Genomic DNA, 57,671 nt, shown 5'->3' with positions numbered 1-57,671 from the left:
ATATTTTCTATTTTGGTGAGTCTCCTTATGAGATATATGCTGCGATGTGTCAGTTTTCAGTCTCTGTAACAAAAGCATAACGAGGTTTATAGAGGTATGCGAGACTATTTGAAAGAAAAAACCTTTATCCGTTTTCCTGGCGGCGAATGTTATGAAATTTTGGGCATGATCGGCGAAGGTGGTTCCGGATTAATTTATTCTGCAGGAAAAGTTGTCAGGCAGGGTGAAAATTATGTGAAGGAGAACAGCCTGCGCTTTGCCCTAAAAGAATGTTATCCCATATCCAGACAATTTAATTTTTTGAGAATGCAGTCGGGGGAAATTGTGCCGGAGAATGAATCGGAGGCTGCCGCCAATTATCTGCGCTGTGTGGCATCCATGCAGCTGAATGAAGGACAGATGACATCGGAAATTTATGATTCAGAGGCCATTCGATTGATACCGATTCAGCGAATTGCCAGCAGCGTGGAAATTTCCTTTGACAAAGGACAGCATTTTCATTATGTGAATAATGCCTTTACAGTGATGGCTTCCATGGAAAATAAAGGAGAATCCATTGCTTCCTGGTATCAAAAGAACGGCAGATATACGATGGAGATGATTTTTAGAGTCATTCAGGAAACGTTATTTGCTGTGAGAGAAGTGCATCTGGCTGGTTATCTGCATTTGGATCTGCAGGAGGGCAATATTTTTGTGACCGGACAGCCGACGGATGAAAGTCTGACCTGTTTTCTGCTGGATTTCGGCTCAGCCAGAAAGAGACTGGCAGATGGACTGTGTGCCCCTGTGGGTGATCAGCCGATTTTCTCATCAGAGGGCTATCGGGCACCGGAGATTGTAGGAATCATGACAGGTGAAACACCGGATTTCAGATTGGGACCGGAAGCGGATTTGTACAGCATAGGCTATCTGCTTTTATATCTGCTGACAGGACGGCGTTATTCGACACGCATGCTGGAGGATGTGCGAAAGTCTTATGATGGGCATTATCTTACCAGAAAAAATATTCAGGATATGAAGTGCCCGCCCCATGCGGAAGAAATCATACAGCATATTCTGGAAAAGGCACTGGAAACAGATTCGAAGAAGCGTTATCATACGGCCGAGGAAATGTTAAAGGATGTATCTGCCGCGTTGAATGCACTTCGGCCTTATCATTCCCAGATTGCCGGAATGAAATACGATGCTTATATTTTGTACCGGTCGGATAATATTTTACATAAACATGTGGCCGTTACTTTGCAGAAATTGTTGGAGCATTTTCGGACGCCGGGACTGAAGCGGATTCAGCGGGTTTTTCTTGATGAAACGGAGTTGTCTGCGGATTATCAGGCAGACAAACAGGTGATGGATGCCCTGAAAGCCAGCCGATATCTGATTATTATCGGTCAGGATTCGTCAGGTGATGATATCTGGCAGTCAAAAGAAGTGAAATTTTTTCTGAAAACCCATAAACCTTCAGATGTACTCACAATTTTGGCTGTACAAAATCCGAAACAGTCGGAAATCTCGGAGTCATCAAAAGCGGCAGAAGCATCAAATGTGTCTGGAACATCAGAAGTGGCAGGAATAGCAGCGGTATCGGAGTATGCAGTTGTTAAAGTGGGCGGCAGGGATCGTAATTTTCCGTTGGCAGCGGATATCCGGGGCGCTTCTGAGAAAGAAATTCTGAAGAAGCTGAAGAAGGATGGCTTTTTGAGAATTGCAGCACCGATTCTTTCAGTGCCTTATGACGGACTTGTGCAGCGTTACCGAAAATATAAACTCAGAAAAAGAATCACAATGGCGACGGTATGCCTGTCAGTGGCAGCTGTTTTCACAGTTTATGCGCTTTATCAGTCTTATCAGATTGCATTGCAGGAAAACATCGCCAGAAGGAATAAAGCACAAAATCTGTGTGTGCAGGCTATGGATCAGTATGACAGAGGAGATAAAGAGGCCGCCATTGATTCTGCACTGCAGATGAATGCCGAGGCAGGGGATACAGAAAATTATGTGATACCTGAACAACTATACACATTGAATACGGCACTGGATAGCTTTGAGTCCGGATATCGTATGCATTACTCGCCACTTCAGAAGGTAAGCGGGGATTTTTCACAGGTGGCTTTTTCAAAGAACGGCGGCGAATACAGTTATGCCATTAATCAGGAGGGAGAGTTGGAAGTCTTTTCTGCAAAGGAAGAGAAGATGATATGGACGTTGGATACAGCGGCTATTCAGTCTTTTGTGGATGAAACGATAGAAACTGAGGATGGTATTCAATTTGTTGAGGCATTAGATACACATCGTGCCATTGTGTTTATTGGAAAAGACAGTGTTGTGAAGGATGTGCATGCCTATGCCCTTGTCATTGATGCGGACAGCAGAAGTATTATCTCAGGTTTTCCGTTGGAAGAACCTATTATCAGCTACCGAACAGCGGCTGTCTCCTGCAATGAGCGCTATTTGGTTTATGAAGCTTCAAAGCTTAAGCTCTATGTGTACGATATTGAAAAAGGGGCTCAGGTTGAATGCATTTTGGCAGAAACAGATAATAAAGAGTATCAGTTTACAGATGTGTCGATTTGTGAAGACGGAAGTAAAATTGCAATTGGAACGGAAAAAAGACTTATTGTATATGATATAGAGAGTAAGCAGCAGCAAACAATTGCCAATGTTCCGATTGGCAAAGTGGTATGGACGGATAACAGCCATGTGGCGTGCATGTCTTATCAGATCCAACAGGAATATTTTGCATCCAGTGACCCATGGAGCCGTGAAAAACGACAGTATGCGATAGAAGTTTATGATATCACAAATCAGGGAGACGCAGAGACTGAGAATGAGAAAACGACGGCAGATGCAGTTATGACAGACTTGGCTTTTGATACGGATACCATGGGCCTGAAGGTGATTCATAGAAATGTGACGGATGAAAACGGAAATACAGAAACAAAGACAGCACTTCTTGGTTGGATGCGAAGCAATCTTTATTTTATCGATGCAGAGACAGGAAAGGCAGAAGATGTCCTTGCTTTTCAGTCGGATATTGTATCGATTCAGAGCAGGACAGATTCCGAAGATTCTATTTTCGTTGCTTTATATGATGGCAAAGTGATGCAGGTGACAACCGGTGAAACAATCGGAAAACGAAAAGCCTATGAAGTAGACAATGAATTGGATGGCTTTTCCTATACATTAGATAAGAAGTTGATGATGTATACAGAAGAAGGAATTGTTCTTTGCGGTTTATCAAAAGACGGGGAGATGGTACAGCATTCGTTTTCAAGTGATTCTTCAGATGACAGGTTTGTGGACGCTACTGGCAGTATGGAAGAAATGCGGCTGTCATCAGGAGAGGCCTATCGATTGATGTGGCTGAATGATACCAGCAGGGAAGAAGGTACGATCGTCAGACATGCGGTTGAAGTGTACCCGCTTCATTCAGATGAATTGCTGCTGCATTATGAATGTGAGGATGGCAATACCATTAAGATGGCAAAACTCACAGAAAATGATACCGGAACATTTCTGTGTGTGCTGGAGTTGGCAAATGACCGAAATGATGAAACAACAGGAAAAATCAAGGTGTTATCCCTGGATGAGGAAAGCGAACAGTTCTCCTATGCTCTGGATGGACAGGAGGGGGTGGATGCCTCAGGATGGTTATGGATGACGGACATAATGCCTGTGCAGGATCTATGTCATGCTATGACTTTGAATCGTGACGGTCAGCTTTATTGGGTAGATTTTGAAAAAGGAACCGTGGAACTGTTATCATTTGATGAGAATGAATGTGAGAAAATCTTAAGTATGTCCATGAGTCCGGATGGCAGGAAGATCTTATTGCTGGGTGTGAAGAAAGATTATCTGCAATTATTGAGTTATGATGTGCAAAATCAGCAGATAGATGCTGATACAACCTGGCAGTCTGAGCCAACATCAAATCCGGAGAATGCATTTTTAGCGGAAAACAGTGATGGATCACAGGTGGCTGTTTATGATGGCAATGCGGAGTGTTATCTTATTGAAACAGCGCATTTGAAACAGAAACAAGTTGTTGACATTGAAAATGCCAAGAATCTGCAGCTCAGTTTTTTTGAAAATGCTCAGTTCCTGTTAGGGGCAGATTCAGAGTGCATCTGGCTGTATGATTTGGATAAGCATCAGGTTGTTTCGAGTTATGCAGTCAGCATGAGAAATCATGCCATGCAGTTAACAGCTGATATCTCCGGCAGTTATTTCACATTGAAGGAAATATGGGTTACAGAGAACATTCGACAGGATGAGGGGATGAGCAAACAGAATTGTCATATTTATTTCGTGGATGAAAGCCATCAGATTTATCCTTATGCAGATGTGGCCTTTGGCTATCGGCTGCCGGATGAAGAGATGGTTTACCAGTTTAACAGTGACGGTTATGCGGAACATCCGCTGTATACATTTGCAGATTTATATAAAAAAGCACAGAAAGAGTAAAAAGTATCTGCTGAAATCGGTCCATGAAGGCGTGATTTTGGCAGATACTTTTATATTTAGAATGAAACAATGTAAACCGGATTTTGTCCCTGCATCAGGTGATAAGGTCCGGCTTTTTTTGCGCTGCTGACCTGAATTTGAATGATCTCCGGTTCAGGCAGGGCCATTTCTTTTTGCAGGGCCATGATCTGGCCGATGGTTTCCAGAGTGATGGCTGTTATGACGACTCGAATTTCTGGGTTTCGGCTGTATAACAGCTGCAGAATTTCTTTCAGGTGTCCGGCACTGCCGCCGATGAAGGCGTGGGTGGCTGCCGGCAGTGCGTCAAGACTTTCCGGAGCGGTGCCGCTGACAATGGTAAGGTTGTCCGCCTGTAATCTCAGACTATTTTCTTTGATCAAATCCAGACCATCGGGATTGCGTTCAATGGCATAAACACGGCCATCAGGAATCTGTTGTGCTGCTTCAATGGCAATGGAGCCGGTTCCGGCGCCGATGTCGAAAAGAATAGCGTTTTTCGTAAGCTTCAGTTTGCTGAGAACAACACTTCGAATCTCGGATTTTGTCATCGGAACCTTTCCTCGGATAAAGGCATCATCAGAAAGTCCATAAGTAACAGGAAGCGGTTCAGCATCCGGGTTTTCAATATAAATCAGGGATAATGCCGAAAATGTCTGTTCCAGAAAATCTGCAGGGCTGCCGCTGATAATCTGTTCATCCGGCTGTTTCAGATCAGCGCCAATATAAAGACGGACATTTGAAAGGCCATAGTCTATCATTTTCTGGGAAATATTCGCAGCATCATCCGGTTTGCCCAGCAGAGCCAGAGTTTTGGCGTGGCGCCGTACATGGCTTATAACAGAGGCTGTCTGGCCGTGACAACTGATCAGATGAACATCGGACCAGGTTTTGCCAATGGTATTCAGGAAATGGATCGGTGAGGAAATACCGCTGAACGCCTCGATTTTGAAAGGCTGTCCTTCAAGACAGCGTCTTAGACTGGCGGCACCGCTGTAAAAACCGATATCCCCGGAGAATAAAACGGCAAAGTGCTGATATTCCGGGTGAGACAGCATGTAATCTGTAATGGCCGGATAATTATAGGAACAAAAGGTGGGTTTGTGATAATGTTCAGCCATTTGGAGCATCCGTCCTGCACCGATAATGACATCACAGTTTTTTAGTGTGCGATCGGCTTCGAGTGTTAATTGATCCGCACACATACCTGTGCCGATGAGACTGACGGTCTGCTCAGCAGTGGATTCGGATGGGGAAGTGCCGATCCAGTTTGAAAGCCAGTGGTAACTTTCAGAGAGCGAGAGACCATTTTCCCGGACAGGATGACCAATGATCAATACAGGGACCTGTGCCTGCGCAGCGGCCTTAAGTTTCTCGTCAAAGCCGCCGGTGCGTCCGCTCTGTTTGGTGACCATATAAAGGGGTGTTTCAGACAAATTGCTGTCAGGATGGTCTTTTTCCCAGAGTCTGCAGATATGCTGAATGGTTGCGGTATTCATGCCGACATCAAAGGGCCCCTGCATACAGAAGATGTGAGAAGCGGGAAGACCAAGAGACATACATGCGGTTAACATTTCAGCGTTTGGCAGAATGCGGACAAATACACGTTCAGAGGCGTTGTTTATCTTCATAAAATCCGGCAGTGTCTTACTGCCTGTTGTCAGAAAAACAGGACCTTCCTGGTGATTCAGGCAATCCACAGCTTCTGCCGTTGTATCAACAAAAATTTCAGACGGATGAATAGGATTGGAGGAAGTGTCGGCGGATGTTTGGCAGTCCCGGAGAATTCGCAGGTAAGGCACTTGAGTCCTGGTACATGCGCCGGAGATATTGGCAGAGGCCTCTGACGCATAAGGATGGGTAGCGTCCAGTACAAGATCAAAATGCTGCTGCTGAATAAAATCAATCATTTGAGCCTCATTCATTCTATGGGAGGAAACCGTCATGGAAGAGGCCGATGGCAGAAGGGATGCACCGTAGGCTGTCGCCACTGCCGTATGCAGTCGGACGGGCTGATGGATCAGAAATTCAGCCAGAAGTCGACCTTCTGTGGTGCCGGCAAAAAGTAATATATTTTTCATAGTAATCTCCTCGTCAGTGGATATTTTGGAAATCTACATAAAAATCAGTGGATACAAGGCTATCATATCATAGCCGGAAAGCAGAGGCAATTTATTTCCGTGTGCAGGATTCACAATGCAGCTAATTTATAGTAGAATAGGGAGTATGAGTGCCGGTTAGGAGCGGACAGCCGCATGAGCGTGTTAGAACCATGATTGTGTTAGAACATAGGATGGGAAGAGAGAAGAGAAGAAAGAAGAAAGGATGGGATGAATAATGGCTGAGATGAAAATGCCGCGGGCGATGATTGCGGCGCCCGGGAGCGGAAGTGGGAAAACGATGATCACCTGCGGACTTTTGGAGCTTTTACGCAGGGCTGGCCGTCCGCTATCCTTTAAATGCGGGCCTGATTATATCGATCCCATGTTTCATCGATTTGTCCTGAATATTCCATCCAGAAATCTGGATACCTTTTTTACAGCGCCGGATCGGACAAGAAGTCTGATGGGGAAGGCCTGTATGAAAGAGGGGGCGGATCTGGCTGTCATCGAAGGAGTTATGGGATATTATGACGGACTTGGCGGTGTTTCTGTCAGAGGCAGCAGCTATGAACTGTCCGTGCAGACCGGGACGCCGGTGATCCTTGTGGTCAATGGCCGGGGGATGAGTCTTTCAATCGCGGCATTGATTCGGGGATTTATGGACATGTATCCGGATCAGATGATTCGCGGGGTGATTCTGAACCGTGTATCAAAGGGTGTCTGTGAGCGCCTGACACCTATTATTGAAGAAAAACTGGGTATAGCTGTTATTGGGTATGTGCCCGAAACAGAGGTGATCTGTTTTCCAAGCCGTCATTTGGGATTGATGATGCCGGAGGAAATTGTGTCCCTTCGGGAACAAATTCAGAAATTTGCAAGTTTGTTGGAAGAAACATTGGATATTAGAAAGTTAAAGACGATTGCAGAGGCAGCAGAGCCCTTGAATTGGAAGGAAGATCCAATGCATGTTCAGCGGCTGGAAGATGTGGGTTCGGGCAAATTGCGTATTGGTGTGGCCATGGATGCGGCATTTTGCTTTTACTATGAAGATAATCTGGATTTCCTGCGGGAACTTGGTGCAGAGATTGTTTATTTTTCCCCTTTGACAGATGCCGCTCTGCCGGAGAATCTGTCGGGACTCTATATGGGTGGCGGATATCCGGAACTTCACGGAGAGCAGCTGTCACAGAATGCATCTATGAAACAATCTATTCGGGAGGCTGTTGAGGGCGGTATGCCGTGTTTGGCAGAGTGCGGGGCTTTTATGTATCTTCATGAGGCGATGGAAGATGCGGATGGAAGGTTCTGGCCGATGGTGGGACTGGTGCCGGGGAAGGCTGTTAAGAAGGGACGTCTGGTACGTTTTGGTTATGCCGTTCTGACATCTGAAACAGACACGATTCTGGGACCGAAAGGGCTGCAGATGCCGGTACATGAATTTCATTATTGGGATACGACCTGTGAAGAAGGCTGCTTTGAAGCCCATAAGCCGTTGACAGAACGCAGATGGCATTGCATGTATCAGAAGAAACAGCTGCTGGCAGGATTTCCGCATTTTTATTTTCAGGCCGATGAGGAAATGGCCCTTTATTATGTAGAAGCATGCAGAAATTATGCCGATGGTTATCTATGAGAACAGGAAATGAGGAACGAAAAGTGGAAGATATAAAATTTTTAAAAGCACAATTGAATCAACAGTTATTTATGATCAGCCAGCCAAACGAGAAAGTGATGGAAGCGGCATGGCAGCGATGGGACAGCATCGGCAAACCATTAAGAAGTCTTGGGGCACTGGAACGTGCGGTTGTGAAAATGGCAGGTATGGAGAATACGGTGAATGTCAAAATGGACAAACGTGCCATCGTCGTATTGTGCGGCGATCATGGTGTTGTGAAGGAAGGGGTGACCCAGACAGACAGCAGTGTGACAAAGATTGTGGCGGATAATATTGCCTCAGGCAAGGCGAGTATTAACATTATGGCAGGAAAAGCCGGAGCAGATGTATTCCCTGTAGATGTGGGAATGATGGGTGAACATTATCCGAATAAAGAATTTCAACCGATGGTCATGTGTGACCGCAAAGTAGCCCAGGGAACGGGCGATATTGCTGTGGAACCGGCCATGACTCAGGAACAGTGTCTTCGGGCGATTCTGGCAGGCATTGAAGTTGTGGCCGATCTTTCCACACAGGGGTATGAGATGATCGGCATGGGAGAAATGGGGATCGGCAATACCACACCAAGCAGTGCCCTGGTGTCAGTCCTTTTGAATCTTCCGGCGGAGGAAGTGACAGGACGTGGGGCAGGATTGTCGGATGTATCCTACAATAAAAAAGTTGCTGTTATCGAACAGGCGGTGAAGCGTTATTGGAAAGCAACAGAGGATTCTGAAATCCCAGATGGCCCGTTTTTCAAAATAGATGCGGCGGTTGAACTGATGTCACATCTGGGCGGCTATGAAATCGCAGCCATGGCCGGTATGTGTCTGGGCGGTGCTGTCTTTGGTGTACCGATTGTACTGGACGGCTATATTTCCGTGGCAGGTGCCCTGTGTGCTTCTTTGATCAATGCAGACTGCACGGCATACCTTCTGGCATCTCACATTTCAGCGGAACCGGCAGCATGGAAAGTACTGAGAAATCTGCATCTTGAACCGGTGATCCAGGCAGGAATGTGTCTGGGGGAAGGAACCGGTGCGGCTGCAGCCATGGTTTTATATGATATGGGGCTTGCGGTATATCGTCAGATGGAGACTTTTGATGATATTCATGTGGAACCGTATGAAAACTACGCAAAAAGACAGGCGGATGAGTAAATGATATTACTGGTAACAGGCGGAAGCGCCAGCGGCAAATCAGAATATGCGGAAAACAGAGCGCTGCAGCTGGCCAAAACAGAGCAGAAAAAGCTGATTTATCTGGCGGCAATGAAGCCCTTTGGAGAGGAAGCAACAAAAAGAATTGAGCGGCACCGGCAATTGAGGGCAGGAAAAGGTTTTGAAACAGTGGAACGTTATACAGATATTGAAGGTCTTTGCAGGGATGAAAGTTTGGAGGCGGAAATTTTCAGACAGAAGGCAAAGGATGCGGTGGTACTGTTGGAATGTATGTCTAATCTGGCGGCCAACGAGATGTTTTCCGGCAGTGACAGCAATGCGGATTGTACCGGAGAGTTCGAGCGTATGGATACCAGCAGGGTCAAAGACAGAATTCTGAGAGGTATAGATGCTTTGACTGAAGTGTCTGATCATTTGGTCATTGTCAGCATCAACGTCTTTGAAGAGGGCATGCAGCAGTATGATGCATGGACCCGGGCTTATATGCAGTGTCTTGGAGAATTGAATCAGGCATTGACAAGGAAAGCAGATACGGCGGTTGAGGTTGTTTACTCGATCCCTGTTCTTTATAAGGAGGGCTTGACATGCAATCTTTAATTATTGCATTTGCCATGTATTCGAAGATACCAATGCCACGGGCAGACTGGAATGACAAAAATATGCGCTATGCCTTTTGTTGGTTTCCGGTGATCGGTCTGGTGATCGGCCTGGTGGAGCTGGCTGTTTTTTACATTTTGACAAAATGGCAGGCGGGATCTGTTTTCAGAGGCGTTTGCCTGATGGCGGTGCCTTTATTGGTGACAGGCGGCATTCATCTGGATGGATTTATGGATACAACGGATGCCAGAAGTTCTTATGGAGACAGGGAGAAAAAGCTGGCAATTTTAAAGGATTCCCATGTGGGGGCCTTTGCGGTGATCGGTTGCAGCTTTTATCTGATTTTGTCGGCCGGGGCCTGGAGTGAAATAGATGCAAAGGGAATTGTTGTGATGGCGATGGCTTTTGTTCTGGAACGGGCATTCAGCGGATTAGCGGCGGTTAACTTCAAAGGCGCACGCAAAGACGGAATGCTGACCGCTTTCAGAGAACCGGCCAGGAAAAGGACAGTTACTGTGGTGTTGGCGGCGGAGGCTGTTATTTCGGCAATTGTGATGTGTTATCTCTGGCTTCCGGTGGGACTGTTATGTAGTCTGGGAGCCGTTTTGACATTTGTTTATTATTATAAAATGACGATGAAGGAATTCGGCGGCACAACCGGAGATCTGGCAGGATGGTTTCTGCAGACCTGTGAACTGGTGATGCTGATGCTGACTGTTGTTGGAAAAATGATTTTGGCATAATATAGTCAATACAAGAGGAGAAAGATATGATATTTGTAACAGGCGGCTGTTTTCAGGGAAAACAGCAGTGGGTGCTTCAAAATTGTCAGGTGCAGCCATTCCGGGTGGCAGATGGGGCAGTCTGCAGTATGGAAGCAATCAAAAGTGCCGGTGTACTGGATCATTTTCATTTGCTGGTGCGCCGTTGGATGCAGGCAGGCAAAATACCGGCGGATGAGACGGAAAAGATTCTGTCAGATAATCCGGATATTGTGATCATCACGGATGAAATCGGCAGCGGGATTGTGCCTTTGGATGTAAAAGAACGTGAATGGCGGGAAGTACACGGCAGAATCTGCTGTCAGCTGGCAGGAAGAGCCGATGCTGTTTTTCGCGTCATCGCCGGCATCGGGCAAAAAATAAAGTGAGGCAGCAGGGATAAATGAAGATAAAAATATGGCTGATCCGGCATGGCATGACAGCAGGCAATAGGCAGCAGCGCTATGTGGGAACAACAGATGAGCTGCTCTGTGAAGAAGGACGACAGCAAATAATATTGAAAAGGCAGTTGATAAAGTCGGATCAGGATATTCAGAATGTTTATGTCAGTCCGATGCTCAGATGCCGGGAAACGGCCGAAATTCTGTTTCCGGCGGTCAGTCAGATAACAGAAGCGGGTTTTCGGGAGTGCAGTTTCGGAGAATTTGAATACAGAAATTATCAGGAACTCAATGGGCATCCGGATTATCAGGCATGGATAGACAGCGGCGGCACCATTGGTTTCCCCGGCGGTGAAGATCAAAAAGCCTTTTGCGACAGAGTACAGACTGCTTTTGAAGCATGTATCAGGGATGATGTGATGCCAAAAGCTCGTAATTGGGGACAGACATATGCAGGTCAAAATGCCGCAGAAAAAGAATTTACGACAGCCATGGTTGTCCATGGCGGGACCATCATGGCCATTCTTTCTAAATGGGCAATGCCGCATCAGGATTATTTTCATTGGCAGGTCAAAAACGGCTGCGGATATCTGGTTTGTCTGGATACAGATGAATGGCTGGCGGAAAAAGGCACTTTGTCTGTGATTGAGAAGTTTTAATGGCTGTGGAAAAGGCAGGTTTTTAAAGTGAAGATTTGTTAAAAGGAGAAAATGTATGCATGGCATCATTGTTTTGGTGGGAGGTTTTTTGCTGGATTGTCTTTTAGGTGATCCGCATAATCCATGGCATCCCATTTGTCTGATCGGCTATCTGATCAGTTTTCTGGAAAAGAAAATACGGAAACTTTTTTCCAAGCAGCCCAAAGGTGAATTTTACGGTGGACTTGTGATGGTTGCTTTAGTTTTATTCATATCTACAGCCGTTCCGATAGTGCTTCTGAAAGCTGCGAAGTGGATACATCCGTATCTGGCACTTGTGCTTGAAATTATCATGTGTTATCAGCTGTTGGCGGCCCGGTCTTTGAGAGATGAGAGTATGAAGGTGTATCATGCACTTCATCAGCATGATATTGAAGGAGCAAGAAAGGCTGTGTCGATGATCGTCGGCCGGGATACACAGCGGCTGGATGCAGCAGGCATTGCAAAAGCAGCTGTTGAAACAGTCGCTGAGAATGCCTCTGATGGGGTGATCGCACCGATGATTTTTATAGCTATTGGCGGTGTTCCACTCGGCTTTTTCTATAAAGCAGTGAATACAATGGACTCCATGGTGGGGTATAAAAATGAGAAATATCTTTATTTCGGCCGGGCGGCAGCAAAGCTGGATGATGTGATGAATTATGTGCCTTCAAGAATTTCCGGGCTTTTGATGGTTGCATCTGCTGCATTGACCGGCGGTGATGCCAAAAGGGCATGGCACATCTTTTGCCGTGACAGGTATAATCATGCCAGCCCGAATTCTGCGCAGACAGAGGCGGCTTGTGCCGGGGCACTTGGCCTTCAGCTGGCGGGAGACGCATGGTATTTTGGCGAGCGCTATCATAAACCGACGATTGGAGATGCGGTGAGAGAGATTGAAGATGCGGATATCATCAGAGCTAATTGTCTGATGTATGGTGCAGCCGTGTTATGTCTTGTGATCTGTGTGATCATTCGCTATTTGCTGGTGGGATAGTGTACAGCAGGAAGAAGACAGAAACTTTCGGATGAGGTATGAGCGCGTGGATGCAGGCGAAAGATTGATCAGAAAGCCGATAATGGCGGCAGGAACAGGAGAAGAAACGATGGCAAAAGTTATCATGGTACAGGGCACCATGTCCAATGCGGGAAAGAGTCTGCTTGTGGCTGGATTATGCCGTATTTTCAGGCAGGACGGATACAGGGTGGCTCCATTTAAATCTCAGAATATGGCCCTGAATTCATTTATCACAACAGAAGGTCTGGAGATGGGAAGAGCCCAGGTGATGCAGGCGGAGGCGGCAGGCATCGAACCGTCGGTCAGGATGAATCCGATTCTTCTGAAACCTACATCAGATGTGGGGTCTCAGGTGATCGTCAACGGTGAAGTGCGTCAGAATATGCGGGCAGCGGAATATTTTAAATATAAAAAGTCACTGATACCGGATATTATGGCGGCGTACAATTCGCTGGCAGCAGAGAATGATATTATCGTGGTGGAAGGTGCAGGAAGTCCGGCAGAGATCAACCTAAAATCCGAGGACATTGTGAATATGGGATTGGCCAAAATGCTGAAAGCACCGGTATTGCTTGCAGGAGATATTGACAGAGGTGGTGTATTTGCACAGCTTGTGGGTACCATGATGCTGCTTGAAAAGGAAGAACAGCAGATGGTCAAAGGCCTGATCATCAATAAATTCCGGGGAGATAAGCGTATTTTGGATCCGGGGATCGAGATGTTGAAAGATTATACGCCAGTGCCGGTTGTAGGGGTTGTACCGTATATGCATGTGGATATTGACGATGAAGACAGCCTGGCAGACCGTCTGGACAAACATACCGAAAAAGGATTGATTGATATAGCGGTGATCCGTGTGCCGAGAATGTCGAATTTTACGGACTTCAATGCACTGGAACGCATGCAGGGCGTAACACTGCGTTATGTGGAAAAGGTGCAGCAGCTCGGCCGTCCGGATCTGATCCTGCTTCCGGGTACCAAGAATACCATGGGGGATCTGAAGTGGCTGCGTATGAACGGTCTGGAGGCTTCGGTTTTGAAATTGGCAGCGGAAGGTACGCTGGTGATGGGCATTTGCGGCGGTTATCAGATGCTTGGTCTGACGCTGGAAGACCCGGATGGCGTGGAGGAAGGCGGCAGCATGCGCGGCATGGAATTGCTGCCGGTACATACGGTGTTTGAGAAGGCAAAGACGAGAACCAGAGTTTCCGGAAAGACGGGAACATTACATGGACCGTGGCAGTTGTTATCCGGCACGGCTTTTGAAGGCTATGAGATTCATATGGGTGAGACAACCTATGAACCTGGGGGCACTGTATTTTCTGCAATAGCAGAAACAGTCGGTACGCAGCATGTTGATGAAGCGATGGCTAACGGCTGCCAGTATCAGAATGCGGCCGGCAGCTATGTGCATGGCCTTTTTGACTCTGTGGAGATGCAGAAAGCACTGCTTAGGCTGCTTTGTCAGAAGAAAGGGCTGCCGGAGGAAGCGGTATCCTGGATTGATGAGAAAGTCTATAAAGAGCAGCAGTATGACAAACTGGCAGAAGGACTCAGGGAGAATATGGATATGGCAAAGATTTATCAGATATTGGAGGAGGGACTGGCATGAAGATAGAACTTGAGAATGTATTGCCGGCAGAGATTGAGAAGCGCAGTTTTGAGATCATCACAGAAGAACTGGGAGACCGGGTATTTGATCCGCTTCAGGAGCCGATTATTAAGCGGGCCATTCATACCAGTGCGGATTTTGAATATGCTGATTCGCTGTGCTTTTCTGAGCATGCGGTGGAGAAAGCGTTGGATGCGCTACGCAAAGGGGCTTATATTGTGACTGATACACAGATGGGGAAATCAGGCATCAACAAGAAAGTGATGGCAGAATTTGGCGGCGAGGTCTGCTGTTTTATGTCGGATCCGGATGTGGCAGAGACAGCCAAAAAGAACGGTACAACCCGGGCCGTAGCCAGTATGGAAAAGGCCGCAAAGCTTGACAGGCCGTTGGTTTTTGCCATCGGCAATGCGCCGACAGCCTTGATCCAGCTCTATGAGATGATTCAGGAGGGCCGTATCCGACCGGAACTGATCATTGGTGTGCCTGTAGGCTTTGTCAATGTGGTACAGGCAAAAGAACTGATTATGACGGCGGGTGTACCGTATATTGTTGCAAGGGGCAGAAAGGGCGGAAGCAATATTGCCGCCGCCATCTGCAATGCGCTTTTATATATGCTGGACAGTTCCAGAGGACAGCGCTAAAAGAATAAAAATCAATCGTAAGGGGTCGCTTTTGGCGGCCTCTTTTCTTCGAGAAAACTGCCCCGCATGACGGCCTTGCTGCCATATTTCTGCCGGATGCTGTCCAGGGCCTGATCCAGCTTTTCCTGCTTGTCATTCCGGACATAATCAAAGAGATTCATCTGACGAACCTGGCAGTCACTGAGCTTGGAAGTACGGATGCCGAGAAGCCGTACGGGGGTACCGTTCCAGAGTTCATGAAAAAGCTGCCCGGCAGCTTCATAGATGACCTGTGTGGCCTGGGAAGGTGAGAGAAGCTGCATTTGATGAGAAACATTCTCAAATGTGTTGTAGCGGATTTCAACGCTGACCATACCGGCCAGAAAACCGGCTTTGCGCAGTCGGCCGGCAACGGATTCTGACAGTTCCAGCAGCACTTTGCGGGCGGCTTCTTCTGTGGTCACGTCTGCTGACAGGGTTGTGGAATTGCCGATGCCTTTGTTGGAGGTATCCGTTTTGGTCCGCTCGTCAATGTGGACAGATTCGATACCGTTGGCGTATTCCCAGATGGTACGGCCATGACTTTTCAGATGGGCTTCTATGAGTGCCGGATCCATTTTGGCCAGATCGCCGATGGTTTTGATACCCAGCAGTTCCAGTTTTGCAGCGGAAGCGTGGCCGACCATGAAGAGATCCCTGACTGGAAGAGGCCACATTTTCACTGGGACTTCTTCGGGGAAAAGGGTGTGAACTTTGTCCGGTTTTTCAAAATCAGAAGCCATCTTTGCCAGCAGGCGGTTGGTGGAGATGCCGATATTCACAGTGAAGCCCAATCTGTCACGAATTGTATCTTTGATCATATGGGCTGCCCTGACAGGGTCCCCGTTATCTCCGGGGATCGGGACATATTCGGCAAAACATTCATCAATACTGTACTGACTGATGGCGGAAGTATAATGATGCAGCAGATCAAGCAGCTGACGGCTGCACTGGCTGTAGTAATGATGTTCCGGCGGTACAATGGTCAGATTGGCACATTTTCTCAGGGCATCGGTGATCGGTTCTCCGGTGCGGATGCCGTATCTGGCTGCAGCTATGGATTTGGCCAGGACAACGCCATGCCGTTTGGACATATCACCGCCTACAATAGCCGGAATCTTCCGGAGATCTGTTTCACTGCCGTCACGGAGCAGTTTGATGGCTGTCCAGCTTAAATAGGCGCTGTTCACATCTATATGAAAAATAATTTTTTTCATGATAATTTTCACCTTTTTTCCACAATTATAGGGTATGTTATACGTAAGATATAAGATGCTTTTGATAAAGTTGATATTTATCTTTATTATATAGGAATAAAGATTGTCCGTCCACGACATTTTTACGTTGAGATTTTGTACGGCCGGTGTTAGAATGGTGGTTGTTGTAATAAATGCTGTATACACATGCATGCATCGAATTTGAATTTTATAGATTGGGAGAAAGACTTTAATGAAAAATATTGTTTTTATAGGTATGCCGGGGGCTGGAAAGAGTACCATCGGCGTGGTAATCGCCAAGATTTTCGGATACGATTTTGTGGATTCGGATCTTCTGATCCAGAATCAGGAGGGAGATATTCTGGAACATTTGATTGAGAAGCATGGAATTGAAGGCTTTTTACAGATTGAAAACCAAGTGAACAGAGATATTAATGTGAAGAAAACGGTTATTTCAACAGGAGGCAGTGTCTGCTATTGCGATGAAGCCCTGAAACATATGTCAGAGCATGGCGTTATTGTTTATATCAAAACAGATTATGAATCATTGCATCAGCGCTTGGGCGACCTTCATCAGAGAGGTGTTGTGATTCGAAACGGATCGACACTTTTGGATTTATATAATGAAAGAACGCCTCTTTATGAAAAGTATGCAGATGTCGTTGCAGATGTCAGCGGATGTCGGATTGAAAAGGCCATTGATAAGATAAAAAATTTACTGAAAGCCTGTGCCAAATTATATGAAGAATAGAATATCAAAAAAGAGACATAACAGTTACAGAAAGAGGGAGAGAAATTTCAGAGATTGGCCAAAGAATCCGCATTTTTACGGTGCGCTGGCGATGCTTCTGCCGTTGACGGCGATACTGATCGCTTATATTGCCATGGGCGTTTTCCCTTTCGGCAATCAGGCAACGATGATCATTGACTCTTATCATCAGTATGTACCGTTTTTCTCTGAATTTCATGATAAGATCTGGCATGGTGAAAGTTTCCTTTATTCATGGCACGGCAGTCTGGGATTTAATTTTATAGCGGTTCAGGCTTATTATCTGGCAAGTCCGCTGAATTTTCTGATTGCCTTGTTCCCGGCCTCGATGATGATAGAGGCCTTTGAGACGCTGATCGTGCTGAAGATCTGTCTGTCAGGATGGACGGCTTATCGCTATCTGCGGAGAAGAACCGGAAGAAATGATTATTCGACGGTTGTGTTTGCATCGTTTTATGCCCTTGGTGGATTCAGCATCGCTTATAACTGGAATGTGATGTGGCTGGACAGCATTGTCCTGTTTCCGATCATTCTTATGGGTGTTGAGAAGCTGATCAATGACAGAGACGGTCGGATGTATGCAGTCAGTATGGGACTTGCTATTTTCTGCAATTACTATATGGCCATTATGATCTGCATTTTTGTTGTTTTGTACTTTTTTGTTATCTGGTTTTCCAGAAAGCGAGAAGGCATCAGACAGTTTCTCAGAAGCGGTATTCATTTTGTGCTGTGCTCTGTGTTGGCGGGCGGAATGGCGGCCATTTATCTTTTTCCGACGTATTATACATTGATCAACAGTTCCCAGGGATCGGCCCCGACAAGCTTTAAGATCTACAGGAATTTCCTGGAGATTTTTCGTCAGCAGTTTGCACTGGTTGAACCGACGCAGCTGACAGGGGCGCCGAATATATACTGTGGCGTTCTGCTTGTGATGCTGGTTGTTTTTTATGCGGTTTCCAAAACGATTCCATTAAGGGAAAAGATCGGACGTCTTTTTGTAACAGGATTTGTTCTGGTGAGTCTGAATATTAATGTGCTTGATTATGTATGGCACGGATTCCATTTCCCGAATAACCTGCCCGGCAGATTCTCTTTTATTTATATTTTCATGGTGGTTGTTATGGCCTACGATGCATGGCAGTCACTGCGGCTGACGAATAAGAAGGTTTTCCTTGGGATTTTTGCGGCAGAAGCGGTGCTATTTGGTGTATGTCTCTGGTATCCGAAGGATCGTCTGCCCCTTTACAGTATGATTGTGACAGGGGTGCTGATGGCACTTTACATGATCCTGCTGATCGCCCATCGGAGACATGCTTCATTGACGATTAAAGGCATTAAGGTCCTGCCAAAGTATCTGTGTCTGATGGTACTGACAGTGGAAGTGGCGGGCAATGCTATTTTTGGCCTGTGTATGAACGGAACCACCAACCGGACGAACTATACAGAGGACAGGCAGGAGGTTGCAGATATCCGCAGCCGCTACGAGGCAAAAGATACTTTTTACAGAATGGAACTGGAACAGATCAGAGGCAGGGATGATGTCACATGGCATCATCTGAATGGTCTTTCATTCTTCTCATCAACAGCGGATGATCGTGAGGAGAAGTTGATGGGAGCTCTCGGTTTTTACAACAGCGGCAATAAATACAGCTATAAAGGGGCAACGCCTCTGACAGATGCGATGTTTGGTATCCGTTATATTATCAGCAATGATGAAATATGGGCGTCGAATCTGTCATTATGTGAGCAGACAGAGAATAAGTATATTTATGAGAACCAACAGAATCTTGCTCTTGGTTACATGGTGAATCCGGGGGTTACCCAGTGGAAGATCGTGGAAGGGGATCCTTTTGTCACCCAGAATGATTTTGTGAGAATGGCAACGGATACTCAGGGAGCGATGTTTATCCCGCTTGAAACGGGAGAGCCGCAGGTGACAGATGGCATGTTGACCAGTACCGGTGAGGATAAATATTATTATGAGCGGCATGGCAGCGGCGGAAGCCTGACCTGGCAGCTGACTTTCACGGAGCAGCAGGATGTGTATATTTATTTTGAGGCCAGTCATTGTGAGAAGCTGAAGGTGACGATTGACGGAAAGACGGAGACCTATTCTGATAAGCGGGGACATATTGTGCATCTTGGGCAGTGTGATGCAGGGAAGGTTGTGACATTGGATTTTCCGATGGACAGCGAATATGAAACAGGCAACGTGAAACTGCAGATGTATGCCCTCAATCAGGATATTTTCGATTCGGCCTATGCCCAGCTGGCGGATGAACAGCTGCAGGTGACAAATTACGACAGCACCCACGTCAATGGACGTATTCAGGTGAATCAGGATGGTATGATGCTGCTGTCGATTCCTTATGACGAAGGCTGGCATATCTATGTGGATGGTGAAGAAACAGAGATACAGCCGGTGGGTGAAGCGATGACAGGATGCTGGATGACAGCAGGCGAACATCAGATTACGATGCGGTACACACCACAGGGATTTGTGGAAGGAGCCGCGATCAGTGTTATTTCACTACTGATACTTGTGTTGGGAATTGCTGGAAAAGCAGGTCTTTTCAGCAGACATCATAGGAAAATGTAACAAATTCTTAACAAATTTTTATAAAAAGATAAAAAGCGATTTACAAACAGAGAGTTTGTGATATAATCATTTTGAGGAAAAATCAGTATAGGGATTTTTTGTCGATTTTTATTAGGAATAATAGTTGATCAGCGAGTGATGTATTGCATGATTCGCTGATTTTCGGATATTGAATCAGATAGATGAGAACAACGCAATATAATTTGAGGTGCAATATGGAACAGTATTTAATAAAAGGCGGGAATCCGTTGGTTGGCGAAGTAGAGATTGGCGGAGCAAAGAATTCGGCCCTTGGTATTTTGGCAGCAGCGATCATGTGTGATGAGACTGTGACAATTCGGAACTTGCCGGATGTGAATGATATCAATGTTTTCCTGAATGCGGTTATATCCATTGGTGCGGAAGTCCGTTATCCGAATCCGAAGGATCGTCATACAGTTACAATTAACGGCTGTGGTATTCGTACACACGAAGTAGACAATGACTATATCAGAAAGATCAGAGCGTCCTATTATCTGATTGGCGCTCTTCTCGGCAAGTACAGGGAAGCCGGTGTGGCGCTGCCTGGCGGATGCAATATCGGCAGCAGACCGATCGACCAGCATCAGAAGGGATTCAAGGCCCTGGGTGCGAAGGTATGGATTGACAGAGGCATGATCTTTACTTCTGCTGATGAGTTAAACGGCAAGCATATTTATCTTGACGTGGTCAGTGTGGGTGCAACCATCAATATTATGCTGGCAGCATCCAGAGCCAAAGGCATGACCATCATTGAGAATGCAGCGAAGGAACCGCATGTTGTTGATGTGGCGCAGTTCCTGAATCAGATGGGGGCCAACATCAAGGGTGCCGGAACAGATATGATCAAGATTATCGGCGTAGATCGTTTCAGAGCAGCTGATCATGAGATTATCCCGGATCAGATTGAAGCGGGTACATTTATGTGTGCAGCTGTTGCAACAAAGGGTGATGTGACGATCAAGCATGTTATTCCGAAGCATCTGGAATCTATCTCAGCGAAGCTGATCGAGATGGGGGCAGAGATTGAAGAACTGGATGATGCCGTACGTGTTGTAGCGACCAAGAGACTCAGCCCGACAACGGTGAAGACAATGCCTTATCCGGGATTCCCGACAGATATGCAGTCTCAGATTGCGGTATGTCTTTCTCTTGCTGACGGCACAAGCCTTGTTACAGAGAAGATTTTCGAGAACAGATTTAAGTATACAGACGAGCTGACCAAGATGGGTGCCAATATCAAGGTTGAAGGCAATACAGCTTTCATTACAGGTGTTGATAAGTATACAGGTGCAGTTGTTGTTGCACCGGATCTTCGGGCAGGTGCAGCACTTGTTATTGCCGGACTGGCAGCAGAAGGCTGTACATGTGTTGAGCAAATCCAGTATATCCAGAGAGGTTATGAGAACTTTGAAGAGAAGATCCGAAGCCTGGGCGGTATTATTGAACGCGTGGACGTAGAAGACCGTACAGATCGTGACCGTATGATGCGCAAGATGAGTCTTGCAGCTTATTAATTATCACTGAATGAGTGGGAATCTCTCATTGTCGTATGGATGACAATGAGGGATTTTTTCTGTAGGAGAGGGATCGGGCTACAAATCGTTGGAATTGTAGTGCTCCATCGCTTGACTTTAAACTTATTTTCATGTATGCTATGTAAGCAATCAACACATTAAATAGTCAACTGATTAATTAAATAGTAGTTTTCTCTTATTCAGAGCAATGGAGACCAAGGATCTGTGATATTGCGGCAACCCCCATGAGGAAGGTGCCAACCTGAGCGAGTAACATCGAACAATAAGAGGATTTGATCGTATCAAGTCCGCTTTGAGCGGATTTTTTTTTGCCATGGACAGCAGTGTTTGGTGCCAAGGGCAGAACCAATGACGATTAAATAGCAATAAGAGAAATAGTAACTGTGAAGAGAATGCGCAGTTATGAGAGATACTAATTCGACAAGGAGGACATAATGGAAAAGTTATTATTCACATCTGAATCTGTAACAGAAGGCCATCCGGATAAGATTTGTGACCAGATTTCCGATGCAATTCTTGATGCAATGTTAGAGCAGGATCCAATGAGCCGTGTCGCATGTGAGACATGTACAACAACAGGTCTTGTTATGGTTATGGGTGAGATCACCAGCAATGCGAAGGTAGATATCCAGAACATTGTCAGAGACACAGTCAGAGAAATTGGTTATACAAGAGGTAAATACGGCTTTGATGCTGACACATGTGCAGTTATGGTGGCACTTGACAAACAGTCTACAGATATTGCCATGGGTGTTGATAAGGCCCTTGAAGCCAAAGAGCATACCATGTCTGAAGAAGAAATCGCAGCTATCGGTGCTGGTGACCAGGGTATGATGTTTGGTTTTGCAACCAATGAAACAGAAGAATATATGCCATATCCGATCGCACTGGCTCACAAGCTGGCGCGTCAGCTGACAAAGGTTCGTAAAGATGGTACACTGCCTTACCTCAGACCGGACGGCAAGACACAGGTTACGGTTGAATATGATGAGAAAGGCAAGGCGGTTCGTCTGGATGCTGTTGTCCTTTCAACACAGCATGATCCTGAAGTAACACAGGAACAGATTCATGAAGATATCAAGAAGTATGTTTTTGATGTAATTCTTCCAGCAGAGATGGTCGATGAGCATACAAAGTTCTTCATCAACCCAACAGGCCGTTTTGTTATCGGCGGACCTCACGGTGACAGTGGTCTGACAGGCCGTAAGATCATTGTAGATACATACGGTGGTTACGCTCGCCACGGCGGCGGTGCTTTCTCCGGTAAGGACTGCACAAAGGTTGACCGTTCTGCTGCTTACGCTGCACGTTATGTTGCCAAGAACCTGGTAGCAGCAGGTATTGCAGATAAGTGTGAGATTCAGTTATCTTATGCCATCGGTGTAGCGAATCCGACATCGATTATGGTTGATACGTTTGGCACAGGCAAGTTATCCAACAGCCGTATTGTTGAGATTATCAGAGACAACTTTGACCTTCGTCCTGCAGGCATCATCCGTATGCTTGATCTGAGAAGACCAATTTATAAACAGACAGCCGCTTATGGTCATTTTGGCCGCAACGATCTGGATCTGCCTTGGGAGAAACTGGACAAGGTAGATACATTAAAGGCTTATCTTTAGGTTACGCGAATAATGAAGCAGGCCCATGTATGGGCTTACGTATACAAACGCAGACTATTTTCGATGATGAAAATAGTTCTGCGTTTATCTTTATCTCTTTTTCATAAAAAATTTTATTATCTTTTACAATTCCTTTTCTTGATTATGATATAATAAGTTGAATGTTTAAAATCGGTGGTGATTTTTTGAAATTATTAACAAGAATAAAGATATCTTATTTTCTGGCTTTTATATGTCCGGTTGTATTGATTCTGGCGACCGTATTCGGTGTGATGAAGATAGGACTGAACTCTATGGAGCAGAAGTATGATCTGGATCAGTCCAGTTATGAAATGATCCTGGATCCCATGAGCATGCTGGGGCATATGACAGCATCCACGGTGGAGGAATTGGAACAGGTGACGAAGGAGGATCCGGATAAGCTGTTGGATCAGGTTTATCTGAAGAAATTGAATGAGAGACTTTCCAATCATTCTTCTTATCTGCTGGTGAAGAAGGACTGGCAGAATATTTATTCAGGACTTCCAAAGGAAGGAAATTATAAGGATGACCTGAATTATTCTCCAAAGGATGGCAAGGATGAAAGCCTTTATGTTATGGATGAGCAGCCTTATCATATTCAGCAGACGAATTTCACATTTTCTGATGGATCAGTCGGACAAGTATTAATATATACCAATGTGGCGCAGATTGTACCGCAGATCAAGAAACTGGTGGCGCAGATTATTATAACGTCACTGCTGATCTTATTTGCAGGAAGTTTTATTGCCATGTTCTGGCTGTATAAGAGTATTGTGCATCCTCTGAACAAATTGAAGACGGCGGCTGAGAATATCAAGGACGGCAATCTGAATTTCAGTGTGGCGGCTGAGACGGACGATGAGATCGGTGAGGTTTGTGTTGCTTTTGAGGAGATGCGTCTGAAGCTGAAGGGTCAGATTGAACGCAATATTCAGTATGAGAAGGAGAGCAAGGAGCTTATCAGCAATATTTCCCATGACTTGAAGACACCGATGACGGCCATCAAGGGTTACATAGAGGGTATCATGGATGGTGTTGCGGATACCGAAGAGAAGAGGAATCGTTATATCCGCACGATTTATAATAAAGTCAATGATATGAACAGTCTGATTGAAGAATTGTTCCTTTATGCCAAACTGGACAGCAATTCCGTTACCTATTCCTTTGCAAAGGTGAATGTGGATGCTTATTTCCAGGATTGTGTGGAGGAAATCAGCCTCGATCTGGAATCCCAGGGGGTTGATTTTGGCTATTTTAACTATGCGGACAGGGATACCGTGATCATTGCGGATCCGGAACAGTTAAAGCGTGTAGTGAACAACATTATCGGTAATTCTGTGAAGTATGCATCGCCGGATCGTAAACTGATGATCAGCCTGCGTATTATGGAAGAAGCAGAATTTGTCAAGATAGAAATCGAAGACAACGGCAAGGGCATTGCGCGAAACGAAGTGCCGCTGATATTTGACAGATGTTATCGTACGGATGCATCCAGGAACTCTTCCAAAGGCGGAAGCGGTCTGGGGCTGTCCATCGCCAAGAAGATTATTGAGGAGCATGGCGGTAAGATCTGGGCAGTCAGTACAGAGGGTGTCGGGACGACGATGTGTTTTGTTTTAAGAAAGTATAAGGAGAATAATGTATATGAGTAAGATTTTGATTGTAGAAGATGAAGTGGCAATTGCAGAGCTTGAGAAGGATTATCTGGAACTCAGCGGTTTTGATGTGGTGATGCAGCATACCGGTGATGCCGGACTCAAAGCGGCTTTGAATGAAGATTTTAATCTGATCATTTTGGATCTGATGCTTCCGAATGTGGATGGTTTTGAAATCTGCAAGAAGGTCCGTGAGAAGAAGAATACGCCGATCATCATGGTATCTGCCAAGAAGGAAGATATCGATAAGATCCGTGGTCTGGGTCTGGGGGCTGATGATTATATGACAAAGCCTTTCAGTCCGAGTGAGCTGGTAGCCCGTGTGAAAGCTCATCTGGCCCGATATGAACGTCTGGTGGGCAGTGGTGTGAAAGCCAATGAGATTATTGAGATCCGCGGTATCAAGATTGATAAAACAGCCCGCCGTGTTTATGTCAATGGTGAGGAGAAAGCCTTTACCACCAAGGAATTTGACCTTTTGACCTTCCTGGCGGAGAATCCGAACCATGTATTCACCAAGGAGGAATTGTTTAATAAGATCTGGGATATGGAATCTATTGGTGATATCGCAACGGTAACGGTACATATCAAGAAAATCCGTGAGAAGATTGAGTTTAATACATCGAAGCCGCAGTATATCGAGACGATTTGGGGCGTGGGATACCGCTTTAAGGTTTAAAATGGGGATAGAGTGCGGCTCTAAAGGGTTATGATAAAAGGAATCGAAGGGGCCATTCGACACAGGCACACTCGCGTTGCCTAATGCTGGCAGCAGTACATAAGATGCTAAAAAACAGCATCTAAGTACTGGCCGCATTAGAAGCACCTGTGTTGAATGGCTCCTTTCGATTCCTTTTTTGGCAAATTTTTGAGCCGCACTTTTATTGCAGTTGAAGATGGCTGTAAAGCGGGTATCCCTTTGGATAGGAGGAAGAAGGAGTTCGGAAGGTATCGAGGAAATCCCGTTGGTAGTGTAAAATGGTTGCAGAACAAAAAGCGTGAAATTGTTTTAAACAATTAATATAAATAGTGTAACGAATGGTGTTTTAGGGACATTAATAGATGAAAATAACAGTTAGGAAAGGAGGCGGGCCGTGAAGGTTACGGATGAGGTTTACAGGGAGTATTCCCAGATGGTTTATAAGTATCTGTTTTCGTTGACCGGGGATGCGCATGTGGCGGAGGAAGTGACTCAGGAGACTTTTTATCAGGCGGTCCGCTGTGCCGGTCGTTTTGACGGAAGCTGCCGTTTCTCTACATGGCTTTGTGCTATTGCGAAGAATCAACTGAACAGTTATAGACGAAAGCATTTTGTGCCATTCGATGATACAGAGAAACCGGAGGCGTTGGCGAAAACAGGAGCAGGAAAAACGGATGTGACGCCGGAGAAAACAGTGCTTTCAGAGTATGGCCGTGTCGAAATTTTAAGGAAATTGCATCAGTTAGATGCAGCGGTCAGAGAAGTTATGTATCTTAGAATTTTTGGTGATTTATCTTTTGCACAGATTGGAGAAATCACCGGACGGACAGAAAACTGGGCCCGGGTAACTTACTATCGCGGTAAGGAAAAACTAAGAAAGGAGCTGGATGGGAATGAGTGATAAATTGAGATGTGAAATTGTGCAGGACCTTTTGCCGAGTTATGTGGATGGGCTGACCAGCGATGAAACAAATGAAGCCATCAAAGACCATCTGGCGGACTGTGTTTCATGCAGGGATATGTATGAGCGAATGAAAGCGGATGAGACGTCGGGTGAGGAAAATTCAGAGGTGATGGAAAAAGAAAAAAAAGAAATTAATTTTCTGAAAAAAATTAAACAGAAGCATCGGTTGAATCTGATGCTGGTGGTAGTGATTCTGACAGTCTTTTTTGCAGCGGTTTATTATCATCAGACTTATCAGAAGGGGGAAGAAATGTCGGCGGATGAAATAGATTATTCTCTGCAGTGGAACAGCAATGACAGTCAGTTGAATATTCTGGGTAATTTTAAGAATGTTAATCGCGGATATACAAGGTTGATTGGTGAAGAGGACGAGGATGGCATTACCCATTTGAAAATTTATTCATCACCGGTGGGAAGCAGGCATCCGAACCAGTTTGTTGCAGGCTATTCCAAGGTGAATGCAGCTGACCAGGTATGGCTTGGGGATAGAATTATCTGGGATCAGGGAGAGAATATCAGCAAAATGACATCGGATTTGTATCAGGCGAAAACGCCGTATGCAGGAGATGCAGTTGCAGTCAAAACGTTGGCAGATACAGTCGGTGTCGGTAATCATTTTGGTGCATATCACATTTCCTTGGAGACATCTGAAGAACCGTATGATTGTCAGTTTATCATTCAATATCCGATGAAAGGGGAAAAGAAAGAGAAAGCTCTGGAGCAGATGAAAAAAGATGCCTGTGTAATGTTGGCACTGGTAGACAACCTTGGTTCAGTTTCATGGGGATACATGATGACAGCGGAGGATAATAATGGTGTGGAAACATTGCAGATGACAGCGGAGGAAGCATCTGCTTATGTAGGAAAAAATATCAAAACCTGTGGTGAGTCACCAAAAGCCCTGCAGGAAATGCTGACGCAGCTGGATTTTATCACAGATGATGGATTCTATGTTGTTTCGGGAACTGAAAGGGATGAAAATTATAATTTTAAAGTTGTGATTTATCATTCTCAACAGGTAGATATGGATGGACTGAACTGTGGCTTTGGCTTTGAATCCCGTATTGGAACCGTTTGCAGTTCTGTTATGTATTGGGAGCAGGAAGAACATCCTGAACAGACAGTCATTACAGTGAGTCCGGACCGGTTTAACAGGACGCTGACAGATGAAGAAGTTTCAAAACTGACACTCAGTGTTGCTGTAAGGGATACTTCCGGAGAATGGCATGAGGTGTGCGAGGCATTACCGCTTCATGCGAAGTACGGGGATTTGCTGAAGTATACTCTGGAAGAAAATAGTGAAGATGGGTACAGTTTGAAGGAGAATTAATAAGCAAAGCCATTGCTTTTTATTATACCGAATGGTATACTGGTGTCAGGAGGTAAAAGCATGGACAATCGGATGAATATTTTGCAGAAAGCATTGCAGCTTTTCTATGAAAAAGGCTATGATGCCATTGGTGTTCAGGAAATTGCAGATGCGGCCGGAGTGACGAAGCCAACGCTGTATCATTATTTTGGCAGCAAGTACGGTTTGCTTGAGGCAGTTGCCCGGGAGGATTATGTGCAGTTGAGGGACGGCCTGGCAGTACGGGCAGAATATGCAGGAGATTTGCCGATGAATCTGGAGCGTCTGACGAAGTTTTATTTGGACTTCTGCAGCAGTCATGAGGCTTATTACAAGCTGATGATGGCTATGATGTATTCTGCGAAAGAATCCGACACCTACAAAGCGATTTATCCGTGCATGCAGGAGATTATCAGAATGCTGACCGACATGTTTCTGAAAGCCGGAGATATTATCGGCAATATGCGGGGGCGCCAGGAACAGTACAGTATCGGTTTTTTCGGAATGCTGAACAATTATATGCTCTACTGGTTTGGCAGAGATGCAGAAAGCAGACCGGAATTATCAGAAGGTCAGGCACACGAATTGGTTCATCAATTTTTATATGGGATTTACGTTTAGGAGACAGGGAGGTATACAATGGCTTTAGAACACAGAATTTCAGAATTGGACACCTATTTATTTGCAAAGGGGACACATTATGAGATTTATGAGAAGATGGGGGCGCATCTGGCTGAAGAAGACGGCAAAGCGGGCACTTATTTCTCTGTATGGGCACCGAATGCAAGAAGTGTCAGCGTGGTAGGCGATTTTAACAACTGGGACAGAACGGCGCATCCGATGCAGCCGGTTCAGCAGTCCGGAATATGGGATATTTTTGTTCCGGGGGTGAAGGCAGGAGACTTATATAAATTTGCGGTGGAGACCAGCCAGGGCTATACGGTTTTGAAAGCGGATCCTTATGGCAATCAGTCACAGCTTCGTCCGGATAATGCATCTGTTGTTGCGGATATACGATATTTTGACTGGACGGATCAGGCATGGCGGAAGGCGCATCAGGAGAAGAAGACAGAATCACCAATGGCAATTTATGAAGTGCATCCGGGTTCATGGAAGAAAGATCCTTCCATGCCGGGAGAATTTTATAATTTTAAGAAGTTGGCGGTGGAGCTGGCAGATTATGTTCTGGAAATGGGTTATACGCATGTGGAGCTGATCGGTCTTTCTGAGCATCCTTTTGATGGTTCCTGGGGCTATCAGGTATCCGGCTATTATGCTCCGACAGCCAGATACGGTACACCGGCGGATTTCATGTATTTTGTGAATTATATGCATGATCATGGCATTGGCGTTATTCTGGACTGGGTACCGGCACATTTTCCGAAGGATGAGTTTGGACTGGGACGTTTTGACGGTACAGCACTGTATGAACACCAGGATCCGAGAAAGGGAGAGCATCCGGAATGGGGCACTTATTGTTTTAATTACGGCAGAACAGAGGTTTCTAATTTCCTTGTGGCCAATGCATTATTCTGGATTGAGAAGTTCCATGTGGATGGTCTGCGTGTGGACGCAGTGGCTTCCATGTTGTATCTTGATTTTGGTCGTTCTTCCGGCAACTGGATTCCGAATGAGGATGGCGGCAATCAGAACTATGAGGCCATCACTTTCCTGAAGCATCTGAATTCTATTGTGGCACAGAGAAATCCGGGGGCTATGATGATCGCGGAAGAATCTACAGCCTGGCCGAAGGTAACTGGAGATGTGGATGACGGCGGTCTTGGCTTTACTTATAAATGGAACATGGGATGGATGCACGATTTCCTTGAGTATATGAAGTGCGATCCGATTTTCCGTAAGTACCATCAGAATCAGATCACATTCAGCTTTATGTATGCTTACAGCGAGAATTATGTGCTGGTGCTTTCGCATGACGAAGTTGTGCATTTGAAGAAATCTATGATTTACAAGATGCCGGGAACAATGCCGGAGAAGTTCGGCAATCTCAGAGCAGCCTATGGTCTGATGATGATGCATCCGGGCAAGAAACTGCTGTTTATGGGACAGGATTTTGCCCAGACAGCGGAATGGAATGAGGCTAAGAGCCTGGACTGGCATTTGCTTGAGAAATATCCGGAGCATCAGCAGCTGAACCATTACTATTGTGATTTGCTGCATTTCTATCAGAATGAGCCGGCTTTGTATGAACTGGATGATTCACCGGAAGGTTTTGCATGGATTAACGGTTCTGATGCGGAGCACAATATGTTGACATTCTGCCGTATGACCAAGGATAAGAAGAACTGTTTGTTATGTCATTTCAATTTCTCACCGGTGGCTTATGAGAATTTTCAGTCCGGTGTACTGTGTCCGGGAACCTATACAGAGGTCTTTAACAGCAATGCTGCAGAATACGGCGGCACAGGTCTGGTGAATCCGGAACCGATTGAAGCTGTGAAGGAAAGCTGGGATTTCAAGGACTACTCTATTAAATATCATCTGGGCGCTTATGGTGTATGTATTTTCAAGTTTGACTATGTAGAACCTAAGCCGGAAGAACCACAGAAACCGGCAAAGCGCTATACAAAAGAAGATATTCACAAATTGGCCGGTCATTACAAGAAAGTAAAATAGACTGAACTATTGGGCATGCCTCTGTTCTTAAAAAAAGGACAGGGGCATATCTTAAAGAAAAACGGGTGACGAAAGATGCTTCGTTTTCTGATCAGAGGACTTTTGGGGTCCTTTTTTATTACTGTTTTTTCTTTCTTTCTTACTGCCGCCGGGATTGTTTTGCCGGTAGGCGTCAATGTGCTGACTTTTTTGAGCTGTGCAATACTGGGTGTTCCCGGACTTTTGTTGGCCTATGGGCTTAGTTTTATTCAAATCTATGTCTGAAAATGTCGAAGCTCATGGATAGGACTCGAAAAAAGTCAGATTGTTCCGATGAATATTGATAAGAATCAGATAATATCGCATTTACAAAGCAGATAGGGACTGCTATAATTCAGATACAAAATCCAATTCATCAAAAATTCCCCTTTTAAAACGATAAAATTGAATAACAGGGTGTGAGACCATGATTTTACAGATGACGCTGCTGCTATTTATGGCAGCAGCTGCCGTGAAAGATTACCGCAGTTATTGGGTTCCGAATGAACTCATACTGGTTGGGGCTTTAAACGGGTATATCCTGCGCTTTTGGGCAGATGGTTCCGGAGGCGTGATCGATGGTGCGGCAGGAATGGTGTTGATTTTCATCCTTTGTGCAGGTTTTTTTGTCTTGTCAATGTTTGGTGCCGGAGATTTGAAGCTTATGATGGCAATGGCTGTCTATATGGGGCCTGTAAAGTCTGTACGGATACTGATTGTGTCACTGGTATTTGGTGCAGTTATTTCACTGTTGAAAATGTTGAAATATGACATTTGCAGAGAACGTTTCAGATATTTGCTGCATTATGCGCAGCGCATACAAAGGCATGGAGCAGAACCTTATATGGATATGTCGCATCTACAGGGAAGAGAGCACTGTATCATACCGTTTGCTGTGCCGCTTTTTTTGGCACTGGCAGCAGAGGTTGTTGTTTGGAATATAGGTAGTTTGTGAGAGGTGGTGACCGAATGCGTTGAAAAATGTAACATTGCTGATACTGGAAAAACGAAAAAGTTATGGAGAAAGGCTTGCCGCGTTTCTTGGACGTCAGGCATATTCGCCATTTAATATCCAACTGTATCTGGAACATCCGATATCGGATGAAAAGTGGAAAAAGGCAGATCTGGTATTGATAACTTCATCACTGATGGCGCTGTATGGGGAAAAAGTCAAAGAGGGGAATGTATGTATACTGGATGAAAGTGGACAAATAATCGGAATGGAAGGGAGGAATGTGTACAAATACCAATCAGCAGGGGTGATTTATCAAAGATTATTGGAATTTTGTGAGGAAAATGGATGGATGTTGCAGGGGGAAAGAAATCATGGAAAAAAGGAGAGTGTGTGTGCAGGGATATACAGGCCTGTGAATAATGAAAAGAGTTTTCTTAAGGTGCTTGAAATGTGCAGACAGAAAGGCAAAATGGGGAATTTGCTGTATTTGAATTTTGAAACAGTGACGATATTTGAGCAGTATATGGAGGGGGAAAGAAGGCAGGAAGGATTATCAGAGATTATTTATTATGTGAAGCAAAGAAGCAGTAATTTGGGGATGAAAGTTGAAAGAATGGCTGTCAAAGGACCGGTGGAATATATTGCCGGGGCGGCGATGCCGATGGAGATGTGGGAATTGGAGGAGGAAGACTGGCGGTTTTGCCTTGAGAGGCTTTGTAAAGACACAAAGTACGATCAGATTTTGCTGGATTTTGGTACGGTGATGCCGCCGGGAATTGTTATGGACAGTTGTGATGAATGGTATGTAGCAGGGGAGCATGCGCCATGGTCGGAACAATTGACAGAACGTTTTTTGAAGGCAGCTGGGAAGGCAGCCGGTGAAGGTTTTTCAGAGAAGGTAAAAAGATTGAATGTTGAAGACTAAAGGGCGGGGATGAAGATATGGAGCAGTTTCAGAATTTGAAACAGCAGTTGCAGGAGACGGTGCGTCAGAGAATGGATATGAGCAGTGAACTATCGGATGCACAGATTGGGGAAATCATAGATTCGGTCATTATGGAAAAAAGCAGGGAAGTTTATATGAGTGCGGTTACGAAGCTGACACTGCGGCAGGAATTGTTCAATGCGATCCGGAGACTGGATCTTTTGCAGGAGCTGATTGATGACAAAACAGTAACAGAAATTATGGTGAATGGGGCGGATGCGATTTTTTATGAAAGAGATGGCCGGATCTACACCTGGGACAGGCATTTTGAATCCCGGGAAAAATTGGAAGACGTGATCCAGCAGATTGTTTCACGCTCCAATCGACAGGTCAATGAATCAATTCCTATTGTGGATGCAAGATTGAAAGACGGATCCAGAGTGAACGTTGTCCTGGATCCTGTGGCACTCAACGGACCGATTCTGACAATCAGAAAATTTCCCGAGGAAGCGATCACAATGGAGGATTTGATCCGCTGGGAGTCCATCAGTCAGGAGGCGGCAGAATATTTGAAAGTGCTTGTGAAAGCAGGGTACAACATATTTATCAGCGGGGCTACCAGTACAGGGAAAACAACATTTTTGAATGTTCTGGCGGATTACATTCCTAAAACAGAGCGGGTGATCACCATTGAGGATTCTGCGGAACTTCAGATCCACGGAATAGAGAACCTGGTGAGAATGGAAGTGCGTCAGGCGGATGGTGACGGAGTCAGTAATGTGACACTGAGGGACCTGATCCGTACCAGTTTGAGGATGCGGCCGGACAGAATTATCGTTGGTGAGGTCCGCGGTGAGGAGGCATTGGATATGATCCAAAGTATTATATGTACTATATTATAATTATATATATGACGTTTATAACGATTAGAATGGATACGTAGGAGAGGAGAAGAAATACGTCATGAACATTAAGTATAGATTAATATGTAAAAGGTTAATGGAGGAACGAAAGAAAGTAGGTGTCATTCAATACTACAATGTACTGTTCATAATGGAATTAATGACAGATAAGGATATATGGTATATGGAACAGTTAAGCAATGGAATAGACAGGATGTATATGAAGGATATACATGAATGGTGTAGATTACATTCTATTGAATACCAAACTGTATTTGTTTATAGAAAGGAATATCCTTTAGGGGCAAATATATGGAATACATATTCTTATCTTCGCTGGAGGGTGGAAAAATGTTTGGGAGCAAAGATAAGCAAGAGGGAGCCCTGAAATAGGGCATCCGTCTTGTGTTTAGAGACTCCTAGTCATTGAGTATTAAAGTTTTGTTGATGCTGGCAATATTATTTTCTACCAGTAGATTAAGTATCTTGTCTATGTCTAGTGAGTTGTCATTTACCATGTGGACAAGAGTTGTGTAAATATCTTGTGTAGCAGGAATATTAATATTCAATGTTTTTAATGTGGCTTCCAGAACAGCAGGGTCATTCAAAATTGAAAGAACTGCATGTAAGTAATTAAGCTTAATTGCTGTATTATTTAATCGTGGCTTGGTTATTTGAGAACCAAGAGCATCCAGAACACCAGCTATATCACGACCTTGTTGTATAACGGAAGCAGTACCTTCGTCTATTAATTTTTTTGTCCCTGTTTGAACATCTTCTACTACCTCTCCGATTGCGGGGCAGTAAATAGGCTTTTTTTGTCTTCCTGCATGTTCAACGTTATGCATGGTTCCGCCTTTTTCGTCACATTCATAAATCACAACGACTTTTGATAATCCTACAATCAAGCGATTTCTATTTACGAATCTAAATCTATCAGGCTTAGTTCCTACTGCATATTCTGACATTAAAATACCACCTGATTCCAGAATTCTTTCTGCCAGTGCTGAATTCTCTTTTGGATAAATTGTATCAAGACCATGTGCCAAAACAGCAATAGTCTTACCGCCAGCGGAAATACAAGCCTGATGTGATAATTTATCTACACCAGAAGCAAGCCCTGAAATGATTGAACAGTCTTCATGTACCCATTGAGGAACTAAATAGTTTACAGCGTTATATGAAATTCTTGTGGGTTTTCGGGTTCCAACACAAGCAATTGCTTTTGAGGGGATATCGGAAAACTCAGCTCCTTTGTAATATAAAATGGCTGGAGGATTACTTATTAAAGCCAACCCTTTCGGATATGATGAAGCTGTTAAGTAAGTTGTTTTAATTCCAAGTTCTTTATTACGAGTAAGAATATCATCTGCCTTAGATAAAGCTAAATCCACTGCTGATGAATCTGAAAATATGTCATAGAACGGCATTAAGTCCAAGTGCTTTTCAAATAAACTTTGACTTCGATTTTCAAACATATCCACAATATCAGAAGAATGTTCTCTTAAAAGCGATATTAAATTATTATTTTTTAGCCCAAGTTCAGTCAAGGCAATAATATATCTAGTCACAAGTAATTCCTCTATTCATTATGAATTGAAAATATCATATAAATCAGATACTTCCTGTTTTGCATTATCATTTACTCTAAAATCAACTAAAGCAGAACTTTCTGTTAGCTGGTAAGAGTAATTCTTTCTATATACTGAGCCAGTAATGTTATATTCTTTTTTTTGAAATGGTCTTTTAAACACACCCATGGAAATAAAAATAATTTTGTTTGCTCCTAGAGATTCTAATAAACATCTAACAGAATTAAAGGTGTTTCCATGTGTCATATAATCATCAAATATGCATACATTGAATCGGCCTTCGTCTCTTAATTTATCAATCCTCTTTTTGTAATCGGGATTAATACAAAGAGTAGCAAATTCATCATTTCCACCTAACATTGCACGTTGTTGAGAAGTTCGATTGATGTGTGCCTGATTCTTAGATGTATGCCGAATTAACAAATTGGTTTCTCTTCTTGGTACTGTTACAGCATAATTTTTAGGAAGGCGTTTCCCTTTTAAACACCTTATTGAAGTCATAAAAGAATATAAATCTTCATTAACTTCGCAATTTGAAGATGGAACCATGCCGAATAATTCAATGTCATCAAATTCTGTTGAATTTGTCATACCTGCTAAGAAGTGATATAAAAGAATTTTATAGTAATTCCTGCTTTTTCCTTCTTTCAATAATTCTTGAAAGTGCTGCATCATTTCTTTTTCTTCAGGTGTTTTAGCATAGTAACCATACCTTGCATCCATGAGAGAATAGCAAGTTGTTTTATCATCTACAGTAAGTTTGGAGTACCATACATTTTGATTATTCAGTGTAAGAATGAATTTATATAATTGTTTTACAGTATCTACATGTACGCCGTATTTTTGTGGCTTAATTTCTAACGGTAACCAAGTCGGAACAATGTAGAGTGAACGTGTATTAACTGCTAATTGGAAATCCGTATTTTTTCCGCCGATAAATACAAAATAATTATTTCTATTTTTGTTTAACGATACAAAATCTTTTAAAGCACTTCTATCACGAAAGTGGAAATTAGTATATCCATGGTCACGAAATGCTTTTTCATAATTAGTTAAAACATCAGTCTTTCTGCTATAGAAATAGATGGTATTATCCGTATCTTCTGAAAGCTGTTTGAACTTTTCTGTAAATTTGTCACGTTTTTTCCTCATGAGCTCAAAATTAAAATCGGATAAATCCAAGTCTTGATAATCTGCAGGATCAAGATTTAACTTCAATAAATCCAGATTACAAAAAATTAGTTTTTTCATTGGTTACCTCCTCTTATTTTTGGAAGATGAAAAATACTATGTAGTATAAAATAGTTGGTTCGTTTTTATATCTTCTATATTATCAGGATCTAAAGAAAACTTCAATTGGATTATATGTATACGGTACTCATAGGTTGCAGTATACATATATTTATTATCTTTTATCAGAGATTTTCATTGGCTTGCCAGAGTATTGAAATCTAAGGAGTTTGACATTTAAATAAAATGATAAAGGGTTAGAGATAGGATAATGAATGACGGTTTTATTTCTTCGTGGTATACTGTAAATATAGATGAAAATAATGTATTGTATCAGAATATACAAACAAGAAGTTTTACGTATGCTGACTTTGAATAGTAGTATGCTATTTGCGCAAATAATGAAAAGGAAGTTACTTAATGGACATAGATGCAGTTGAACAAAATATTCAAGATATTAGTCCGGATTTGTTAAAAATACTATTATCCGATAAAACAACAAAAAAATATATTAGATGGGGCAGTGACAATTATATTTCATATGGACCGGAATACCGAACAGATCAAGAAATAAAACCGAAATTAATTACAGGTGCTTTTACTTCTGTAATTCAGCCTAGAATATTGAAATCAGAAGAAGAGAGATGTAAAAGAACCAGGGATAAAGCAGAAGTATTTACACCTTCTTGGGTGTGTAATGAGCAAAATAATCTTGTGGATGAAGCTTGGTTCGGGCGATTAGATGTGTTTAATAATTCTATTGGTAAAATCTGGTGTAGCATACAAACACCAATACAATTTCCGGAAGAAAGAACATGGAAAGATTATGTTGATGCACGAAGGTTAGAAATCTCTTGTGGAGAAGCTCCGTATTTGGTTAGTCGTTATGATACTGTATCAGGATTACAGATTCCTGTTCGTGATAGAATTGGAATTTTAGATAGAAAACTTCGTATAGTTGGAGAAAATACTTCTACGATTGATGAATGGTATGAGTGGACAATTAGAGCGTTTCAAAGTTGTTATGGGTATGATTTTCAAGGAGACAATGTATTATTGGCTAGAGAAAATTTATTGTATACATTTATTGAGTATGCTCAAGAATGGAGAGGATTAACTCCAAGTATTCAACAAATAAAGAAGATTGCGAATATCATATCATGGAATATTTGGCAAATGAATGGCCTTACACTGACAGCTCCATATAGTTTAGCTGAACCTGTATATAAGCAAATGTCAGTTTTTGATTATTTAGGTATAGAAGATGATACTGAGGAAAATACAAATATGAGCGTTTCTGAAATTCCTTGTAAAATCTATGATTGGAGAGCTAATGAGAGCCTTGAATTTCGCTCAATGATGGAGGGAAAATAACGGATGGATAATAACTTTAAAAATGCATTTGAATATAAGGTGATTTATGTTTTTACAATTGAGGATGATGCACATAAAGGACTTGTCAAAATCGGTGATGCTACATTGCATACAGATCTTCCACTTGATCGACTTACACCGAATAGTAAAATATTAAACCAGGCAGCCTTGAAGCGAATAAAAGCATATACAAACACTGCGGGATTAACACCTAAGTTGTTACATTCGGAAGTTGCTGTTCGGACTATTAAAAATGCAGAGGGATCCATTAAAATAGAGGCATTTCGTGATCATAATATTCATGAGGTTTTGCGTAATTCTGGTATTGATAATGTTCAACTTGGGGAATCATCAGGAAAGGAATGGTTTCCGATTGATGTTGAAATGGCAAAAAAAGCAATTGATGCTGTTAAACATAATTATGCAAATTTGAGCAATACAGATGTAATAAAACATACACCTATCATTTTTAGACCAGAACAGGCAGAATGCATTACGAAAGTAGTTAAGCATTTTAAAAAAGCTGATCGCTTTTTGATAAATGCGAAAATGAGATATGGAAAAACTTTTGTATCTTTGGAAATTGTTAAACAATGCAAATTCAAAAAAACTATAATCTTAACACATCGTCCGGTTGTTGATGCTGGTTGGTATGAAGATTTCACAAAAATATTTTATGGGGTGAATGATTATATTTATGGATCGAAAACGACGGGATATTCTGTTGAACAGCTTTTAGAAACAGGGAAAAACTTTATATATTTTGCTTCCATTCAGGATCTTCGAGGATCTGAAACAGTAGGTGGAAAATTTGATAAAAATAATCTTGTGTTTAAAACTGTATGGGATTGCGTTATTGTAGATGAAGCCCATGAAGGAACTACAACAGCACTAGGGGAAGATACCGTTAAAGCAGTATTTAAAGAAGGTTCAGGAACAAAATTACTTTCATTATCAGGTACTCCATTTAATATTCTTACTGATTATGATGAGAATTCTATTTATACATGGGATTATATCATGGAGCAAGAGAGCAAATCGGAATGGGATAAATTGCATTTTGGTGATCATAATCCTTATGATGAACTGCCAGAATTAAGAATTTATACATATTCTTTAGGGGATATATTAAAGAATAGTCATTATATTACTTTTGAGGATAAGGCATTTAATTTCCATGAATTCTTTCGAACTTTTACTGGAGATTTTAGTGTGGATTATGCAGATATGCCTCAAGGTACAGATATTGGAGATTTTGTACATGAAGCGGATGTATGGTCTTTTTTGAATTTGATGACAGTAGAAGATGATAATAGTCAATATCCATATTCAAATGAAGAATATCGTTCTTTATTTAAACACTCTTTATGGATAGTACCAGGGGTGAGAGAGGCAAAAGCACTTAAAAAATTAATGTTAAAACATCCGGTTTTTGGAAATGGAATGTTTGATATTGTTAATGTTGCAGGTTCTGGAGATGAAGAAGAAAAGTCAGAAGAGGCATTGTCGAAGGTAAAAAGAGCAATTAATAAAGCAAAAAAGAATGATACTTATACTATTACTTTGTCCTGTGGTAAATTAACTACTGGTGTAACGATCAAAGAATGGACTGCTGTATTTATGCTTGCAGGTTCTTTTTCCACTTCAGCAGCTAATTATCTTCAGACAATTTTTCGTGTCCAATCACCTTGTAATGAAGATGGAAAAATAAAGGAAACTGCATATGTTTTTGATTTTGCACCTGATCGAACCTTGAAAATGGTGTCCAGTGCAGTCCAAATATCATCGCGTGCAGGAAAAACCAAAATAGGCGATAAGCAAATCATGGGTAAATTCCTTAATTATTGTCCAGTTATTGCTGTATTGGGATCTGAAATGCAAGAATACAGCGCAACAAAACTTTTGCAACAACTTAAGCGTGCTTACGCAGATAGAGTTGTGCAAAATGGATTTGATGATACAAATTTATATAATGATGAATTATTTAAACTAGATCAGATAGATATAAAAAAATTTGATGAATTAAAAGGAATTATTGGTACTTCAAAGGCAGCTCCGAAATCGAATGAGATAAAAGTTAATGCTCAAGGATTAACGAATGAAGAGTACGAGGAACAGGAAAAATTAAATAAAAAGAAAAAGAAGGACCTTACGCCGGAAGAAAAGGCTCGTCTGGAGGAACTTAAGAAGAAAAAGAAAGTTCGGAATGATGCAATTAGTATTTTAAGAGGTATTTCTATACGTATGCCTTTATTAATATACGGAGCCGATATTCCTTATGATGAAGAAATTACTCTGGATAGATTTGTTGACGTAGTAGATGATTCTTCATGGGATGAATTTATGCCTGATGGTGTAACAAAAAAGAAATTTAAAGAATTTCAAAAGTATTATGATGAAGAAGTTTTTATTGCAGCTGGTCGCAGAATTCGTAATATTGCAAAAGAAGCTGATACCTTAGATCCAACTGAAAGGGTAAAAAAGATTTCCAGTTTATTTAGCTGTTTTAAAAATCCAGACAAAGAAACGGTATTAACACCATGGCGAGTGGTAAATATGCATATAAGTGACTGCATAGGTGGCTGGTGCTTTTATGATGAATCATTTAATGAAGAAAGCAAGCTAGATGAGCCAAGATATGTTGATCAAGGTAAAGTAACAAGAGATATTTTTGGAAAGGATGATCCAAAGATACTAGAAATTAATTCAAAAACTGGTTTGTATCCATTGCTTGTAGCATACAGTGTGTATAGAAGTAAACTGAATAGAATTGATAATAAGCAATTATCTATCGAGGATAAACAAAAATTGTGGATGACTACCGTTAAAGAGAATATTTTTGTTATTTGTAAAACTCCTATGGCAAAAGCGATTACAAAAAGAACGTTAATTGGGTACAACCAGATGGCAATAAATGCACATTATTTTGATGACCTGCTTAATATAATGTCAAATAAACCACAGCTTTTTGTAGATAAAGTATTAAAAGCAAGTTACTGGAAAAAGGAAGGTAAGTCGATGAAATTTGATGCAATTGTTGGAAATCCACCATACCAATCGACAACAAGTGGTGGTATTGGGAATGGAAAGGCTGCGACGCAAGCTAAACCTATATTCCAATTATTTGTACAGCAAGCAAAAAAAATTGCTCCAGAGTATATTTCGATGATTATACCGGCAAGATGGTATAATGGTGGAATGGGGTTAAATGATTTTCGGCGTGATATGCTGGATGATAAAAGAATGCAAAAATTAGTAGATTTTTATAATGCAAAGGATTGTTTTCCAACAGTAGAAATTGCGGGAGGACTTTGCTATTTCTTATGGTCACAACAATGGGATGGTGATTGTGAAGTAATCAATAAGCTGGAAAAAGAAGATGATAGCTTAATAAGATCGCTCAGCCAATTTGGAGATCTCTTTATTAGATCGAACAAGTCAATCTCCATAATTAATAAGGTTTTGAAAAAGGCAGATCGTTTTTGGGATCAAGAAGTTTCTGCACTTGATACTTTTGGAATTTCTTCAAAAGAGAAGGGGCATGAAAAATATCAAGAAGGTGATATTCAGCTTCTTCACAGTGTTGGTTTTAATGGACAAAGCATAAGTTATATAAATCCTAATATTGTAACAAAGAATAGGGATTTAATAAACAAGTATAAAATAAAAATATCTATTATGATTCCGCAAGGTGGAGAAACTGGTGTGCAACCGGCCAATGGATATAGATCAATTTCCGGACCACAAATTCTGAATCCGGGAGTGGTAGATACGTTCTCATATTTGAATGTTGCTTTTTTTGATACTGAAATAGAAGCAAAGAATTTTTTAAATTTTCTTATAGGAAAGTTCGCAAGATATATGATGCGTACTACTTTTTCTTCAGTGCATCTTTCAAAAAATAATTTTATATTTGTTCCGGCAATGGACTTTAAAGAGCAGTGGACAGATGAAAAATTATATAAATATTTTGAATTAGATGACCATGAAATAGAGCTTATCGAAAATACAATGCGAGTAATTGAATTATAAATATTGTTGTTTGTTTTAGAAATAGTAGGAATTGTGATTTAGTAATTAGGTTTATATTGAATGGAATCTAATTTTAGCCAGTTTGTTTTTTGTATGATTTTCTATAATTAGCAAACTGGCTTTTAGATTACTTTGAAGAAAAATAATTATTTAGGATTGTATTCATATAGTCTTTTTTATAATTTTTCAATTTTGGGGTAGGGAACCCTAAATTGGCATTATGCGGAAGTGTATACACACTTCCTGTCCTTGCTATTTCTTAATCACATAGTGATTTCACAGGGATATAGGGCTGTTTAGCCTATTTTTTCTCCCTGTGCTGTGACTGAAGAAATTCGAGGAACCAATTATATATTTATGCTGAATGTGAGGAACTAGGGAGCACAATCCTCAGCAAGATTCCAACATCCGAAAAATGCCGTATTGCTAAAATAGCGATATGGTATTACCGGGGTGGATCTTGCTCTAATGCGTACAGTAACCTCGGCATAAATAAAAAGAATGGGTTTGGGGAATCCCCAGCAAGATAAAAACCTGATGAAAGAACATTTGTCGGAAAGACAATATTGTTAAACACAGGTGGATCTTGCTCTGAGGTAAGAAAGAAGTATCTTTATATTATCAAAGTGCTATTTGGAGTTTATGTTGTTGGAAAGTTGTAAGCAGGAAAATAACTTCCGGTTGTCGGTGCAAATATAATGAATAGAAGTGTCCAGTACATTTTTTGTGATGGGTATTTTGGTGGAATCCACTTTTATTTGTTTTTGAATAATAAAATTTTGAATCTGCAGCCGGTAGAAGCAGATGGTTATAAAAAGCTTTTGATAACTATGAGTGGAAAAACAGATAGCTGCGAAAATTTATTATGAGCTAATAGCAAAATTTGATATTTTGTGATATTGAGGGTATGGGGAATCGTAATCTCCATTAAGTTCGTCAGAGAATCATAATTCAGCAATGGGATTTTGAGTTACTCTAGGCGATACTTGCTTTAGAAAATGATTTGCCATAATGAGTTAGAACATGGGAGGAGGAAGCGTTAAAAAAAGAGAGAGCCATAAGCAACTCTCTCTGTGATAAAACCAAAAAGTTATAGTATCAGTGATTCGGTAAGATTACAAAAATCCTTAACAGGAATATTTTCTTTAAGTGGTAAAGCTGTCTCTAAAAAGGTTTCGTCTGCAAATCTTTCGAGTTCAGAATCAAAATGTATAATAGAAGCATTTGTATTTAATTGGTATGGTGGAATTGTAACAAAATAATCATAATCTTCGTAAGAAGGAGTGGCGCAAGAAACTTTGATTTTTCCGCCCAATTTCAATTTTGCAAATTCTCCATAAATGGCAGTTAAGGCTTTTTTCCTTTCTTCATCAGAAGTAATTCTATCTACATATCTAATATACCAATAATCTATATTTCCCTCTTTTAATTCAATTAAATAATCGTATGATCTGGGCGTTCCAGATTTTATTGTCCATTCAACTTTATGCAGACTTGTCATCATGGAAAGTCCACGCATTAAGGTAGAAAAAAACTTTTCATGCACCTGAACAGTAGAGAGATCCAAAGAAAATCCATTGTCTGCAATTATCTTTTTTCGTTCCCGTATTTTCTTAGAAGAATATCCCGTTGCATCATATAATTCTTGGATGAGTTCTGGATCATCAATGGCTTTTGCAATTTTATCAATAGTGCTTTTATATGGTCTTCCAGATCGGGCACCGTTGAGCATTCGTGAAATGGTTGCATTATTTAAGCCTGTTTGTTCAGATAATTCTTTTTGTGTTTTTTTCTGTAAAATGATTTGAAGTATATTGATGAATCTTTCCTGATCGTAAACGCTGTCAGGATTTATTAGTGTGCCTGAATTTGATATAAATTCGTTCATTCAAATCTCCTCTTGACTTCTTTGACTTTGTATAAATTGACTTCTTGTTTTTTATCTTATCAATTATATCCCTAAAAATCAATTTAAAACATAAAGAAATCAAAAAATGTTTCATTGATATTCTTGCAAAAGTCAAAGAGGTCAAAAACGTAATTGACATTTTGACTTCTTTGTGTATAATGTAAATCAAGAAGTCAAAGAAGTCAAATGAATCAAAAAGAAAGGAAGGAGGGCTGTGGATTGAAATATAGGGTTGTTTCGGTTTTGAAAGATAATAGACCACGTTTTTTGATTATTTCTGATATTGAAGAAATTGAAATCCTTCCATCAAAGTATTTGAAGCATCTGGATCAGATTAATGCTTCTCCGAATACTGTAAAATCCGCAGCCTTCGCACTTTCATATTATTACAATTATCTGCAGGAGCAAACGATAGGATTGGATGAGATTACATTGCTATCCTATTCAGAGCAGAATAAACATTTTATTGATTTCTTGTATTGGGTTAAGAGTGGAAAGCATACTGAGCATAATACACAGACGAGCAATAAGACCTGCAATATGTATCTTGGTGCAGTCTTCAGATACTACCAGTTTTTGGCACTGGAAGATGTTTTGCCAATGCTTAAAGTCTTACGAGTAAAAAAAGTATCATATTTTGACAGTATGGGAGTAAATCATCAAAATGCAGTGAATTCGTTTAAAGGTTTCTTCAAAGAAGAAGAACCTAATCTGGAAGAAATAACATCCGAAGAAATACAGGAGCTGATAAATGCCTGTACGAATGATAGAGATCGATTGCTGATAGCAATGATGGCAGAAACCGGTCTTAGATTAGGGGAAATTCTAGGAATCCATTATACCGAAGATATTGATTTTGAAAGAAGGACGGTTCGGGTAAGGTATCGTGAATCCAATACCAACTTGGCAAGAGCAAAAAATGCAGAATATAGAATGGCTTTGTTAAGTAATACAACTTTTGAGTTCTTGGTTAAGTACATTTCTGATAACCGAAAAAGTCTGATGAACTCGGAGTATCTATTTACAAAATTAACTGGAAAAAACAAAGGAGAGCCATTAGATGCGGATTCTGTGTATAGCATGTTGAAAAGGCTATCCCAAAAAACGGATATCAATTCCCATCCGCATCAGCTCCGACACTATTTTGCGGAGGAAAGAAGAAAAGAAGGATGGGATTTGAATGACATTCGTTTTGCCCTGGGGCATAAGAAAGTTGAAACTACCATTAAATACTTGGGTGAAAATAATGAACGATTGATAGAAGCGACAGATCAATACTACTCAAATAATGAAGATTTATACCAAATTGCAGATTTTCTGTAAAAGGAAGGAGGGATTACCTTGGCAGTATTAAAAATTGTTCCGAAGTTATATCAGGAAAAAATATCTGAGAAATTAAAGGAAGAAATATCTTTAGTTACGACTGGAGAAGCAAAATACTATAACCGGTTATACAAATTTTTTCAGTATACAGATATACAGTGTACTGCAGATATTAACTATGAAACGAGAAAAATGTATATGGATTCTCTTGAAAAAGAGGATATTTCAGAAAAATATAAAGCGGAATTACTGAGCTTATTTGATCGTTTAAAAATAGAAAATATGCCGGATGTTTATTCACAAGGAAAGCCCTTCTCTGTAGAACAGGAGTTTTTTAAGCAAGACAAATTGTTTTTGCTGTATGTCCCCAATAAGAAGAAAGCACAATCTTTCCGTCAGGTGGTTGATAAGAATGATTTGTTATGGGACTTAACGAGGATACATTCATCACAGTTGGTGCGACAGACAAAAATATTGCTGTGTGAAATTCTAAATATGGATAAGGTACAAAGACATCGAAGATATTTTTTAGAACCATTAAAAGCACTTATACGGTTTTGCGATAAGTACGGAATAGATGATATTGAAGAAATGGAACAGGCAGACGAAAACAGATTTTATCTGTATTTAAACAAGGAGTCGGAAATTATAAAAAAACAGGCTTCTAAGATTGTTGAGTTTGCGAGAAGAACGTTATTTCTAACAGATTCAGAGACAAATTGGCGAGCGTGTATCTGGTATATGGATAGGTTTCAGTTTGATAAATCGAGAATCAATGCCAGTTCACCTGTTAAAAGCCTTTCATTTATTAATATTTACGAAAAAGAAAATCGTTGGTATTTACAATTATACGCAAAATATTTGGTCGGGATATCTGATCTGTCTTTATCAAATATCCGAAATACAATAAGTTTTATTTCACAATTTTTAAAATATCTGGATGGACAGAGTAAGAAAGTAACTGAACTGGAGATGCAAGATATAGCGGATTATGTGTCTGTTTTGGATGAGTCCGATATTAAGTATTCCACTTTTAACCGATATATCACACATATGCATACATTTCTACAGTTTTTGAAAATGAAAAATATTGAAGTGTTGAAGTTTTATCCGGAACGATTTTTAAAAAAAGGTTTTTCGGAACACAATGAAAGAAGTGTTCCAGAAAAAACAATTGCTCATCTAATTAAGGAGCTGCCGACATTCCCAGAGCATTTACAGTTGATGTATTTGATTTTGTTTTGCACAGGAATTAGGAAAAGCGAGGTTTGCACAATAAAATCGGGAGCCTTTTATTCACAAGGCAATGAGAATTGGATGCGCATATATCAAAGCAAAATGCGGAGAGAAAAAGTCATTCCTGTTCCCAGTTTATTGGTTGGACTGGTGAATGATTATGAAAAAAAGTACGGAATAAAAAATGGGGAGTATTTATTCAAAAATAAAAAGGGTGGTGCATTTAATGGACAGACATTTTCAAATCAGATGATTCGGGAGTGTAAGGTTCGTGGGATTGCCTGCGGAGATTATATCTTTAGAGCACACGATTACAGACATAACCTTGCAACTTCAATGTACGGAAATGGGGTTTCTATACAAGGGGTACGAGATTATCTAGGACATTCAAGTGAGAATATGACAAAACAGTACATTGATTTCATGCCGGAACGTATTGTATCGGCTGAAGATAAATATTTCTCTAAAAATCAGTCATTTAAATTGAAAGGAGCAGAAGATGATGAAAGGTAATATTAATTTGATTTCGTATGACTGTTATCAACAAGCTACAGAAAAACAGTTGGCAGGACTGAAATGGAAGGAAAACAGGGTGTACTACATATCAGAGATTCATAATGAAAAGATGCAGGATGAGATTTATGGGTATATCGATGATAGATGTAGACGTTTGTCATTATCAACAGTAGTAAATGATATTTACAGATTTGATCTGTTGAAAGAATTTCTGAATGAGAAGTGTACAAGTTGTAGCAGCATCACTGATAAAAAATGGGAAGAACTGGAGAGAAGTTATAAAGTATTTTTATATAAAAAAGGATTGGCGCTGTATGTTAGAAGAAATAGACCGGATAGGCGGAATGTTGAGCAACAAAGTAGCGCTCAGATTTCTTTTCTGAAAATGTATTATGAGTATGTTGTGAAGTGTAAAACAGCAGATATTCCAGAAAATGAAAAAGATGTATGGGATATGAGAAAGTTGGATATTGTGCCAAGGAGTAATCCGATTCGTGGAAGATATAGATTAGATTTTCGTGAGATCAGGCAGAAAGAATTTAAAGAGATAATAAAGAAAATATTGTATAGCCACTGCCAGACAAAAGCAATGGGTAGTATAAAAGGTGAATTGCGTGGATTCCGTCGGTTTGCTAGTTTCATGTATGATCGATTCCCAGAAGTAAAGCACTTTACAGAAATTAGCAGGGATATGATAGAAGATTATCTGGTTTATATAAAAACGGATACCGGTCTTACATCAGTCAGTTACACGACAGAGCTGTCGGTTTTGGATAATCTGTTGGATGAAATAGGGCGTGAACTGGAAATAGAAAATATATGCAACCTTTTTCTGTCCAGTGATTGCAGAGCATATGACAACGCTTTACCAGAAGCGTATTCAGATGCAGAAATCAGAAGATTTAATTGTGCATTAACAAAATTAAAGCCCCAGTTAGGCAGATGTTTAATAATACATCAGATGCTCGGTACAAGAATAGAGGATACGTTGACTTTGCGAAGGGATTGCTTATCTGAGAAATCTGGACATTATTTTATAACTATTATCCAGCAGAAAACAAGGAAATACAAAAGACCAGTTAGCGATCAGCTGGCAGAATTGATTAGAAAAGCAATAGAAGTTTCAGAAAAGGAGCATCCAGATTCAGAATATATTTTTCTGCAAGATAATGGAAAATTGTATACAGATTCAATGCTGAAATATCATGTAAATATCATGATTTATGAAAATGATATCAGGGATGATAATGGAAATTATTTTGAGTTTCGTACACATCGTTTTAGACATACTTTTGGAGTAAAACTTACAGAAATGAAATTAGATGATGATAGCATTGCAAGGTTGTTGGGGCATAAGGATACACGAACCATACCACATTATCGGCGGCTAAGAAACGAAGCATTAGCGGAGGATACAAAGGCTGTACGAGATGAAATGAATGAATTATTAGCACAATACAGGAGGGAAAAGGAAAATGCAGAAACACGATAAAATGGTAGCACTGGCAAAAGAAAAAAGTGCGGAAATGACGGAAACAGCAATAACAGCTATTGAAACAATGTATAGAAAAAATATAAAAATTTCAGTTGCTGAACTTACAAAACTAACAGGACTTTCCAGAGGTTTTTTCTATAATAATCCGAATGTGAAACAGGTCATGATGGAATTGAAGGAAAAACAACAGGGAATGATATTGCGAAATCCTAAAAGTGATGCTATTGCAAAAGCACAGGAAGCACGGATTAAGAGTTTAGAACAGAAATTATCCGATAGTGTTCCGAAAAACGAATATGAAAGTCTTCAGAAAAAATATGAAGAATTACAGGTGAAATATAGTCAAATGAAAAAGGGAACACTGTTGAAGATGTACGACCAATTATAGGAAGAAAAGGAGAATATTTTATGCAGAACGAAATTTATGATGAGAAAAATGGACTTACTTATATGTTATGTGGTGATTATTATTTGCCAGAATTGGCACTTACAGATATCGAACCAACTTATGGGAAATATGGGATGCTTCGTAAAAGCTATTTACAGGAACACAGAAAGGCAAAATATCAAATATTGTTGTTACAAGGAAAACTTGTCGAGCATTTGAATCAGATTGATGCAGAAGCAAGGGATAGAGAAGAACAATTAGTAAAACAGATGATGGAGAAACAAGGAATTACAGAGAAATTAAAAACGCAGGACAACATGGAATGGACAAGGAGGATGAATACCCTTTGTCATGATGCAGAAGAGATGATTTTGACGGAAATGATATACACGAAAGGATAATGAACTGTATTGGATAGCAAGAATTTTGCAGCCCGGATAGCAAAAAAGTGGAAGTCCGGATGGCAAGATTCTTGCTATCCGGAAAGATAAAAAAGGGAGGGATTAAAAATGTTGGTTAAGTACATAATAAAAGTGTTTTTATATTTAATTCTTGCAGTAATGACATTGATTCACTGGTTATTAAAAATTCCGATGATATTGGGAAATATTTTGCTTTACTTTTTATCAATTATATTTATTATGACAGGTGTTTTGAGTTATGGATTTGCATTGGAATCTGCAAGAGAATGTGGTCGAATGATAATAATTGGGATGGCATTTGGTGCAATACCAGACTTTATCCCATTTTTGGGAAAAAGTTTAGAGACATTGGTTGCAAAACTGTTGAGTATGACAAATGAATGAGAAAGTCGATATGAAAGAGGGCTGTGAAAGGCGCTCTTTTCTTTTTGCAACTGTGGAATGGCAAGATAATAACGTTATATACAGTGTATATTGAGTAAAGATATTGTATTTCTGCATGATGGGAACATAGGGAGTCCATATAAAGGCTTTGAATACCGGTCATGATGGCTCTTTGAGTACCGGTCATGCCAATTCTCCGCAGGATATGCTGTCAAGACTGGAGACAATGGCTTTATTTGCCTCGGATATACCGATTCAGGCAATCCGCAAGCAGATTGCTTCTTCTATTGACATTATTGTGCAGCTGGAAAGATTAAGAGACAGATCAAGAAGAGTGACGGCGATTACAGAGGTATTGGACTGTACAGAGGATGCCTATATTTTGAATCCGATATTTGAGTTTCATGAGCAGGATAATCTTGTGATGGAGAACAGTTCTTACGGTGATATTCCGGAAAGGGTTGTCGGTCAACTGGAGCGAACAGGCTATCATTTGATGCACAGGCGTAAATTGCATGCAGCGGCCCTTGAGTCAGCGGAGATTTAGAGATGAATGAAAAACAAAAATTGTTGATTTCTGACAGTTTACAGGGCGTTCTTTTGGGATGTCTGATCGGATGGCTCTGTTACAGAAGCGTCATTACCAGTCTTTTGGGGATTATGATCGTTCCGTTTTACATAAAGTATAAAAGGCGAATTAGGGAGAAAAGCAGGAAGCAGATGTTATGGCATGAGTTTAAAGATGCGGCGGCCATGCTGTACAGCAGTACGGCTGCAGGTGGCACCCTGGAAAAGGCGCTGAGAGATACTTGCTGTGATATGAAGACTTCAGACAGCAGTTATCAGGTGCTACTTCCGGAATTTGAAAGAATCTGCATGCATCTTGATCAGAACCGATCACTGGAAAGTGTTCTGGAAGATTTTGCAGTGAGAAGTGAGGATGAGGATATTGCGTACTTTGTGCGTATTTTGACGGTAGCAAGAAAAAGCGGCGGTTCACTGTCATCTATCATCCGTCATACTGCGGATACAATGAATTTGCGAATGGAAATTAACAGTGAGATAGAGACAATTCTGGCAGGAAAAAGGGGAGAATGGCGGATTATGCTGATCGTGCCACCGGGGATTTTATGCTATATGAATATGTGCTCGTCGGAATATATGAATATTCTCTACACTGGGTTGACGGGAAGGCTGGTGATGACAGCAGCACTGATGGTCTATGCGGCAGCCCTTTGGACAGGTCATAAGATTTTGGATATTCATGTGTAGGAGGTGGAAAAATGCAGTTTTTCTGGTTTGGTGCAATATTACTTTGTGCGGCATTATTGCCTGTTTTTCTGGCAGAAAACTGGTGCCGTCGGCATAAAGTAAAGAAAATTTTTCCTGTGCCAAGAGGTATGGGATGGCTGCAGAGAACGGCTGTCTGGTTGTTGTGTCACCTGCCGGATACAATCAGCTGTTCAAGATGGCTGACAGGGTGTTCGGAGGACATCGTCGGAAAACTTTATCCGGGGATGAAAAAGGAGAAGTTTATCAGGCAGCATGTGATTCGAAAGATGATGGTTGGGTATGGCGGCATGCTGGCAATCCTGGCATTTATGATGATCTATGGTCTTTTGAATCAGACGCCGGAATTAAGCGGTAATAATCTTCAAAGGGATGATGCCGGAGGCAAGAGTCGGGACGTTCAGGTATCTGCAGAGATAGAGGGTGTGACAGAAGAAAAGTCGCTGACAATTACCGTTGAACCGAGAAAATACAGTCGGTCTGAGCGGGAAGCATTGATGCGGGATGTGAAAGCTTATATTGATGCATGTCTTCAGGGGGATAACTCCGATCTGCAGCATGTGAATCGGCCGTTGTTTTTTCCATCTGATTTTCCGGGGGAGAATGTGACGATTGAATGGCAGCCGGAAGATTACAATCTGATCCGACAGGATGGCTCCTTGGGTGAATTGTCAGGGTATCAACTGCCGATAAAGACAAAGGTAACTGCGGTGATCATCTATGATCAGGAAAAGGAATTTTACAGTAAAGAAATCTGCCTGACTGTACCGGAGAAATCAGATGAAGAAGTGTTGGATGAACAGATTCGGGAGGCCGTTCAGGCAGCAGATCAGGGATCGTCAGAGAAACTTACGCTGCATCTGCCGGATTCTGTGGGCGGACGGGTTGTTGAGTGGAAGTATCAGAAACAGTCACAGGCGGGAACTATACTTTTTATAGCCTTTTTGTTTTTGGCAGGCTGCATATGGTATCAGGATAATAACCTGAAAAAAAGACTTGAGGAGAGAAATGAACAACTTTTGTATGCGTATCCTGGTTTTGTTCACAGAATGATCCTGATGTTGGGAGCCGGCATGACGGTAAGGAGAAGTTGGAATCGGTTATTGGATGATAATGAGCGATTGGACAGCGGTCATTTAAAAGAAGATTGGTTGTACAGAGAGATGAAATATACAAGAATTCAGATGGAGTCAGGCGTGCCTGAAATACAGGCCTATCTGGAATTTGGACAGAGGATGGAACTGCAGCAGTATAAGAAGTTTTCTCAGCTGCTGATCCAATATATTAAACGTGGCAGTAAAGGCATGCAGGCGTTAATGCAGCAGGAAGCGGCGGAGGCTGAAAAGCAGAGGCGAGATCTGGCCAAACAGTTGGGAGAAACAGCAGGAACGAAGCTATTGATGCCGATGATGTTATTGTTGATCATTGTGTTGTTGATTGTTATGGTGCCGGCATTTTTGTCGATGTAAAGCGGGGAGTGTGTGGAATGAAAGATTTATGCAGAAGATTCTTTTATGAAGAAACAGCAGTTGGTGTTGTTGAGATGATATTGATTCTGGTGGTACTGATCGGACTGGTCATTATATTTAAACAGCAGCTGACATCTATTGTAAATTCTATTTTTAAGAAAATAACCAGTCAAAGTAATTCTATATGATGAAGAAAGGCGTTATGACGGTTTATTTTAGCCTTGTCTTTATGCTGGTGATGTCGTTTCTTCTAGTGCTTCTGGAATCAGACAGGCTATATATTTTGAGGACGGAAGGAGAACGATATGCTGATATGGCTGCGGAGATGGTATTTGCAGGGTATATACAGCCTTTGGCGGATTATTACAGTCTTTTCGGTGTGAACCATGGAGAAAAGAACAGTCAGCTTGAAAAATTTGATGATTATCTCAAGTTAAATATAACAGGAGAGGGAAAGACAAAAAGGCTGTTTCAGGTGGCTGGTGCGATTGAGGAAGTTGAGGTTGATGAATGGACCGGTTTTAAGGATAATGATTGGAAAGCACTGATGGAGCAGGTGAAATTATACGAAGAGGCGAGGACAATTCAGAGAGGCAGTGAGGAAGTGAGTCGTTTCTTTTCGGATTTGTCAGGGATGGATACAGACGAACCCGTTGGTGATTATTGCAGGCAGTTAGAGTCAAAGGGAGAAAGAATGGAGGCGGAAGAACAGGAAGCGAACAAGAAAGATAACGGGAATATGCCAAAGGATACAGAGATTCAGATGGAGGATCCGAGAGGCGGAATTACAAGATGGTTTAAAGGCGGTCTTCTGGAACTTGTTATGGGGGATCAGGCGGTTTCAAAGCAAAAAATAAGCACAGCAAGATGCTCATGGCAGACCTCGGAGGAGAAAAAAAGCAATGTCATTGTTCGATTTGATCGGTATAAAGAAGTAGCGGAAGCGGTAAAAGGTCAGAATCTTTTGTCGCAGATACAGTCGGGAGTAAAAAATCAGAGTGATCAGATGATTCTGAACATGTATATATATGATCAGTTTAAAACATTGCGAAACAGCCGGCCTTCCGGAAGATCAAAAGATACCGCTTTGAATTATGAGATAGAGTATATTGCCTTTGGTCATGCTTCAGACAGAGAAAATCTGGAAAGTGCCGTGACAGCATGTTTTACGCTTCGGACGATTTTGAATCTGGCTTATCTGTATTTAAGCCCGGATAAAGATGCAGATCTTCAGCGGGTTGTGCAGGGGCTGTCTGCAGCAGGAATGATTCCTGTAGCGGGAGAGGTGCTGAAATTATTATTAATGATCTGCTGGGCTTCGGCAGAGGCGGCCGTGGATTGTGCAGGGTTGGCAGAGGGCGGAAAAGTCCCTTTAATGAAGGACAGAAATACATGGAATATGTCCGTTGAACAGCTGCTGCATGCTGCCGCAGGCGGCGGAAAAGCCTCCGAATATTTCAAATCAGGTACAAAAGGATGGGATTATCATCAATATCTGATGTTGTTTTTAATGCTGACACCGACAGAGAAAAAAATCATCAGAATGACACAGCTGATAGAGAACAATGTGTGGCTGATGAAAGGTTATGAAAACTTTCAATTGAAAAATTGTGCCGTAAAGGCCAGCTTTTCGGGAAAAATCGATGTGAAGCCATTTTTTTGGAAATATCCGCAGAAGATACAGTATCGTTTTCATACAGAATATGCTTATTGATTTTACGGAAAGGAGGCGAAGAAGAATGCTCTTTTTTTACAAGTCACACACACCTATTTTCTCATACACGGGACACTTTAAAAAAATATATAATGCAGTCAAATGCACGATCCCAACCCAAATTTTAAAAAAAGGTGTTCAGTGGAAGAAATATTTAAAAAATAAAAAGGCAATCGGAGAAACAGATAACAGTAAAAAAAGAGCAGTCTCCTTCGCCTCCTTTGCGGGCAGTCTGACTGTGGAGGCGGCGCTGATCCTGCCGATATTTCTAAGTGCTATGCTTTTATTATCAGGTTTGTTTCATGCGATGTCTGTCTGCAGTCAGGTGAATCATTATTTATGTATGACAGGAAGAAAAATAGCTGCGTACAGTCGATCTGAAAAAGGTGTGGATCAGGGAACCTTATATCAGCTGTTTTATTCGGAAATAGGCGGGAGCGGTATAGACAGCGATGATATAGCAGGCGGATATGCAGGCCTTATTCCGAGGGCAGAATCGTCTGAACAAGGGCATCTGCTGAAGCTGTCCATCCGATTTGGTATAAGAATGCCCGGATATTTGCTGCCGTCACGAACAATTTGGACTGTGGAAACCGTTTATATACGGCCGTGGACAGGGGAATCTGCGGAAATGTACAGCGGTGCAGGTGAATATGGACAATCAGGACAGGTTTATGTGGCTGAAAATGGTTCTGTTTATCATAGAGATTTATCATGTACGTATCTTGCTTTGTCCATTCATGCCTGTTCGATGTCATCGGTTCAGCATTTAAGAAATCAATACGGAGCGCGTTATGTGCAATGTGAGAGATGCGGACATGTAAGTGATAAAAACCAGACAGTTTTTATCACCGATATGGGAACCGCCTGGCATACGGATCGCCATTGCAGCGGGTTGAAACGAACAATGGATGGCATGAGTCAGAAGGAGGCAGAGCAAAGCGGTCTTCGGCCATGTTCACGATGTGGAATGAGTGGAGGTGGAGATGCTTAGTGCGTGCATGATATTGCTGCTATATCCATTGATAGCGGATATAAGAAAAAGCAGATTTTATATAGGACCGGTGCTTATTTGCACTTTGATACTGATGGGAATTGGTATTGTAAGGGGAAAAATAACACTTTTTTCAATTTTAACAGGATGGATTCCCGGAATGATGATGGTTATGATGAGTCGATGGACAAATGGAAAAATCGGAGAAGGGGACGGCATTGTTGTCGCAGCAATGGGGATGCTGATCGGCTGGTATGAGATATTGCTTCTGTTTTCTCAGGCGTGTTTTCTAAGCGCCGGTTATGGACTCTGGTTGATGGTTGTAAGAAAAAGCGGAAAAAACAGAGCTTTCCCGTTCATCCCTTTTTTGTTTATGGCTGTACTGTTTTTTTCGTTTTTCGGGCGATGAAAGGAAGGTCCTTATGAGGAAGGTTGAGGGGAGTATGACAGTTGAGGCATCATTGCTTATGCCGATGGTAATCTTTATTCTTGCAGGTCTATGCTATAGCTTTTTCTTTATGCATGATTATATTGTAATGCAAAATGAGGGGTATCGGCGGACAGAAGCAGAATTATGGCATCGTGAGACAGAGGAAGATATGCCGGTGTTTATGATGTCGGTTTTGCTGGATGGATCCGGAAAGAGCATATTGCAGCAGGCGGCGGACTGGGTGAATCATCAGTCCCGTGCGCATTTGGTTCTTCAGGGAGAATTGAAGATCCCTGTACCCGGCATACAAAGCTGGACAGGAGGTGTGCTGAAGACCAGACAGGAAGCGGATGCGATAAGGGTAGATTATACAAGAGACAGGGTGTTGGCGGCATTAAAAAGAGAACAGTAAAATGAGAAGGTGAGTGCATGGAAATAGTTTATAGCGGGGATGCTTTTCATACATATATGGTGATCAGCAGTGAGGAATGGGGGGAAAACGAAGATGAAGAAAAGATGATGAGCAATCAGAGTGCACAAGTGCTTCTTCCCTTTCAGGTACAGAGATTGAATGATAGAAAAAATTACTGCTACGATATCAGCGGACGGATGGAATTTCGAAGCTATATTGAAAGAAAGCAGGCTGATCGGTCAATGATTAAAAGTGTTATCCGTTTTATAGCTGGGTTGGATCAGGCCGTTGAGGAATATCTTCTGATGCCGGACGGCTTATTATTGCAGCCGGAATGCCTGTATCTTGAAATGCCGGAAGAGAATCTGAGAGCGGCCTATATTCCGGGAAGAAAAGAAGATTTTTCGAAACAGTTAAAAGAATTGACAGCATGGCTGTTGGAAAATACATATCATGAGGACAGAGAAGGTGTTTTACTGGCTTACGAATTATATAAAAGCGTTCAACAGGAGAACTTTTTGCCGGGACGGCTTAAGGAACTTCTGAGAAAAGAAAAGAAGGAAAATGTCCAAGGAGAATTGGATATGGAAACCAATAAAACCTTTGTTGAAGAAGCAAGTGATAAGGGGCAGCAGAGAGAAGAAGTCGATGCCGACAGTAAAGAACCGGCAAGCAAGAAGCTTATACAGGGGAAGAAAGCAATAGCATGGAAAATTCTGTCGGGTATTGCGATTGGCGCAGCTGTTGTGTCTTATATTTGTGGCTGGACGGGGAAGCTGTTGCAGACGGCCGGAATGACAGTATCCGCAGAGTGGGTGACGGCAGTTTTTATACTCGGGGCAGGAATCAGTGTATTATACCGTCTATTGAGTAGGCGAACAGGTCCGAAAGAAGTGAACGTGGAGAAAAGAGATCCGGATCATCATGACTTGTTTGAGGGCGGTGGTGTGTATGCTTTTACGGATGAAACGGGAGATGATATTTGGAATACAGATGAGAATAAAACAATGCTGTTATCGCGTTCGGAAAATCAGATAAGACTGCTTAGCCTTGATAAAAAGATTGCGCCGGATTTAGTGTTGGACAGATTCCCCTGTATGGTTGGCAGTCTGCAGGCGGAAGATATATATGTGATTCCTGTCAGAGGAATAAGCAGGAAGCATGCAAGGATTGAAAAAACAGAGAAAGGCATTTATTTAATGGATCTGAATTCGACAAATGGAACACGAATCAATGGAGAAGAACTGAAGAAAAATGAGAAAAGAAGGTTGATGGCTGAAGATATTATTGAATTTGCAGGTGTTCGCTATATGTTTTGCTGATTGAGGCGAAGACTGAAAGGCAGAGGGGGATTATCATGAGAAAAAGACATTTATTAAAAAAAGCAGGAACATCGTTGATCGCAGCAGCGTTGATGCTGTCTTGTACAGCATCTGCATATGCTCAGGAAAAAGAATCAGGGGCAGCAGAAGATGCACTGGAAGCATCAGACGTTATTGATATTACGAAAAAAGGGTCTATTACTATTTATAAATATGATATGACATCAGCAGAAGCGGCGGGGGTATATACGGAAGGCAGTCATCAGGCAACCGGTGAGGCGGATCCGGCACTACAGGAGATAATGTCACCGTATGCAGTTGAGGGTGTGGAATTTTCATATTTGCGATGCGGGGATATAGAGACGTATAGTTATAATGGAGGAGCCGCTGTGAAACTGGTCTATGAGATACCGGAAGAACTGCGTCGTATACTGGGTTTAAAAGAGGCAGATGCTGTTTCTATGTCGGATGAAAAGGTTTCTTCGCAATGTTTGCATACAGGCGTATGGCATTATACGAGTCAGCAATTGAATGATGCATTAAAAAATGGACTTGAAAATGAGAATATTAAAACGAAGAGTGCACTTGAAAATTATTTAAACACATCTGAGAAGTCAGAGAAAATGACCTTAACAGACCAGTTTGGATACACCTATGCGGATAAACTGCAGACGGGATTGTATTTGATCGCGGAAACAAAAGTGCCTGAACAGGTGACGGCAACCTGTAATCCTTGGCTGGTATCATTGCCATTTACCAATGAAGGCGGTGATTGGAATGATGAAAAAGGCGGAGAAAAATGGCTTTATGATGCGGTATGCTATCCGAAAAATCAGACAGGCAATCCTACATTGGATAAGCTGGTTAGACAAAGCCCTGACTGCGGTGGGGACGGTGGTTATGATTCAACAGAAACCGTATCAGAAGGGGATGTTCTGGATTATCTGCTTGTGTCAAAAATACCACATATCACAAGTCAGGCAACATGGCTGAAAATGTATACATTTAAAGATACATTGTCAAAGGGACTTACCTACAATAAGGATGTCAAAATAGCTTTATACAGCCATGAGGAAGATGCGATAAACAACAAAACAGAAAAGGCAGAGG

Annotated in this window: 49 protein-coding genes and 1 riboswitch (2 of these 50 cut by a window edge); of the genes, 44 read left to right on the top strand and 5 right to left on the bottom strand. The window is 41.8% G+C overall.

Annotation, left to right across the window (positions count from 1 at the left end):
- Positions 1-80, top strand: the 3' end of a protein-coding gene (locus NBH03_RS00495) for a hypothetical protein (RefSeq protein ID WP_250795612.1). 1,519 nt of this gene lie to the left of the window's left edge; only the last 80 of its 1,599 coding nucleotides appear in the window; the start codon falls outside the window, past its left edge; it ends in the stop codon at positions 78-80.
- A gap of 16 nt (positions 81-96) precedes the next feature.
- Positions 97-4,461 carry a protein kinase domain-containing protein gene (locus NBH03_RS00490; protein WP_250795601.1) on the top strand — a complete coding sequence of 1,455 codons (4,365 nt, stop codon included), beginning with the start codon at positions 97-99 and terminating at the stop codon, positions 4,459-4,461.
- 56 nt (positions 4,462-4,517) lie between these two features.
- On the opposite strand, the gene cobK is transcribed toward NBH03_RS00490, so the two are convergent.
- Positions 4,518-6,560, bottom strand: a complete 2,043-nt coding sequence (gene cobK / locus NBH03_RS00485) for a precorrin-6A reductase (RefSeq protein ID WP_250795597.1) — start codon at positions 6,558-6,560, stop codon at positions 4,518-4,520.
- A gap of 256 nt (positions 6,561-6,816) precedes the next feature.
- Between cobK and NBH03_RS00480 the strand changes: the two genes are divergently transcribed.
- The 9 genes from NBH03_RS00480 to NBH03_RS00440 all read left to right on the top strand — a co-directional run bounded on the left by NBH03_RS00480 (position 6,817) and on the right by NBH03_RS00440 (position 15,126).
- Positions 6,817-8,214, top strand: coding sequence for a cobyrinic acid a,c-diamide synthase CobB (locus NBH03_RS00480; RefSeq protein ID WP_250795594.1), 1,398 nt, complete (start codon positions 6,817-6,819; stop codon positions 8,212-8,214).
- 23 nt (positions 8,215-8,237) lie between these two features.
- On the top strand, positions 8,238-9,395 hold the full coding sequence (cobT, locus tag NBH03_RS00475) for a nicotinate-nucleotide--dimethylbenzimidazole phosphoribosyltransferase (RefSeq protein WP_250795588.1): 1,158 nt from the start codon (positions 8,238-8,240) through the stop codon (positions 9,393-9,395).
- Entirely contained in the window at positions 9,396-10,013 is a 618-nt protein-coding gene (locus NBH03_RS00470) for a bifunctional adenosylcobinamide kinase/adenosylcobinamide-phosphate guanylyltransferase (protein WP_250795583.1), read from the top strand.
- Positions 10,001-10,756 (top strand): adenosylcobinamide-GDP ribazoletransferase, encoded by a 756-nt coding sequence (locus NBH03_RS00465; RefSeq protein ID WP_250795578.1) that lies wholly within the window; start codon positions 10,001-10,003, stop codon positions 10,754-10,756. Before NBH03_RS00470 ends, NBH03_RS00465 begins: the two co-directional genes overlap by 13 nt.
- Positions 10,757-10,782: 26 nt before the next feature.
- Positions 10,783-11,163 (top strand): bifunctional adenosylcobinamide kinase/adenosylcobinamide-phosphate guanylyltransferase, encoded by a 381-nt coding sequence (locus NBH03_RS00460; RefSeq protein WP_015513566.1) that lies wholly within the window; start codon positions 10,783-10,785, stop codon positions 11,161-11,163.
- A gap of 14 nt (positions 11,164-11,177) precedes the next feature.
- Positions 11,178-11,834, top strand: coding sequence for a histidine phosphatase family protein (locus tag NBH03_RS00455; RefSeq protein ID WP_250795571.1), 657 nt, complete (start codon positions 11,178-11,180; stop codon positions 11,832-11,834).
- Between the two features lie 55 nt (positions 11,835-11,889).
- Positions 11,890-12,849 (top strand): adenosylcobinamide-phosphate synthase CbiB, encoded by a 960-nt coding sequence (cbiB, locus tag NBH03_RS00450; RefSeq protein WP_250795568.1) that lies wholly within the window; start codon positions 11,890-11,892, stop codon positions 12,847-12,849.
- Between the two features lie 109 nt (positions 12,850-12,958).
- Complete coding sequence (locus tag NBH03_RS00445; RefSeq protein ID WP_117540004.1) at positions 12,959-14,482, top strand: cobyric acid synthase; 1,524 nt, start codon at positions 12,959-12,961, stop codon at positions 14,480-14,482.
- Positions 14,479-15,126 carry a precorrin-8X methylmutase gene (locus NBH03_RS00440; RefSeq protein WP_117539883.1) on the top strand — a complete coding sequence of 216 codons (648 nt, stop codon included), beginning with the start codon at positions 14,479-14,481 and terminating at the stop codon, positions 15,124-15,126. The genes NBH03_RS00445 and NBH03_RS00440 overlap by 4 nt, the downstream gene beginning before the upstream one ends.
- An 11-nt stretch (positions 15,127-15,137) precedes the next feature.
- On the opposite strand, the gene NBH03_RS00435 is transcribed toward NBH03_RS00440, so the two are convergent.
- Positions 15,138-16,361 carry a Y-family DNA polymerase gene (locus tag NBH03_RS00435; RefSeq protein ID WP_117539885.1) on the bottom strand — a complete coding sequence of 408 codons (1,224 nt, stop codon included), beginning with the start codon at positions 16,359-16,361 and terminating at the stop codon, positions 15,138-15,140.
- A gap of 232 nt (positions 16,362-16,593) precedes the next feature.
- On the opposite strand from NBH03_RS00435, the gene NBH03_RS00430 reads away from it, so the two are divergent.
- From NBH03_RS00430 to NBH03_RS00365, 15 genes are all read left to right on the top strand, one after another.
- Positions 16,594-17,112: a shikimate kinase gene (locus NBH03_RS00430; protein WP_215689659.1), complete on the top strand. Its 519-nt coding sequence runs from the start codon at positions 16,594-16,596 to the stop codon at positions 17,110-17,112.
- Entirely contained in the window at positions 17,102-19,729 is a 2,628-nt protein-coding gene (locus NBH03_RS00425; RefSeq protein ID WP_250795559.1) for a YfhO family protein, read from the top strand. Before NBH03_RS00430 ends, NBH03_RS00425 begins: the two co-directional genes overlap by 11 nt.
- Positions 19,730-19,944: 215 nt before the next feature.
- Complete coding sequence (gene murA, locus NBH03_RS00420; RefSeq protein ID WP_015513574.1) at positions 19,945-21,264, top strand: UDP-N-acetylglucosamine 1-carboxyvinyltransferase; 1,320 nt, start codon at positions 19,945-19,947, stop codon at positions 21,262-21,264.
- 193 nt (positions 21,265-21,457) lie between these two features.
- Positions 21,458-21,554, top strand: a riboswitch (SAM riboswitch).
- Between the two features lie 165 nt (positions 21,555-21,719).
- A complete protein-coding gene (metK, locus tag NBH03_RS00415; RefSeq protein ID WP_215689661.1) occupies positions 21,720-22,907 on the top strand; it encodes a methionine adenosyltransferase in 1,188 nt (395 codons plus the stop codon).
- Between the two features lie 185 nt (positions 22,908-23,092).
- A complete protein-coding gene (locus NBH03_RS00410) occupies positions 23,093-24,580 on the top strand; it encodes a sensor histidine kinase (RefSeq protein WP_250795556.1) in 1,488 nt (495 codons plus the stop codon).
- A complete protein-coding gene (locus tag NBH03_RS00405; protein ID WP_015513575.1) occupies positions 24,573-25,262 on the top strand; it encodes a response regulator transcription factor in 690 nt (229 codons plus the stop codon). Before NBH03_RS00410 ends, NBH03_RS00405 begins: the two co-directional genes overlap by 8 nt.
- A 415-nt stretch (positions 25,263-25,677) precedes the next feature.
- A complete protein-coding gene (locus NBH03_RS00400; protein ID WP_250795549.1) occupies positions 25,678-26,184 on the top strand; it encodes an RNA polymerase sigma factor in 507 nt (168 codons plus the stop codon).
- Complete coding sequence (locus NBH03_RS00395) at positions 26,177-27,577, top strand: DUF4825 domain-containing protein (protein WP_250795546.1); 1,401 nt, start codon at positions 26,177-26,179, stop codon at positions 27,575-27,577. The genes NBH03_RS00400 and NBH03_RS00395 overlap by 8 nt, the downstream gene beginning before the upstream one ends.
- A gap of 60 nt (positions 27,578-27,637) precedes the next feature.
- Positions 27,638-28,216 carry a TetR/AcrR family transcriptional regulator gene (locus NBH03_RS00390; RefSeq protein ID WP_250795540.1) on the top strand — a complete coding sequence of 193 codons (579 nt, stop codon included), beginning with the start codon at positions 27,638-27,640 and terminating at the stop codon, positions 28,214-28,216.
- An 18-nt stretch (positions 28,217-28,234) separates the two neighbouring features.
- Positions 28,235-30,229 carry a 1,4-alpha-glucan branching protein GlgB gene (gene glgB / locus NBH03_RS00385; RefSeq protein WP_250795531.1) on the top strand — a complete coding sequence of 665 codons (1,995 nt, stop codon included), beginning with the start codon at positions 28,235-28,237 and terminating at the stop codon, positions 30,227-30,229.
- A gap of 75 nt (positions 30,230-30,304) precedes the next feature.
- Positions 30,305-30,493, top strand: coding sequence for a pro-sigmaK processing inhibitor BofA family protein (locus NBH03_RS16180; RefSeq protein ID WP_015513579.1), 189 nt, complete (start codon positions 30,305-30,307; stop codon positions 30,491-30,493).
- A 181-nt stretch (positions 30,494-30,674) separates the two neighbouring features.
- Positions 30,675-31,202, top strand: a complete 528-nt coding sequence (locus NBH03_RS00380; protein WP_250795517.1) for an A24 family peptidase — start codon at positions 30,675-30,677, stop codon at positions 31,200-31,202.
- 19 nt (positions 31,203-31,221) lie between these two features.
- Positions 31,222-32,127, top strand: a complete 906-nt coding sequence (locus NBH03_RS00375) for a P-loop NTPase family protein (protein ID WP_250795514.1) — start codon at positions 31,222-31,224, stop codon at positions 32,125-32,127.
- Between the two features lie 17 nt (positions 32,128-32,144).
- The gene (locus NBH03_RS00370; protein WP_331476011.1) at positions 32,145-33,029 is read left to right on the top strand and encodes a TadA family conjugal transfer-associated ATPase; all 885 of its coding nucleotides are present in this window, start codon (positions 32,145-32,147) and stop codon (positions 33,027-33,029) included.
- Positions 33,030-33,090: 61 nt separating this feature from the next.
- Complete coding sequence (locus NBH03_RS00365) at positions 33,091-33,417, top strand: hypothetical protein (RefSeq protein ID WP_250795507.1); 327 nt, start codon at positions 33,091-33,093, stop codon at positions 33,415-33,417.
- Between the two features lie 31 nt (positions 33,418-33,448).
- Here NBH03_RS00365 and dprA read toward each other — a convergent pair whose 3' ends face one another.
- On the bottom strand, positions 33,449-34,600 hold the full coding sequence (gene dprA / locus NBH03_RS00360) for a DNA-processing protein DprA (RefSeq protein ID WP_250795500.1): 1,152 nt from the start codon (positions 34,598-34,600) through the stop codon (positions 33,449-33,451).
- 18 nt (positions 34,601-34,618) lie between these two features.
- On the bottom strand, positions 34,619-35,872 hold the full coding sequence (locus tag NBH03_RS00355) for a hypothetical protein (protein WP_250795494.1): 1,254 nt from the start codon (positions 35,870-35,872) through the stop codon (positions 34,619-34,621).
- A 399-nt stretch (positions 35,873-36,271) separates the two neighbouring features.
- On the opposite strand from NBH03_RS00355, the gene NBH03_RS00350 reads away from it, so the two are divergent.
- On the top strand, positions 36,272-37,225 hold the full coding sequence (locus tag NBH03_RS00350; RefSeq protein WP_250795488.1) for a restriction endonuclease subunit M: 954 nt from the start codon (positions 36,272-36,274) through the stop codon (positions 37,223-37,225).
- Positions 37,226-37,228: 3 nt separating this feature from the next.
- Positions 37,229-41,257 (top strand): Eco57I restriction-modification methylase domain-containing protein, encoded by a 4,029-nt coding sequence (locus NBH03_RS00345; RefSeq protein ID WP_250795480.1) that lies wholly within the window; start codon positions 37,229-37,231, stop codon positions 41,255-41,257.
- 1,090 nt (positions 41,258-42,347) lie between these two features.
- On the opposite strand, the gene NBH03_RS00340 is transcribed toward NBH03_RS00345, so the two are convergent.
- Positions 42,348-43,145: a helix-turn-helix domain-containing protein gene (locus NBH03_RS00340; RefSeq protein ID WP_117649577.1), complete on the bottom strand. Its 798-nt coding sequence runs from the start codon at positions 43,143-43,145 to the stop codon at positions 42,348-42,350.
- Between the two features lie 240 nt (positions 43,146-43,385).
- On the opposite strand from NBH03_RS00340, the gene NBH03_RS00335 reads away from it, so the two are divergent.
- The 16 genes from NBH03_RS00335 to NBH03_RS00260 form a co-directional block, all read left to right on the top strand.
- Entirely contained in the window at positions 43,386-44,489 is a 1,104-nt protein-coding gene (locus NBH03_RS00335) for a tyrosine-type recombinase/integrase (RefSeq protein WP_106491195.1), read from the top strand.
- Between the two features lie 18 nt (positions 44,490-44,507).
- A complete protein-coding gene (locus NBH03_RS00330; protein ID WP_250795469.1) occupies positions 44,508-46,238 on the top strand; it encodes a tyrosine-type recombinase/integrase in 1,731 nt (576 codons plus the stop codon).
- Positions 46,225-47,733, top strand: a complete 1,509-nt coding sequence (locus tag NBH03_RS00325; protein WP_250795461.1) for a tyrosine-type recombinase/integrase — start codon at positions 46,225-46,227, stop codon at positions 47,731-47,733. The genes NBH03_RS00330 and NBH03_RS00325 overlap by 14 nt, the downstream gene beginning before the upstream one ends.
- Complete coding sequence (locus NBH03_RS00320) at positions 47,717-48,124, top strand: DUF6262 family protein (RefSeq protein WP_008374214.1); 408 nt, start codon at positions 47,717-47,719, stop codon at positions 48,122-48,124. The genes NBH03_RS00325 and NBH03_RS00320 overlap by 17 nt, the downstream gene beginning before the upstream one ends.
- A gap of 20 nt (positions 48,125-48,144) precedes the next feature.
- Entirely contained in the window at positions 48,145-48,525 is a 381-nt protein-coding gene (locus tag NBH03_RS00315; RefSeq protein WP_250795460.1) for a TnpV protein, read from the top strand.
- Between the two features lie 108 nt (positions 48,526-48,633).
- On the top strand, positions 48,634-48,930 hold the full coding sequence (locus NBH03_RS00310; protein WP_250795453.1) for a hypothetical protein: 297 nt from the start codon (positions 48,634-48,636) through the stop codon (positions 48,928-48,930).
- A 148-nt stretch (positions 48,931-49,078) separates the two neighbouring features.
- Complete coding sequence (locus tag NBH03_RS00305; RefSeq protein ID WP_250795446.1) at positions 49,079-49,477, top strand: ATPase, T2SS/T4P/T4SS family; 399 nt, start codon at positions 49,079-49,081, stop codon at positions 49,475-49,477.
- A gap of 2 nt (positions 49,478-49,479) precedes the next feature.
- On the top strand, positions 49,480-50,202 hold the full coding sequence (locus tag NBH03_RS00300) for a type II secretion system F family protein (RefSeq protein WP_250795441.1): 723 nt from the start codon (positions 49,480-49,482) through the stop codon (positions 50,200-50,202).
- 11 nt (positions 50,203-50,213) lie between these two features.
- The gene (locus NBH03_RS00295) at positions 50,214-51,689 is read left to right on the top strand and encodes a type II secretion system F family protein (RefSeq protein ID WP_250795436.1); all 1,476 of its coding nucleotides are present in this window, start codon (positions 50,214-50,216) and stop codon (positions 51,687-51,689) included.
- A 17-nt stretch (positions 51,690-51,706) separates the two neighbouring features.
- A complete protein-coding gene (locus tag NBH03_RS00290; RefSeq protein ID WP_015513604.1) occupies positions 51,707-51,877 on the top strand; it encodes a Flp1 family type IVb pilin in 171 nt (56 codons plus the stop codon).
- Between the two features lie 14 nt (positions 51,878-51,891).
- A complete protein-coding gene (locus NBH03_RS00285; RefSeq protein ID WP_250795427.1) occupies positions 51,892-53,403 on the top strand; it encodes a DUF5702 domain-containing protein in 1,512 nt (503 codons plus the stop codon).
- 25 nt (positions 53,404-53,428) lie between these two features.
- Positions 53,429-54,397, top strand: coding sequence for a TadE family protein (locus NBH03_RS00280; RefSeq protein ID WP_250795422.1), 969 nt, complete (start codon positions 53,429-53,431; stop codon positions 54,395-54,397).
- Positions 54,390-54,806, top strand: a complete 417-nt coding sequence (locus NBH03_RS16265) for a prepilin peptidase (RefSeq protein WP_117527324.1) — start codon at positions 54,390-54,392, stop codon at positions 54,804-54,806. Before NBH03_RS00280 ends, NBH03_RS16265 begins: the two co-directional genes overlap by 8 nt.
- Before the next feature lie 13 nt (positions 54,807-54,819).
- A complete protein-coding gene (locus tag NBH03_RS00270; RefSeq protein WP_215689693.1) occupies positions 54,820-55,239 on the top strand; it encodes a TadE family protein in 420 nt (139 codons plus the stop codon).
- Between the two features lie 17 nt (positions 55,240-55,256).
- Complete coding sequence (locus NBH03_RS00265) at positions 55,257-56,561, top strand: DUF6382 and FHA domain-containing protein (RefSeq protein ID WP_250795414.1); 1,305 nt, start codon at positions 55,257-55,259, stop codon at positions 56,559-56,561.
- A gap of 35 nt (positions 56,562-56,596) precedes the next feature.
- On the top strand, positions 56,597-57,671 hold the 5' portion of the coding sequence (locus tag NBH03_RS00260) for a SpaH/EbpB family LPXTG-anchored major pilin (RefSeq protein WP_250795409.1). 998 nt of this gene lie beyond the right edge of the window; only the first 1,075 of its 2,073 coding nucleotides appear in the window; the start codon lies at positions 56,597-56,599; the stop codon falls past the right edge of the window.

Origin of the sequence: Coprococcus intestinalis, assembly GCF_023656595.1 — a bacterium.
GTDB classification, from domain to species: Bacteria; Bacillota; Clostridia; order Lachnospirales; family Lachnospiraceae; genus Coprococcus_A; species Coprococcus_A intestinihominis.
Note: the sequence above shows the minus strand (reverse complement) of the source record. Positions and strands in the feature narration are given on the sequence as shown.

Coding starts and splice junctions, on each gene's coding strand:
- cobK (WP_250795597.1), bottom strand. CDS start 6,560: ATGAAAAATATATTACTTTTTGCCGGCACCACAGAAGGTCGACTTCTG.
- NBH03_RS00445 (WP_117540004.1), top strand. CDS start 12,959: ATGGCAAAAGTTATCATGGTACAGGGCACCATGTCCAATGCGGGAAAG.
- NBH03_RS00365 (WP_250795507.1), top strand. CDS start 33,091: ATGAACATTAAGTATAGATTAATATGTAAAAGGTTAATGGAGGAACGA.
- NBH03_RS00370 (WP_331476011.1), top strand. CDS start 32,145: ATGGAGCAGTTTCAGAATTTGAAACAGCAGTTGCAGGAGACGGTGCGT.
- NBH03_RS00320 (WP_008374214.1), top strand. CDS start 47,717: ATGCAGAAACACGATAAAATGGTAGCACTGGCAAAAGAAAAAAGTGCG.
- murA (WP_015513574.1), top strand. CDS start 19,945: ATGGAACAGTATTTAATAAAAGGCGGGAATCCGTTGGTTGGCGAAGTA.
- NBH03_RS00425 (WP_250795559.1), top strand. CDS start 17,102: ATGAAGAATAGAATATCAAAAAAGAGACATAACAGTTACAGAAAGAGG.
- glgB (WP_250795531.1), top strand. CDS start 28,235: ATGGCTTTAGAACACAGAATTTCAGAATTGGACACCTATTTATTTGCA.
- NBH03_RS00380 (WP_250795517.1), top strand. CDS start 30,675: ATGATTTTACAGATGACGCTGCTGCTATTTATGGCAGCAGCTGCCGTG.
- NBH03_RS00440 (WP_117539883.1), top strand. CDS start 14,479: ATGAAGATAGAACTTGAGAATGTATTGCCGGCAGAGATTGAGAAGCGC.
- NBH03_RS00470 (WP_250795583.1), top strand. CDS start 9,396: ATGATATTACTGGTAACAGGCGGAAGCGCCAGCGGCAAATCAGAATAT.
- NBH03_RS00345 (WP_250795480.1), top strand. CDS start 37,229: ATGGATAATAACTTTAAAAATGCATTTGAATATAAGGTGATTTATGTT.
- NBH03_RS00315 (WP_250795460.1), top strand. CDS start 48,145: ATGCAGAACGAAATTTATGATGAGAAAAATGGACTTACTTATATGTTA.
- NBH03_RS00285 (WP_250795427.1), top strand. CDS start 51,892: ATGACGGTTTATTTTAGCCTTGTCTTTATGCTGGTGATGTCGTTTCTT.
- metK (WP_215689661.1), top strand. CDS start 21,720: ATGGAAAAGTTATTATTCACATCTGAATCTGTAACAGAAGGCCATCCG.
- NBH03_RS16180 (WP_015513579.1), top strand. CDS start 30,305: ATGCTTCGTTTTCTGATCAGAGGACTTTTGGGGTCCTTTTTTATTACT.
- NBH03_RS00300 (WP_250795441.1), top strand. CDS start 49,480: ATGAATGAAAAACAAAAATTGTTGATTTCTGACAGTTTACAGGGCGTT.
- NBH03_RS00325 (WP_250795461.1), top strand. CDS start 46,225: ATGATGAAAGGTAATATTAATTTGATTTCGTATGACTGTTATCAACAA.
- NBH03_RS00455 (WP_250795571.1), top strand. CDS start 11,178: ATGAAGATAAAAATATGGCTGATCCGGCATGGCATGACAGCAGGCAAT.
- NBH03_RS00280 (WP_250795422.1), top strand. CDS start 53,429: ATGCTCTTTTTTTACAAGTCACACACACCTATTTTCTCATACACGGGA.
- NBH03_RS00270 (WP_215689693.1), top strand. CDS start 54,820: ATGAGGAAGGTTGAGGGGAGTATGACAGTTGAGGCATCATTGCTTATG.
- NBH03_RS00430 (WP_215689659.1), top strand. CDS start 16,594: ATGAAAAATATTGTTTTTATAGGTATGCCGGGGGCTGGAAAGAGTACC.
- NBH03_RS00265 (WP_250795414.1), top strand. CDS start 55,257: ATGGAAATAGTTTATAGCGGGGATGCTTTTCATACATATATGGTGATC.
- NBH03_RS00355 (WP_250795494.1), bottom strand. CDS start 35,872: ATGAAAAAACTAATTTTTTGTAATCTGGATTTATTGAAGTTAAATCTT.
- NBH03_RS16265 (WP_117527324.1), top strand. CDS start 54,390: ATGCTTAGTGCGTGCATGATATTGCTGCTATATCCATTGATAGCGGAT.
- NBH03_RS00340 (WP_117649577.1), bottom strand. CDS start 43,145: ATGAACGAATTTATATCAAATTCAGGCACACTAATAAATCCTGACAGC.
- NBH03_RS00435 (WP_117539885.1), bottom strand. CDS start 16,361: ATGAAAAAAATTATTTTTCATATAGATGTGAACAGCGCCTATTTAAGC.
- NBH03_RS00295 (WP_250795436.1), top strand. CDS start 50,214: ATGCAGTTTTTCTGGTTTGGTGCAATATTACTTTGTGCGGCATTATTG.
- NBH03_RS00395 (WP_250795546.1), top strand. CDS start 26,177: ATGAGTGATAAATTGAGATGTGAAATTGTGCAGGACCTTTTGCCGAGT.
- NBH03_RS00310 (WP_250795453.1), top strand. CDS start 48,634: ATGTTGGTTAAGTACATAATAAAAGTGTTTTTATATTTAATTCTTGCA.
- NBH03_RS00490 (WP_250795601.1), top strand. CDS start 97: ATGCGAGACTATTTGAAAGAAAAAACCTTTATCCGTTTTCCTGGCGGC.
- NBH03_RS00390 (WP_250795540.1), top strand. CDS start 27,638: ATGGACAATCGGATGAATATTTTGCAGAAAGCATTGCAGCTTTTCTAT.
- NBH03_RS00290 (WP_015513604.1), top strand. CDS start 51,707: ATGAAAGATTTATGCAGAAGATTCTTTTATGAAGAAACAGCAGTTGGT.
- cbiB (WP_250795568.1), top strand. CDS start 11,890: ATGCATGGCATCATTGTTTTGGTGGGAGGTTTTTTGCTGGATTGTCTT.
- NBH03_RS00350 (WP_250795488.1), top strand. CDS start 36,272: ATGGACATAGATGCAGTTGAACAAAATATTCAAGATATTAGTCCGGAT.
- NBH03_RS00405 (WP_015513575.1), top strand. CDS start 24,573: ATGAGTAAGATTTTGATTGTAGAAGATGAAGTGGCAATTGCAGAGCTT.
- NBH03_RS00480 (WP_250795594.1), top strand. CDS start 6,817: ATGGCTGAGATGAAAATGCCGCGGGCGATGATTGCGGCGCCCGGGAGC.
- NBH03_RS00460 (WP_015513566.1), top strand. CDS start 10,783: ATGATATTTGTAACAGGCGGCTGTTTTCAGGGAAAACAGCAGTGGGTG.
- NBH03_RS00465 (WP_250795578.1), top strand. CDS start 10,001: ATGCAATCTTTAATTATTGCATTTGCCATGTATTCGAAGATACCAATG.